This window comes from Alteromonas pelagimontana, from assembly GCF_002499975.2.
GTDB classification, from domain to species: Bacteria; Pseudomonadota; Gammaproteobacteria; order Enterobacterales; family Alteromonadaceae; genus Alteromonas; species Alteromonas pelagimontana.
This window is the reverse complement of record NZ_CP052766.1, coordinates 1,211,102-1,268,772: the sequence shown is the minus strand read 5'-3', so window position 1 is coordinate 1,268,772 and position 57,671 is coordinate 1,211,102. Positions and strand designations below refer to the sequence as shown.

General features: G+C 47.0%; 48 protein-coding genes and 2 pseudogenes (1 of these 50 cut by a window edge). 28 read left to right on the top strand and 22 right to left on the bottom strand.

Annotated elements, in window-relative coordinates; translation table 11 throughout:
* Positions 1 to 393: the start of an acyl-CoA dehydrogenase family protein gene (locus tag CA267_RS05810; protein WP_075608367.1), read on the bottom strand. 1,371 nt of this gene lie to the left of the window's left edge; the window shows 393 of its 1,764 coding nt (coding positions 1–393); it begins with the start codon at positions 391 to 393; its stop codon lies beyond the left edge, outside the window.
* Between the two features lie 229 nt (positions 394 to 622).
* Here CA267_RS05810 and CA267_RS05805 point away from each other — a divergent pair, with 229 nt between their 5' ends.
* Positions 623 to 1,372, top strand: coding sequence for an SDR family NAD(P)-dependent oxidoreductase (locus CA267_RS05805; protein ID WP_075608368.1), 750 nt, complete (start codon positions 623 to 625; stop codon positions 1,370 to 1,372).
* Positions 1,373 to 1,380: 8 nt separating this feature from the next.
* Positions 1,381 to 2,226, top strand: a complete 846-nt coding sequence (locus CA267_RS05800; RefSeq protein WP_075608369.1) for an amidohydrolase family protein — start codon at positions 1,381 to 1,383, stop codon at positions 2,224 to 2,226.
* A 70-nt stretch (positions 2,227 to 2,296) separates the two neighbouring features.
* Here the strand turns inward: CA267_RS05800 and CA267_RS05795 are convergent, their stop codons facing one another.
* The 5 genes from CA267_RS05795 to CA267_RS05775 form a co-directional block, all read right to left on the bottom strand.
* Positions 2,297 to 4,483 (bottom strand): hybrid sensor histidine kinase/response regulator, encoded by a 2,187-nt coding sequence (locus CA267_RS05795; RefSeq protein WP_097349120.1) that lies wholly within the window; start codon positions 4,481 to 4,483, stop codon positions 2,297 to 2,299.
* Positions 4,484 to 4,510: 27 nt separating this feature from the next.
* Positions 4,511 to 4,903: a hypothetical protein gene (locus tag CA267_RS05790; RefSeq protein ID WP_097349119.1), complete on the bottom strand. Its 393-nt coding sequence runs from the start codon at positions 4,901 to 4,903 to the stop codon at positions 4,511 to 4,513.
* A 333-nt stretch (positions 4,904 to 5,236) separates the two neighbouring features.
* Positions 5,237 to 5,980 (bottom strand): dienelactone hydrolase family protein, encoded by a 744-nt coding sequence (locus tag CA267_RS05785; RefSeq protein ID WP_075608370.1) that lies wholly within the window; start codon positions 5,978 to 5,980, stop codon positions 5,237 to 5,239.
* Between the two features lie 116 nt (positions 5,981 to 6,096).
* Positions 6,097 to 7,284: a mandelate racemase/muconate lactonizing enzyme family protein gene (locus CA267_RS05780; protein ID WP_075608371.1), complete on the bottom strand. Its 1,188-nt coding sequence runs from the start codon at positions 7,282 to 7,284 to the stop codon at positions 6,097 to 6,099.
* Positions 7,285 to 7,324: 40 nt separating this feature from the next.
* Complete coding sequence (locus CA267_RS05775; RefSeq protein WP_075608372.1) at positions 7,325 to 8,092, bottom strand: class II aldolase/adducin family protein; 768 nt, start codon at positions 8,090 to 8,092, stop codon at positions 7,325 to 7,327.
* 339 nt (positions 8,093 to 8,431) lie between these two features.
* Between CA267_RS05775 and CA267_RS05770 the strand changes: the two are divergent.
* Both CA267_RS05770 and CA267_RS05765 read left to right on the top strand, forming a co-directional pair.
* A pseudogene (locus tag CA267_RS05770) lies at positions 8,432 to 9,489 on the top strand (efflux RND transporter periplasmic adaptor subunit).
* A 3-nt stretch (positions 9,490 to 9,492) separates the two neighbouring features.
* A pseudogene (locus tag CA267_RS05765) lies at positions 9,493 to 12,600 on the top strand (efflux RND transporter permease subunit).
* A 119-nt stretch (positions 12,601 to 12,719) separates the two neighbouring features.
* Here CA267_RS05765 and tmpT read toward each other — a convergent pair.
* Together tmpT and CA267_RS05755 are read right to left on the bottom strand one after the other, a co-directional pair.
* A complete protein-coding gene (tmpT, locus tag CA267_RS05760) occupies positions 12,720 to 13,361 on the bottom strand; it encodes a thiopurine S-methyltransferase (protein ID WP_075608373.1) in 642 nt (213 codons plus the stop codon).
* Between the two features lie 87 nt (positions 13,362 to 13,448).
* Entirely contained in the window at positions 13,449 to 15,023 is a 1,575-nt protein-coding gene (locus CA267_RS05755) for a sodium:solute symporter family transporter (RefSeq protein WP_075608374.1), read from the bottom strand.
* Positions 15,024 to 15,209: 186 nt separating this feature from the next.
* Between CA267_RS05755 and CA267_RS05750 the strand changes: the two genes are divergently transcribed.
* Positions 15,210 to 15,476, top strand: coding sequence for a DksA/TraR family C4-type zinc finger protein (locus CA267_RS05750; protein WP_075608375.1), 267 nt, complete (start codon positions 15,210 to 15,212; stop codon positions 15,474 to 15,476).
* 14 nt (positions 15,477 to 15,490) lie between these two features.
* Here the strand turns inward: CA267_RS05750 and dgcA are convergent, their stop codons facing one another.
* On the bottom strand, positions 15,491 to 16,477 hold the full coding sequence (gene dgcA / locus CA267_RS05745) for an N-acetyl-D-Glu racemase DgcA (RefSeq protein ID WP_232367604.1): 987 nt from the start codon (positions 16,475 to 16,477) through the stop codon (positions 15,491 to 15,493).
* Positions 16,478 to 16,485: 8 nt separating this feature from the next.
* Entirely contained in the window at positions 16,486 to 17,484 is a 999-nt protein-coding gene (dgcN, locus tag CA267_RS05740) for an N-acetyltransferase DgcN (protein WP_075609975.1), read from the bottom strand.
* Between the two features lie 294 nt (positions 17,485 to 17,778).
* Here dgcN and CA267_RS05735 point away from each other — a divergent pair, with 294 nt between their 5' ends.
* Positions 17,779 to 17,994: a hypothetical protein gene (locus CA267_RS05735; protein ID WP_075608376.1), complete on the top strand. Its 216-nt coding sequence runs from the start codon at positions 17,779 to 17,781 to the stop codon at positions 17,992 to 17,994.
* Positions 17,995 to 18,267: 273 nt separating this feature from the next.
* On the opposite strand, the gene rpoD is transcribed toward CA267_RS05735, so the two are convergent.
* From rpoD to rpsU, 4 genes are all read right to left on the bottom strand, one after another.
* Positions 18,268 to 20,103 (bottom strand): RNA polymerase sigma factor RpoD, encoded by a 1,836-nt coding sequence (gene rpoD / locus CA267_RS05730; RefSeq protein ID WP_075609977.1) that lies wholly within the window; start codon positions 20,101 to 20,103, stop codon positions 18,268 to 18,270.
* A 244-nt stretch (positions 20,104 to 20,347) separates the two neighbouring features.
* Complete coding sequence (gene dnaG / locus CA267_RS05725; RefSeq protein ID WP_075608377.1) at positions 20,348 to 22,129, bottom strand: DNA primase; 1,782 nt, start codon at positions 22,127 to 22,129, stop codon at positions 20,348 to 20,350.
* An 86-nt stretch (positions 22,130 to 22,215) separates the two neighbouring features.
* Positions 22,216 to 22,662, bottom strand: a complete 447-nt coding sequence (locus tag CA267_RS05720) for a GatB/YqeY domain-containing protein (protein WP_075608378.1) — start codon at positions 22,660 to 22,662, stop codon at positions 22,216 to 22,218.
* Between the two features lie 95 nt (positions 22,663 to 22,757).
* The gene (rpsU, locus tag CA267_RS05715; protein ID WP_012517258.1) at positions 22,758 to 22,973 is read right to left on the bottom strand and encodes a 30S ribosomal protein S21; all 216 of its coding nucleotides are present in this window, start codon (positions 22,971 to 22,973) and stop codon (positions 22,758 to 22,760) included.
* Between the two features lie 223 nt (positions 22,974 to 23,196).
* Between rpsU and tsaD the strand changes: the two genes are divergently transcribed.
* The gene (gene tsaD / locus CA267_RS05710) at positions 23,197 to 24,210 is read left to right on the top strand and encodes a tRNA (adenosine(37)-N6)-threonylcarbamoyltransferase complex transferase subunit TsaD (RefSeq protein WP_075608379.1); all 1,014 of its coding nucleotides are present in this window, start codon (positions 23,197 to 23,199) and stop codon (positions 24,208 to 24,210) included.
* Positions 24,152 to 25,522, top strand: coding sequence for an alkaline phosphatase family protein (locus CA267_RS05705; RefSeq protein ID WP_232367603.1), 1,371 nt, complete (start codon positions 24,152 to 24,154; stop codon positions 25,520 to 25,522). The genes tsaD and CA267_RS05705 overlap by 59 nt, the downstream gene beginning before the upstream one ends.
* Positions 25,523 to 25,553: 31 nt before the next feature.
* Here the strand turns inward: CA267_RS05705 and plsY are convergent, their stop codons facing one another.
* Complete coding sequence (gene plsY, locus CA267_RS05700; protein ID WP_075608381.1) at positions 25,554 to 26,153, bottom strand: glycerol-3-phosphate 1-O-acyltransferase PlsY; 600 nt, start codon at positions 26,151 to 26,153, stop codon at positions 25,554 to 25,556.
* Positions 26,154 to 26,300: 147 nt separating this feature from the next.
* Here plsY and folB point away from each other — a divergent pair, with 147 nt between their 5' ends.
* The 4 genes from folB to CA267_RS05680 are packed head-to-tail and all read left to right on the top strand — an operon-like array spanning position 26,301 to position 28,365.
* A complete protein-coding gene (gene folB, locus CA267_RS05695; protein ID WP_075608382.1) occupies positions 26,301 to 26,657 on the top strand; it encodes a dihydroneopterin aldolase in 357 nt (118 codons plus the stop codon).
* Entirely contained in the window at positions 26,651 to 27,148 is a 498-nt protein-coding gene (gene folK / locus CA267_RS05690; RefSeq protein ID WP_075608383.1) for a 2-amino-4-hydroxy-6-hydroxymethyldihydropteridine diphosphokinase, read from the top strand. Before folB ends, folK begins: the two co-directional genes overlap by 7 nt.
* A 2-nt stretch (positions 27,149 to 27,150) precedes the next feature.
* Positions 27,151 to 27,951, top strand: coding sequence for an undecaprenyl-diphosphate phosphatase (locus CA267_RS05685; RefSeq protein ID WP_075608384.1), 801 nt, complete (start codon positions 27,151 to 27,153; stop codon positions 27,949 to 27,951).
* Positions 27,952 to 27,996: 45 nt separating this feature from the next.
* Positions 27,997 to 28,365: a histidine triad nucleotide-binding protein gene (locus tag CA267_RS05680; protein WP_075608385.1), complete on the top strand. Its 369-nt coding sequence runs from the start codon at positions 27,997 to 27,999 to the stop codon at positions 28,363 to 28,365.
* 67 nt (positions 28,366 to 28,432) lie between these two features.
* Here CA267_RS05680 and CA267_RS05675 read toward each other — a convergent pair whose 3' ends face one another.
* Together CA267_RS05675 and CA267_RS05670 are read right to left on the bottom strand one after the other, a co-directional pair.
* A complete protein-coding gene (locus CA267_RS05675) occupies positions 28,433 to 28,684 on the bottom strand; it encodes a DUF4282 domain-containing protein (protein ID WP_075608386.1) in 252 nt (83 codons plus the stop codon).
* Between the two features lie 252 nt (positions 28,685 to 28,936).
* A complete protein-coding gene (locus tag CA267_RS05670; protein WP_075608387.1) occupies positions 28,937 to 30,637 on the bottom strand; it encodes a dipeptidyl-peptidase 3 family protein in 1,701 nt (566 codons plus the stop codon).
* A 376-nt stretch (positions 30,638 to 31,013) separates the two neighbouring features.
* Between CA267_RS05670 and CA267_RS05665 the strand changes: the two genes are divergently transcribed.
* Positions 31,014 to 31,850: an HDOD domain-containing protein gene (locus CA267_RS05665; protein ID WP_075608388.1), complete on the top strand. Its 837-nt coding sequence runs from the start codon at positions 31,014 to 31,016 to the stop codon at positions 31,848 to 31,850.
* A 53-nt stretch (positions 31,851 to 31,903) separates the two neighbouring features.
* Here CA267_RS05665 and CA267_RS05660 read toward each other — a convergent pair whose 3' ends face one another.
* Positions 31,904 to 33,082: a benzoate/H(+) symporter BenE family transporter gene (locus tag CA267_RS05660; protein WP_075608389.1), complete on the bottom strand. Its 1,179-nt coding sequence runs from the start codon at positions 33,080 to 33,082 to the stop codon at positions 31,904 to 31,906.
* A 149-nt stretch (positions 33,083 to 33,231) separates the two neighbouring features.
* On the opposite strand from CA267_RS05660, the gene CA267_RS05655 reads away from it, so the two are divergent.
* Complete coding sequence (locus CA267_RS05655) at positions 33,232 to 33,798, top strand: helix-turn-helix domain-containing protein (protein WP_075608390.1); 567 nt, start codon at positions 33,232 to 33,234, stop codon at positions 33,796 to 33,798.
* Between the two features lie 104 nt (positions 33,799 to 33,902).
* Here CA267_RS05655 and rdgC read toward each other — a convergent pair whose 3' ends face one another.
* Together rdgC and CA267_RS05645 are read right to left on the bottom strand one after the other, a co-directional pair.
* Positions 33,903 to 34,805 (bottom strand): recombination-associated protein RdgC, encoded by a 903-nt coding sequence (gene rdgC / locus CA267_RS05650; RefSeq protein ID WP_075608391.1) that lies wholly within the window; start codon positions 34,803 to 34,805, stop codon positions 33,903 to 33,905.
* A gap of 120 nt (positions 34,806 to 34,925) precedes the next feature.
* Positions 34,926 to 36,653, bottom strand: a complete 1,728-nt coding sequence (locus CA267_RS05645; RefSeq protein ID WP_075608392.1) for a sensor histidine kinase — start codon at positions 36,651 to 36,653, stop codon at positions 34,926 to 34,928.
* Between the two features lie 203 nt (positions 36,654 to 36,856).
* Between CA267_RS05645 and phoB the strand changes: the two genes are divergently transcribed.
* The 12 genes from phoB (at position 36,857) to CA267_RS05585 (ending at position 52,594) form a co-directional block, all read left to right on the top strand.
* Positions 36,857 to 37,546, top strand: a complete 690-nt coding sequence (gene phoB, locus CA267_RS05640; RefSeq protein WP_075608393.1) for a phosphate regulon transcriptional regulator PhoB — start codon at positions 36,857 to 36,859, stop codon at positions 37,544 to 37,546.
* Between the two features lie 88 nt (positions 37,547 to 37,634).
* Complete coding sequence (gene phoR / locus CA267_RS05635) at positions 37,635 to 38,933, top strand: phosphate regulon sensor histidine kinase PhoR (protein WP_075608394.1); 1,299 nt, start codon at positions 37,635 to 37,637, stop codon at positions 38,931 to 38,933.
* Entirely contained in the window at positions 38,934 to 39,899 is a 966-nt protein-coding gene (locus tag CA267_RS05630; protein WP_075608395.1) for a PstS family phosphate ABC transporter substrate-binding protein, read from the top strand.
* A 233-nt stretch (positions 39,900 to 40,132) separates the two neighbouring features.
* Positions 40,133 to 42,886: a hypothetical protein gene (locus CA267_RS05625; RefSeq protein WP_075608396.1), complete on the top strand. Its 2,754-nt coding sequence runs from the start codon at positions 40,133 to 40,135 to the stop codon at positions 42,884 to 42,886.
* A 126-nt stretch (positions 42,887 to 43,012) separates the two neighbouring features.
* Complete coding sequence (locus CA267_RS05620; RefSeq protein WP_075608397.1) at positions 43,013 to 45,667, top strand: TonB-dependent receptor domain-containing protein; 2,655 nt, start codon at positions 43,013 to 43,015, stop codon at positions 45,665 to 45,667.
* 321 nt (positions 45,668 to 45,988) lie between these two features.
* Positions 45,989 to 46,747: a DUF3450 domain-containing protein gene (locus CA267_RS05615; protein WP_075608398.1), complete on the top strand. Its 759-nt coding sequence runs from the start codon at positions 45,989 to 45,991 to the stop codon at positions 46,745 to 46,747.
* A 13-nt stretch (positions 46,748 to 46,760) separates the two neighbouring features.
* Positions 46,761 to 48,125 (top strand): MotA/TolQ/ExbB proton channel family protein, encoded by a 1,365-nt coding sequence (locus tag CA267_RS05610; protein WP_075608399.1) that lies wholly within the window; start codon positions 46,761 to 46,763, stop codon positions 48,123 to 48,125.
* Between the two features lie 3 nt (positions 48,126 to 48,128).
* A complete protein-coding gene (locus CA267_RS05605; protein ID WP_075608400.1) occupies positions 48,129 to 48,653 on the top strand; it encodes a MotA/TolQ/ExbB proton channel family protein in 525 nt (174 codons plus the stop codon).
* Between the two features lie 26 nt (positions 48,654 to 48,679).
* Positions 48,680 to 49,087, top strand: a complete 408-nt coding sequence (locus CA267_RS05600) for an ExbD/TolR family protein (protein WP_075608401.1) — start codon at positions 48,680 to 48,682, stop codon at positions 49,085 to 49,087.
* A 3-nt stretch (positions 49,088 to 49,090) separates the two neighbouring features.
* Complete coding sequence (locus CA267_RS05595; RefSeq protein WP_075608402.1) at positions 49,091 to 49,699, top strand: energy transducer TonB; 609 nt, start codon at positions 49,091 to 49,093, stop codon at positions 49,697 to 49,699.
* A 9-nt stretch (positions 49,700 to 49,708) separates the two neighbouring features.
* Positions 49,709 to 51,031 (top strand): tetratricopeptide repeat protein, encoded by a 1,323-nt coding sequence (locus tag CA267_RS05590; RefSeq protein ID WP_075609978.1) that lies wholly within the window; start codon positions 49,709 to 49,711, stop codon positions 51,029 to 51,031.
* Between the two features lie 432 nt (positions 51,032 to 51,463).
* The gene (locus CA267_RS05585) at positions 51,464 to 52,594 is read left to right on the top strand and encodes a TonB family protein (RefSeq protein ID WP_075608403.1); all 1,131 of its coding nucleotides are present in this window, start codon (positions 51,464 to 51,466) and stop codon (positions 52,592 to 52,594) included.
* Between the two features lie 39 nt (positions 52,595 to 52,633).
* Here CA267_RS05585 and CA267_RS05580 read toward each other — a convergent pair whose 3' ends face one another.
* Both CA267_RS05580 and CA267_RS05575 read right to left on the bottom strand, forming a co-directional pair.
* Positions 52,634 to 53,176 (bottom strand): hydrolase, encoded by a 543-nt coding sequence (locus CA267_RS05580; protein WP_075608404.1) that lies wholly within the window; start codon positions 53,174 to 53,176, stop codon positions 52,634 to 52,636.
* A 91-nt stretch (positions 53,177 to 53,267) separates the two neighbouring features.
* A complete protein-coding gene (locus CA267_RS05575; RefSeq protein WP_232367602.1) occupies positions 53,268 to 53,702 on the bottom strand; it encodes a hypothetical protein in 435 nt (144 codons plus the stop codon).
* 83 nt (positions 53,703 to 53,785) lie between these two features.
* Between CA267_RS05575 and CA267_RS05570 the strand changes: the two genes are divergently transcribed.
* Both CA267_RS05570 and acnB read left to right on the top strand, forming a co-directional pair.
* Positions 53,786 to 54,877: a PQQ-dependent sugar dehydrogenase gene (locus CA267_RS05570; RefSeq protein WP_075608406.1), complete on the top strand. Its 1,092-nt coding sequence runs from the start codon at positions 53,786 to 53,788 to the stop codon at positions 54,875 to 54,877.
* Positions 54,878 to 55,052: 175 nt separating this feature from the next.
* Entirely contained in the window at positions 55,053 to 57,665 is a 2,613-nt protein-coding gene (acnB, locus tag CA267_RS05565) for a bifunctional aconitate hydratase 2/2-methylisocitrate dehydratase (protein ID WP_075608407.1), read from the top strand.
* Positions 57,666 to 57,671 lie beyond the last annotated feature (6 nt).

Genomic DNA, 57,671 nt, shown 5'->3' with positions numbered 1-57,671 from the left:
TTCAGTCAGCATTGTAGTAAGCCGCCAACTTAAATTTGCGGCGTTTAGCATTTCATGTATGGGTACCGCCATGGTATAGGGCAGGGCTTGTCCGCCGTATTCCTCTTCACCCAACATGGCATTCCAACCATTCGCCACGTATTCCCGATAAGCATCAGCAAAGCCGTCAGGTGTTGTCACTGCACCGTTTTGTAACTTGCATCCCTGTTCATCACCTTCACGGTTTAACGGCGCCACAACATCGGTGGCAAATTTCGCTCCCTGGCTCAAAACATCATTGGCAAGAGCGAAATCGAAATCATGCAGGCCAAGCTTCTGATAATGCTCATCCAGCCCTAACCAATCGCGAAGCAAAAACTGGAAATCCGGAAGTGGCGCCTGATACTGGGGCATGGCTTACTCCATTTTAAAACGGTTGTTTGAATTCGATGACATTATAGCCATACATCGGCGCTCAATACCATCTTGGATTGGTTCATTATTAATACGCCATTACATAACACCAGCGCGCATTGATGTGTGCTCTCAGCTTGAGTTTGTTTCCTTAAACCGCATCTCTGCCTTGCAATTATTTACAGCCTTGGCATTCTGCTTCTTTAAGAAAAGTTAGAAGCGAGGAGCTATGTCACAATCTTTTCCTATATGCGTAGTAACCGGCGGTAGTCATGGGATCGGTTTGGCGATATGCAGAGCGTTTTCCCGCCAGGGGTATCGCGTATTTAATCTGGATCTGCAGGATTTTGCCCAGCCCGTCGAAAACGGCTATTGGTTACCCTGTGACGTGGCTCATTGTGATGAGGTTGCTGTGCGTATCCAGCAAGTAGTTGAGGACGTCGGAAAAATTGATGCGTTAGTTTCTAACGCCGGTATTCATGTTTCAGCGACCATTGAAGAGACGTCAGAAGCAGAACTAGATCGGATATTCGGTATCAACGTTAAAGGCGCTTATGCAGCAGTGAGGGCAGCGCTGCCGGCTATGAAAGCGCAAAGAAAAGGAGCGATTGTGCTGATGTCTTCTGATCAGGCTATCGTGGGCAAGCGCCGCTCCTTTGCCTATAATCTCAGTAAATCAGCGCTCGCCTCTATTGCCAGAACTACCGCATTGGATTATGCCGAATTTGGCATTCGCGCAAACGCTGTATGTCCCGGCACCATCGAGACGCCGCTTTACCATAATGCCATTGATAACTATGTGGCAGCATCGGGTGCGAATGAAGCCGATGTCCATGCCAGCGAAGCGGCTGAGCAACCGTTGGGAAGATTAGGCCAACCGGAAGAGGTTGCCGAGCTTGTACTGTTTTTGGCCAGTGACAAAGCCAGTTTCATTACCGGCAGTTTGCAGGTAATTGATGGCGGCTACACCGCTCAATAGGTGAAATAATGGAAATTATCGACTCACACCTTCATTTGTTTGATTTGGCACAAGGCGACTATCATTGGCTAAAAGAACACAATCCTCCCTTCTGGCCAGATAAAGCCGACATTGCTCAATCGTTTTGTGAAGCGGACTTACGTTTAAGCGATAATTTAACCCTGGCTGGGTTTGTCCATATTGAAACGGGATTCGACAATCACAAGCCCTGGCGCGAAGTAGACTGGCTGGAAAGTCACTGCACGTTACCTTTTCGTAGCGTAGGGGGCGTGGATTTGTGTGCTGCTAGCTTTGAAAGCGACGTGCTGGCCTTGGCTGAGCGTAACAGCGTGGCCGGTGTAAGACACATTCTGGATGATCAAGCGCAGACAATATTAACGCGGCCGGGTATGAGCGATAATTTTAAGTTACTGGCAGAGAGGGGGCTGAGCTTCGATGCGCAGTTCGCCCTTGCGGATACGGCAGCGGTCAATGCGCTTCTTTCCCTCTGCGAGTCAGCAGACGGACTGCGGATTATTATAAATCATACCGGCTTCATCCCCGAAGGAGGGAATGAATTTGAACGCTGGCAGCACAATTTAGCCAAGATTACTGCGTACCCTCATGCCGCTATTAAGTTATCTGGCTGGGAGATGGTAAAGCGGCAGTGGCATGCTGACACTGTAACCAGAGCGTTGAATGCTGTACAGGCTGTTGTGCCGACAGAGCGAATTATGTTGGGAAGCAATTTTCCGTTGTGCTTGTGGCGAGGTTCCTATCAGGCACAGTGGGCAACCTATCTTGCTTTGACGCTGCCACAGCATCAGCAAGCCTTGTTAAGAGAAAATACACGGCATTGGTACCAGTTTAATTGACCTGCAGTTATAAGCTCTTTCACGATTCACCATAGTTGCATAGCAATTCACGGAGCCGCTTCAACAATCATTAATGCTTTGGTTGTTGCGCTAGTATTTGCTTAACTTCCTCTAACAACGGTTTAATTTCAGACATATTTACCGGCTTGACCAAATGGTAACTGAAACCGCTCGCTTTTGAACGTTCAATATGTTCTGGCTGCCCCCAGCCCGTTTGGGCAACAAACATAGTGTGGGCCAAGGCCGGGTTTTTCTTCAAGGCTACGCATAAGTCATAGCCATTCATGCCTGGCAAACCAATATCAAGCAGCGCAAGGTCAGGCGTAAATTGCTCTACCATCTGTAACGCTTCGGTGGCATCTTCCGCCACTTCGACACGATAATCCATGGCTTCCAGAATCCAGGCCATGGTAACGGCTGCGTCTTGATTATCGTCTACAATAAGAACATTAACCGGCAGTAGAGACGCTTTGTCGTCAGGTTCTGAGGCTGTATTGTGCTCAGCCGTTTCAGCAGGCGCTGAGCAACGGGGTAGATTTACAGTAAAGCACGAACCTTTTCCCAAACCATCGCTGGTGGCCCGGATTTCTCCATCATGTAGTGCCACTAACTGTTGAACCAGCGTCAAGCCGATGCCAAGGCCGCCTTGAGCATGTTCCAGCGAATCGTCTACCTGCGAAAACATATCGAATATATTAGGCAACATATCCGCTGGAATACCGGCGCCGTCATCTGCAATCGCGATATTGACCGCATCTTGTGTGGTAGTTACTTCAACCGTAATACTGCCGTTGATGCCCGTGTATTTTGCGGCATTATTAAGAATATTGGCAAACACCTGCGATAGCCGCACCAGATCACCGTGCACAAAGACAGGTTCCTCTGCACTATTAACAGTTAATTGATGTTGCCGTTCATCGATTAGCGGCTGAATGGTTTCTATGGCAGCGATTAAAGCCTCTTCAATGTTAAATACCGATGTCGAAAGGTTTATTTTTCCGCGGGTGATCCGGGAGACATCCATCAAATCATCCACCAGCCGAACCATTTGGGTTACTTGCTTTTCAATTAAATGGTGAGCATTTTTTTGGTGAAGATGGGATGCGCTCTGCGACTTTAAAATATGTAGCGCATTACGAATAGGAGCCAGCGGATTACGTAATTCATGAGCCAGTGTGGCAAGAAATTCGTCTTTTTTGCGATCAGCCTCCTGCAGAGCCAGAATCGCATTTTTCTCACCGGTAATATCGACGCCTACTCCGGGAAACTTAACTGCTTCCCCGTTGTCATCGCGAACGACACGGCCTTTAAATGACCCCCAGCGTACGCTGCCATCTGTCTGACGAATGCGATATTCTTCACTATATTGACCACCGTCTCTGACTTTTTCTTCTATATGTTGTTTAATGCGATCGATATCGTCTTCATGAATTGACAGCAGCACTTTTTCAATAGGAATACCCATTCGGGTTTCTTCGGGGCTTAGGCCAAATAGGCAACCTAAACGTTCATCGGCCGTAAAAATATTGTTTTTAACGTCCCATTCCCAAATTCCGAATCCGTGCGAGGCTTCAAGAGCCAAACGTTGCCGCTCTTCTGCTTTTCGGGCATTTTCTTCGGCTTGACGTCTTTCTGTTACATCTCTTGTGGTACCGGCTATAGCCTCTATCTCGCCGTTGTCACCAATAACGGGTACAAAGATATAATCATATATTCTTCTACCATTAGCGCCAGTAAATGGAACATCACCACGAATTGGCTTTCGGGTTTTGATTACCTGCTCAAGTTCGCGCATGTGCATATCTGCGTGCCATTGCTCGTAACCCAACTCGAGACAGGTTTTTCCAATAGCCTCTTCCCACGTCCGCCCCCATGACTCAAGCAACGCATCATTCACATAGGTAAAACGGCCTTCAAGATTGAAGACGTAAATAAAGTCAGGTGTATTAGATATTGCGGCTTCATACAGACGGCGCTGCTTGTTTAAGCTTTCAGTGCCTTGCAACAGCGCCTGCTCAGCCTGTTTACGCGCTCGCGCTTCCTTTTCTTTTTCAATGACTATCGCTGCAGTACGGGAAAGCACTTCCACAATTTTACGATCCGCTTCTATCGGCTTTTGGGGCTGGGGATAATAAACCGCAAATGTTCCCAGTACAGATTTATTCTCAGTAGAAAAAATGGGAATAGACCAGCAAGCATGTAAACCCGCCTTTATGGCTAAATCAGCAAATAACGCCCAACGTGGATCTGTGGCAATATCTTCGGTTGCTGTATATTGGCCGCGCTAGGCGGTGGTGCCGCAGGCTCCTAAGTTGTCTTCAATTTCAATACCATCAATGGCCTTACAATAGTAGTCGGGTAAACTCGGTGCTGCGCCATGCTGAAGAAATTGCTGATTATCACTTACCAATAAAATGGAAGCGTACACTTTGTGACCAGCATTTTTTTCCACTGTCAGTACAAGTATATCCAGCACGTCTTCTAAAGACGCCCCTGCAAGCGCAAGGCCCATAGCGTTGCTTTGGCTTTCCGCAATTAACTTCATACGTTTATCAGCAGGTTTTTCCTGAATAACCAAGCCAATTCCGCCGGTCTGCAGCGGGAATACATTGACTCTGTTCCACGTGCTATGAACAGGGTAGTTCGCCTCTACCGTTTCGGCTTCACGGGTTCGCATTACCCTACGGTAGGTCTCTTCAAAAGGGGGGGGTGACGATAGCAGGGAAGATTTTAAAAATATTTTCGCCCATCATGTCTTCACGACTTACGGAGGGAGCAAGACTTGCGCTCAAATTTACGTAACTTAGGTTCCAGTTGGCGTCAATAAGCACAACGGCTTCGGAAATATGCTACAAAAATTGTTGTGACGGACTGAATATCAGCGTCAGGAAAAAAGAGAAGAGAGTTTTCTTGCACCAACAACACCCAAGACTGTATTCAAAGACTCAATTTTAAAACAGGCGGTTTCACCTTGCGAGTTAAATAACCCTGTTGTTAGCTTCGGCTTCTGTTAAACAGCGAAAAGGAGGCGTTGGAAAAATGCGACTGCTTGTTGGTACATTTGCAATGCTAAGGCTCCGTCATATCTTTCACCTTCATCACGCATAAAGGCGTGCACGGCATTAACTTCCAGCCATTGATAGTTGATGCCGGTACTAAGGCACTGCTGATAGATCGCCAGCCGTCCTTCCTGAGGTACGTGCGGATCCTGCTTGCCCCAAACAAAAAATACCTCACCTTGGATCTCGTTCATGCGGGTTAAGCTTTGTTCCTGCTCTGGGGCGGGCAGGGCATGGCTGTGAATATCTGTAGCATAGAGACAAAAAGCGGCTTTAACGTCAGGGTGTAGAGCAGCACGATACGCCAGATGACCGCCCAAACATACGCCCATGGCGCCGACGTTACCTGTGCAATAGTCAGCCTGCTGACAATAGTTGACCAATGCTTTTGTATCTTGATCATGATCAGCAAGCGGCTTTTGCCATTTGTCGTTATTGCCTTTCTCTTTTCCTGCATCATCGTAGCCAAGCACGGTGCCAATAGGATTCAGCTCATGAAAAACTTCCGGCACCACTACCACAAAACCGTGAGAAGCCATTGTTGCTGCGGAACGACCGATAGGCGCCGTATGCTGAAATATTTCAGAGTAAAAGATAATAGCAGGAAACCGACCAGTGGCATTAGGACGGTAGATATAGCAGCGCATGGTGCCTGTAGGAGTGGTCAGGTCTTTCGTTTCCTGAATGATCTGCATATAGTTGGAATCTCTTTAGAGTTAAACTTGCCTGTAATCTGGCGTTTGCATTGGGTATTAACGCAAAGGCGCGAAATAGCCGCGAAAAACCCGCTGACGCAGCTTTTATAAACTAATTAAGCCTTAAGCTCGGTTACAGTCATATGCGGCGAACGGTAAATGACTTCATCGTTTAATTCTATGCCAATACCCGGTTCTTCCGATACCTCAATATATCCATTCACCGGCTGCGGATCCTGAATGCACAATTCACGGTTCCAGTCTTTAATGGCATAGGTATGATGCTCGTGAATTAAGAAATTAGGAATAGCCGTTTCCAAATGCAAACTGGCAGCTGTAGCCACAGGGCCACCACATACGTGCGCCTGAATACGCACATCATAAATATCGGCGTAGTCACATACTTTTTTGGTTTCGGTGAAGCCGCCACAAAGACCGATATCTGGCTGGAGTACATCCAGAGACTGATCTTCAAGATATGGCCGCACACCCCAGCGGTTGTATAAGCGTTCACCACCGGCGATAGGAACATTTACCCGCTTTGCTACTTTATCGTGCAGTTTGGCATTAAGATAATTCACCGGCTCTTCGTAGTACATGCAGCCAATTTCTTCTACAATTTCACCCAGCTGAATGGCGGTAGTGGCCCCTAATAAACTGTGACATTCGAAAATAATATCGCCGTCATCGCCCATAGTATCGCGGATAGCCTGCAACCGGGCCTTAAATAATTTTAGCTCTGGGCGGGTAAATATTTTGGTGCGATCATAGTGGGTAACGCCATCTTTATCGTAAACAATGGGGTCGACTTTTACTGCGTCGTACCCGTCCTTCAATGCTTTTTCTGTTGCTCTGGCGTAATCGGCTGGCTTATTAAGTTTGGTGACTTCTTTGTCCCAATCGAATTGAAGTTGGCTGGCGTAACAGCGCAATTTGCCGTTGGTTTTACCGCCCAATAGTTGATATACCGGCACACCCAGCGCTTTGCCGCGAATATCCCATAGCGCGGTATCTATCGCGCTCATGGCTGAATAAATCACCGGACCGCCGCCTAAACCCCAGAAGCTTTCCCGCAACATGCGGCCCCACAGCCCTTCGGTGTTAAATGGGTCCCACCCAATTAACATGGCTTCGGCTATTTCTTTCACCATATGAGCAGCGGCGCTGTGGCCCAAGTCGTATGCCAAACCCGCCTCACCGGTACCGTGAATTCCCTCATCCGTAAACACACGCACAAACACCGGGTTCCAGGCGGGGCGTTTGGGGCAATGGGTATCAAAAATCTCTACTTTGGTAACTTTCATTTAATCGTCCTGAAATAAATCAGCGAACAGCGTTAAGGTGCTATTCACAAAAAGTGGGGTCAAGTTTATACGCTTTGCGTAACATGGCAGGCCAGGCTTTTTGGCCACCCGTTTCACCGGAATGTACAACACTGGCTTGCTGATAAATGCCTTTTACAATGGCTTCGGGAATTTCAATAACCTCTTGCCCTGACTGCATTAGCGCCAACTGAATCTCACAGGCGCGTTCCAAATCATAAAACCGCATAAATGCATCGCCTACTGTTGGCCCGAGAGTTAAACCGCCATGATTGGGCAGCAGCATATGGTTGGTATCACCCAGGTCTTCCTGCAAACGCTGACGTTCACTGTTATCCACCGCCAGACCTTCATATTGGTGATAACTCAGCGAAGGCAGCGAAAACAATGAATACTGACTCCATGGTTTAAGGCCTCCTTTTACTGACGCTACGGCAATAGTCGCTTTGGTATGTAAGTGCAAAATACATTTAGCATCCGGGCGAACTTCGTGAATGGCACTGTGAATGGTAAACCCTGCCGGGTTTATGGCGTAGGGTGTATCGTCTAGAATATTCCCTTGCAAATCTACCTTTACCAGATTGGACGCCGTCACTTCTTCAAAAGTGAGACCAAACGCATTTACCAGATAATGCTGGCTACCCGGCACTTTCGCTGAAATATGCGTGTAAATCAGGTCGCCCCAGCGCATATCCGCCACAAGCCGGTAGCAGGCAGCCAAATCTACTCGCGTCTGCCATTCTTCAGCTGATACGCGGTTTTTGATACTAAAGTGCTTAAGTTCAAACACAAATTTTCACTCTTACTCTTTAACGTTGATAGACAAATTATCAAACCCCGTCACCGTCAACAACTCCGGAATGTTCTAAGTCATTCATTTTCCGAATCAGGTGGAACATTAGCGGCAATAAATGCGTTTCTAACTGATATTAAATCATCTTAAAAGGCGCCTGCGGAGCTTCGGTGCCACAGCCAAAAAGCGCTAAAACTCCGAATATACCTGATAAGTGAAAGGTTTGAGTCATAAGTTCAGGTAGAATAGATGAAAAATAATACAAATATGCTGCGCGTTACACCAAATTAAACCCAAACACACATGGGTTACGCCTTTTATTGATAGGAATGAACGATGTCTTTGAGTGCAAAATTTTCTCCGCTGCTGATAGGCGTGCTGCTGCTGGGTGGCTTTGTTGTGTATTTAAACATTCCTCAGGAACAGGCAAAGGAAGACAACAGTACTTTTGCCACGCCAGTGCGAGTGACAACCGTGCAGACGCAGAAATTTCCCATTACTATCGAAGCACTGGGAACTGCGAAAGCAAATGAATCGGTGACCATTACCGCACAACAGACCGATGTGGTAACGCAGGTCAATTTTGATGATGGCGATAACGTCAAAGCCGGGCAGATTCTGGTTCAGCTCAACGACAAAGAAGAGCGAGCCCGCGTTGAAGAGCTTGCCGCCAATATCAATGAAGCAGAGCGGCAGTACGAACGGGTGCGTAATCTTGCTCAATCAAGTGCCGCGTCTGAGCAACTTCTGGATGAGCAACTGGCGCGGGTGAAGACGCTCAAGGCGCAACTTGATGTGGCGAACGCGCAACTCAGCGATCTGGAAGTGCGTGCGCCGTTTTCTGGCATCTTGGCATTCGCAATATCAGTAAAGGGTCTTTAGTACGCCCGGCCGATGTTATTACCACGTTGGATGATATTGATATTATTAAAGTGGATTTTAGCGTGGCCGAAAGCCACATTGCTAGTCTGGCTCCTGGACAGCGAGTGATAGCGACATCGGTGGCTTATCCGGGCAAAACGTTTGAAGGAAAGATTGCCACTGTAGATTCCAGAGTCGATCCAATCTCCCGTTCAATTCTGATACGGGCAGTCATTGACAATCCTGACGCTAGGTTGCGACCGGGAATGTTACTACAGGTAACGCTTGAAAAGCGCGTTTTATAGGCGTTAGTCATTCCTGAAAAGGCGCTGGTGCCGGCTCAGGAGCGTCAATATGTGTTCGTGGTGAAAGATAAGCTGGTTAGCCAGCGGGAAGTAGTGATTGGCGAGCGTAAGCCCGGTCTAGTGCAGGTGGTCGAAGGACTGCAAGCGGGCGAACGGGTGGTAACTGAGGGTACACTTCGAGTGCGCAATGATTCACTTGTTCGCGTCCTTGACGATCAAAAGGAATAGTCTATGTGGCTGTCGGATATTTCAGTAAAGAGACCGGTATTTGCATCGGTACTCAACTTGCTGCTGGTCATTTTCGGTATTGTGGCTGTGACCATGTTGTCGCTGCGGGAGTACCCCGACATCGACCCTCCTATTGTATCTGTAAGTACCAACTATACCGGGGCTTCGGCGAACATTGTTGAAACCCGTATTACGCAGCTGCTTGAAGATCGTATCAGCGGTATCGAAGGCATTAAGAATATCAGCTCTACCAGCCGTAACGGGCGTTCTGACATTACTATTGAGTTTAAACTTAGCCGTGATATTGACGCAGCCGCTAACGATGTGCGTAAGCGGGTAAGCCGGGCACTGAACAACCTGCCTGATCAAGCCGAACCACCGGAAGTGTCTAAAGCGAACTCCGATGAAGATGTCGTGGTGTGGTTTAATTTGCGTAGTACTAATCTCGATACTATGGAGCTAACCGATTACGCTCAACGTTTCCTGGTGGACCGGTTATCTATTGTTGACGGTGTTGCGCGGGTGAATCTGGGTGGCGACCGGACCTATGCTATGAAGGTATTTCTGGACCGCAATGCTATGGCAGCAAGAGGCATTACCGTTACCGATGTTGAAGACGTCATTCGCTCTGAGAACGTGGAGTTACCCGCTGGCCAAGTGGAATCCACAGACCGCGACTTTGAAGTTCGCGTTACACGCAGCTTTTTATCTCCTGATGATTTTGCCCAGTTAACGGTGGCGATAGGAAGTGACGGATATCTGGTGCGCCTGGGAGAGATTGCCAACGTAGAGCTAGCCGCTGAAGATGATGAAACGGAGTTTCGCGGTGACGGTGTAAACATGATTGGCTTGGGTATTGTAAAGCAGTCTAAAGCCAACACGTTGGATGTCGTACGCGCAGCCAAGGCTCAGATAGCGCTGATTCAGGAAACCTTACCCGATAACATTTTTATTGTGCCAAGTTATGATTCATCGGTGTTTATTGAACAATCCATTGAGGAAGTGTATTACACGTTGTTGATCGCAATGATGTTGGTCATTGTGGTGATTTACCTGTTTCTGGGAAATGTGCGTGCCACGTTAATTCCAGCAGTTACCGTACCGGTTTCTATGGTCGGTGCTTTCATCGTAATGTACGCCATGGGTTTTTCAATAAACCTGCTCACGTTATTGGCGATGGTCCTTGCTATCGGATTGGTGGTGGATGATGCCATTGTCGTGCTGGAAAATATTTACCGCCGCATCGAAATGGGGGAGCCGCCAATTTTGGCAGCCTATCGCGGCACACGTGAAGTGGGATTTGCGGTTATCGCCACCACTATGGTGCTGATTTCTGTTTTTCTGCCACTGGTGTTTCTGGAAGGAAACGTCGGGCGCCTGTTTACTGAATTCGCTATTGCCATTGCTGCTGCAGTGGCCTTTTCAAGTTTTACCGCCCTGACGTTGTCGCCGATGATGGGCTCGCTTTTACTCAAAAAAAAGCGAGCGTAATTCCGGTTTCGGAAATTGGGTTGAAAGTCACTTTAAAGCCTTAGAAGCGCGTTACTACGGTAGCCTTGGCAAGACCCTTCACCAGCCATTCATTATGGCACTATTGTTAATTACGACCATTATTGCCATCTGGCAATTGTATGAACGTATTCCAGTGAGTTTGTGCCAAGAGAAGACCGCGGAAATTTTTATATCATGATGCAGGCGCAGGAAGGCGCTTCATTTGAAAATAATTCGGCCAATTTGCGTAAAGTTGAAGACATCATCATGACTTATCGCAAAGAGGGGAAAATCGATCGTGTGTTGGTGAGAACGCCTGGACGCGGGACGGATGCCGGTTTAGCGGTAGTTGGCGTAATCCCTTGGGACGAGCGGGACTTCAATTCTTTTGACTTAATGGAAGAAATAACCGAAAAACTCTGCGCTATACCTGATGTGCGCGCTTTCGGTGTTATGCGCAGCGGCATTAGTGGCGGTAGCGGCAGGCCGGTGGAGTTTGTGTTGCAAGGCGATACTTATGAAAATCTGGTGGCATGGCGGGATACGCTGATGGATAAAGCCTCGGTAAACAAACAGTTAATCCGGATGGACTCGGATTACAAAGATACTTCGCCGCAGCTGCCTATTAACATTAATCGGGATCGGGCGGCGGATTTGGGTGTCTCCATCAGTGATATTGGTCGTACTCTTGAGGTAATGCTGGGGGAGCGTAGGGTTTCTACCTACCTGGATCGCGGGGAGGAATATTACGTTATTATGGAAGGGATAGAGTCAGACTATCGCAGCCCAAGCAGTATCGACAATTTGTATGTCCGTTCGCAGCGCACCGGGCAGCTAATTCCAATGGACAACCTGCTAACGTTCGACGAGCAGGCTACCTCGGCGCTGCTTAACCGTTACAACCGAATGCGTGCTATTACTGTTTCAGCGAACCTGGCTGAAGGTTATACAGTGGGTGAAGCGCTGGCTTATCTTGAAAATATAGTACAGACGGACCTGCCGCAGGCCGTGTCTATTGATTACAAAGGCGAATCGCAGCTTTATCGTGAAGCGGGCAATTCCTTTATCTTTGTGTTTTTGCTGGCGCTAGGTGTCACGTATCTCATTCTGGCTGCACAATTTGAAAGCTGGATTCATCCTTTGGTGATCATGCTGACTGTGCCTATGGCGTTGGTGGGCGCGTTTATCGGTTTATACCTGGCAGACATGACTATGAATATTTACAGTCAAATCGGCTTGGTGATGCTCATTGGTCTGGCAGCAAAAAACGGGATTCTGATTGTGGAATTTGCTAACCAGCTACGGGACGCTGGCATTGAGTTTGAGGAAGCGCTAAGACGGGCAGCTACCCAAAGGTTGCGGCCAATTGTTATGACAGGCTTTACCACGGTTTTCAGCTCTTTGCCTCTTGTGCTGGCCACCGGACCAGGCTCGGAAAGTCGAATGGTAATTGGTATGGTGATTTTTGCCGGTGTCATCGTTTCCTCCTTTATGACGTTGTATGTGATCCCCACCGCTTACTCATTGCTGGCCAGAAACACAAGTTCTCCTGTGGCGCGCACTAAAACACTGGAAGATCTAGATACGCAAATTCCTTACAAGAAAGGCGACATTGATTAGCCTGTTAAAAGCCCGGCGGGATTGCGAATATTATCCTTTCAAACAGAAGAACTTTTAGTCGAACTGCTGGAGCAGGAACGCCCCAACGGAGCCACGAAGACGGTTTTACAGCGTATTGTTCATTCGCCCTGGCCTAACAGCCAGATATTGCTATTGGCCTTGCACTGGCCTTTTAAGCCGCCTTTCACTGGTGAATCCTGAAGTAACGTAAGGCTGTAGTAATCCGCATAATGTTCTTCGACTTCTTCTGGTGTTACGGCAAAGGGAGGGCCGTCCATCCTCTGCTGATCATAGTTAAATGCAATGAGAAGCTGGGGAGCAGTATTGGTGAGGGCACGTAAATGCGCAGAATAGCGATGGCGGACATCGCGTGGCAGTGCCACCAGCGCCGCTCTATCATAGATGCCGTCGACGTTGCCCAGCATGTCGGCGTTAAGTTCGAAAATGTCTCCGACAAAAATATCGATATTATCAGCGCGATAATGTTTAGCGTTCTTTTGCGGTTGAATATCAGGTGTCATTTTTAGCTGTGCAAAAAGCTGTTGAATGGCAAGCTCGCTAAGTTCAGCGCCAACTACCCGATACCCCTGCTCCAGCAGCCACGAAATATCCAGTGTTTTACCGCATAAGGGAACAAACATACGACTGCCCGTGGATAGTTCCAATTTGGAAAAATGCTTAATCAGGCCGGGATTTACCTCTTCTTCATGAAATCCAATTTCGTTCTTTTTCCATTTTTGTTGCCAAAAATTAGCTTCCATAGTGTTTCCTTCTACCTGCAAAAATTCTGAATCAGGGTATGCCGGGTCTTTAACAAAATTGGCTTAGTATTGCTTAGAGGGCTTGCCTTACCCAACGTTCAGGGCAAGTAGCCAATCAGGTATTTGTAAACAAATAAATACTAGCACCCCCGACCATACGACCAACATCGCCACTGTGCCGACACTAATACCTCTGACTGAGGGCAAAATATGTCTGACATCATTAGGTATAAACCGACTAATAACCAGCGCCACAACCATGGTGATAACAAAACCAATTAAGTTCCACCAAAACCAGAAAAGCGGGCTTCCTGACAGCCATAGCGTCACGTTCACAAGTACGCCTAACGTCAAGCCGGTATTTGCAGCTTTGGCACTGACGCTGCGGAACTGTATTCCCAATAAAAATACCGCCAGAACCGGGCCATAAAATACCGAGCCTATTTTATTTATTGCTTCGATAACGGTGGGGGCAATGTCTCCCGCATACAAAGACAGGAGCAAAGTGAGTAACCCCCAGCCCACACCCGCGATGCGAGCGTATTTCATGTAGGTCGCATTATCGGGTTTAGCATTTCGTAATCGGCAGAGGTCTTCTACCGTGACGGCAGCAAGACTGTTTATTGCTGAGCTTAGAGAAGACATGGCTGCTGCCATAATTGCTACTACCAATATGCCGATCAAGCCGGTAGGAAGGTATTCAATAATAAACACTGGCATCATCCAGTCGGGTTCGTTGGCTGGAATTTGCGCCTGCAATTCTGGTTGCTGTAGTACGAGCGTTCCAATTACTAACCCTGTAGTGCAGTAAAGTAAGGTAATGGGAAAACGTAAAAATGCCACCGCCAGCAGCATTTTACGTAAGTCCCCGAGGTTACGGCTGGAAAGGGAACGCTGGGCCTCGGATTGGTCACAACCATAATAAGACGCATACAGAATGATGCCGCCAAAAATCATTGGAAGTAAGCCAAAGTCACTGCCGCTCCAGCCAGCAGATTCGGTGTTTGCCGCTACCAGACGTTGAGGATCCACGTTTGCCATTACTTCTGTCCAGCCGCCGATAGCGTCCAGCCCAGCCCAAAGACATAACGCCGCGCCAGCCAGTATCAGTATCATTTGAATAGCATCGCCGTATACCACAGCTTTCATCCCGCCCATGGCAGAATAAATAAGGGTTATCACACCAATTATCATAATCGAGTGCCACTGAGTCAGCCCCATGGTGCCTTGTAAAATCAGGGAAATAGCGTAAATCATAATTGCTGTGGCAAAGGAGCGGCTTAGTTGAAACACAAAGCTTATTAACAGCCTGGTAGAACGAGAAAAACGTTTTTCCAGATAATCGTAAACACTGACCACACCGGCATTGTGCAGAGTAGGGAGCAGGCGCCACAACATGATAGCAACAGCAATAGGAAGCGCGAGTTCGTAAGACAGCCAGATTAGCCCGCCTCCTTCACGCAAGCCCACAAATGCGGGAGCCGAAATAAAGCTGATTGCGGAGAGCTGCGTGGCCATCACCGATAACGTGAGTGTGGGCCAGGAAAGGGAACGGCCGCCAAGAAAATAGTCATTACCCGATTTCTGCTGGCGAAACACCACACCCAATAGTAATAATCCGGCTAAGTAAATGCCGATAATCGTGTAGTCCAGCCACGTCATGTTGCCTCTCCTTTGCTTTATTATTCGGAGTTTATACCGTAAGTAAAGATTTTTTGATCGCCGCCTTTTTGTTGCTTCTATGAGGCTTTCCCGACTTGATCACTTATCCCCGAGCTGATCAGATGTCAATGTAGATTAGTATAAAGGTAATAATAGACTGTAATAACAAAATGCTGAGGTAAGTGGATGGCTGGCGGCTGGGCGAAAGATGGGGCTGTACAAGAACAAATTGATGCCAGTGTTGAAGAGGGCATTCAACGGGTGCGTAGCCGCATGATGAAAGGGGAGAGTGCAAAGGTATGTGAAGAATGCGGTGATATGATTCCGCAAGCCCGACGAGAAGCGCTACCTGGGGTACAGTACTGTGTGCAATGTCAGGCGGAACTCGAACTTAACGAGATAACGACATCAGCTATAAACCGGCGCGGCAGCAAAGACAGTCAGCTACGTTAAAATTCAGGCTCATCCTAAATCGATTTACCCGTACCCCACAAGAATGGCGTCGGGCGCGACATAAAGCCGTTATCAAACTTAAAGCCATTCGCCCGGTCTTGAGCAACTAATAATGGCCCGTCTAAATCTACGTAATCCGCACCTTCGCTCAATATATAAGCTGGTGCCATCGCCAATGATGAACCCACCATGCAACCTACCATAACTGCCATATCGTTTGACCTGGCGGCATGGAACAGTTTCACGGCTTCCGATAACCCACCGGTTTTGTCCAGCTTAATATTTATCGCCTGATACCGGTCTGTCAGCTGTGCCAAGGTATCCGCAGTGTGACAGGATTCATCGGCACACAGCGGAACCGGGCTGTTAATGCTTGCTAAAGCCGAGTCCTGACCGGCCGGTAGGGGTTGCTCAATTAATACCACATTCAGTGCATGTAATGGCTCAACGACTTCACGTAAAAGCTGTTCGCTCCAACCTTCATTGGCATCTACAATAAACTGGCTATTTGCGCATATTCGTTGAATGGCTGTCATTTTTTCCACAACGTTGTGAGGGCCCAGTTTAACTTTAATTAACGGTGCATTATGTAATTTGCGGGCGGACGCTTCCATTTTCTCAACGGTATCTACGCTTATGGTTTGTGCTGTAAAGCAACCTGTCTGCTTCGGCAGACTGAGTAACTGCTCGACGGGTTTTCCCGCCTGCCGGGCTTTCAGGTCCCATAACGCACAGTCCAGCGCGTTTCTCGCCGAACCTGCGGGCAACAGTGTAGACAATTCATTATGGTGTTCTACTAAGGTAGCAGTGGAATTAATTTGCCTGAGCTGCTGGGTAACGCTGTCTATAGTTTCGCCATATCTTGCGTAGGGAACGGCTTCTCCCCATCCGGAAATGTCGCCATCCGTAAGCTTAACCACAATCACTTCTGCACTGGTTTTAGCACCGCGGGAAATGCGGAATACATTAGCCAGAGGGAAGGTTTCATGAAGTATCTCCATGCGCACGCTCATAGTAGATTATCCACGATAGCTTTCACGCCATGACGAATGGGATCGGCGCAGGGCAGCTGAAATTCCTCGGCAAGCCGCTGGCATACTGCCAATGCTTCCTGTTCTGATACACTGGAGGTGTTTACGGCAATGCCAACCACCTTTGCATCCGGGTTGGTTAATCTGGCGTGGGTAAGGTTAAGGTCGATAGTATGTGCAATGGAAGGCTGAGGATAATGTGGCAGGCCGCGCATGTGAGAGCGGCCAAGAGCATGACAAACAACCAGCGCGTCAGGCTGCGATCCATGTAACAAACCCAGACTGACACCAGCAAACGCTGGATGGGACAGCGAACCCTGACCTTCAATAACATCCCAATGGTCACTGTCGTTGGCAGGGCTCAATCCTTCCGCAGCACCAGAGATAAAATCTGATATTACGCAGTCTATGGCCACGCCATTACCGGCCACAAGAATACCGCTTTGGCCTGTGGCTCGAAACGTTGCCTTAACGTCTCGCTGGTTTAGCGCTTTGGTTAGAGCGAGTGCGGTGTACATTTTGCCTACCGAGCAATCTGTTCCCACCGCTAATAATCGCTTTCCTGCACGTTTGCCGCCAGTGGCGGTTTTAAATCTGGCGGTAGGATGACGTATATCAATTAATCGCTTACCCACCTTTTCGGCTTGAGACACCAGCTCCGGAAAGTCGGTAAGCTTGTCGTGCAAACCGCTGACAATGTCCATTCCTGCATCCAGCGCAGTAATAATGGTAGGCAACCATTCCGGCGACAGATGCCCTCCGCTATTTGCAAAACCCAGCACAAAACTTTTTGCCCCCTCACGGGCCGCTGCTTCAATTGATATTACCGGGCAACCCGTTGTAACTGTACACCCGTCAAGTCGGTATTCGCCCAGACATTTTTCGGGGCTCCAATCGGCGGCGCTACGGGCCATCTTTATGCTCAAAGGGTCGGTCGCATTGCCGATAAAAAGTAAATATGGAGGCGTGATAAGCATTTTTGTACCCGTAGTAACAATAAGGAGGCGTTTAGTTCTCTGATAATTAAAAAGCAAAGCGACCGTTAGCCGAAGATCTTGCAGTCTAGCTAGCAGCCCAGCAAATAGCTCAGCTAAAGACGATACCATTAGGAGGTAATGCTTTCTATGCGCAAAGGCAAAAATTTGGATACTTAGGTTCTTTCCGTTAAACTCCGGGGCTGTTTACATTTGCTGTCAGAACATCGTTATAGACAACACCGTTTTTGTCGCAGAGCGAACTGTACAGAGCAGAAGCATAAGGGGTTAAAATTAATGCCTCTTGAGATAGTAAAGCTTTCTCCTTCGAAACGCCGTAACATCATCCTTGATGGCTCTGCTGTAACATTCTTGCTCCAGAAGTTCGGCCAGAAAATCTTCACTTATCGTTTAAAAAGCAGTCGCTATCACTTCCCGCCGAACTATCCTGCATATTCAGCTAAACAAAAAATCAGCAAAAAGGGGCTAGCGTTTTTGTCAAGACCGGGTTAATCAATAGGCGTTCTGGCTATTTATGGCAGCTTATGCGAAACGTTATCGTTGCCAGAGAAAGAACGCGAAGAGGGCAGAAGCTGGAATAGCCAGCCGTTCGGTATATCGTGTAGTGCGGTCCTTCAGGCCCAATTTATATCAGTGCGTGATGATCGCGCATCAATAAGTATTGGTATTATTGCAGAGCAGAGCAGAGCAGAGCAGAGCAGAGCAGAGCAGAGCAGATACAAAACAGCCACCTTACGGTGGCTGTTCAATTACGCTACATAGCGGTTATTCATCCAGGAAGCTGCGCAGCTGTTCTGAGCGGCTAGGGTGACGAAGCTTACGTAATGCTTTCGCTTCAATCTGACGAATACGCTCACGGGTAACATCGAACTGCTTGCCCACTTCTTCTAAGGTGTGGTCAGTGTTCATATCAATACCAAAACGCATACGCAGTACTTTCGCTTCACGAGCCGTCAGTCCAGCCAAGACTTCCTGTGTGGCGTCTTTCAAACTTCCACCCGTAGCCGAATCGAGAGGCTGGATAATAGTGCTGTCCTCGATAAAGTCACCAAGATGCGAATCTTCATCATCACCGATAGGGGTTTCCATCGAGATTGGCTCTTTAGCAATTTTTAACACCTTGCGAATCTTGTCTTCTGGCATCAGCATACGTTCTGACAATTCTTCAGGAGACGGTTCACGACCCATTTCCTGAAGCATCTGACGAGAAATACGATTGAGTTTGTTGATGGTCTCAATCATATGCACCGGAATACGAATAGTCCGCGCCTGATCTGCAATAGAGCGGGTAATCGCCTGGCGTATCCACCACGTTGCATAGGTTGAAAACTTATAGCCTCGACGATATTCGAACTTATCGACCGCCTTCATCAAACCAATATTGCCTTCCTGAATTAGATCCAGGAACTGTAAACCGCGATTGGTATACTTCTTAGCAATAGAAATAACCAGTCGTAAGTTGGCTTCCACCATTTCTTTTTTCGCCCGGCGCGCTTTTGCTTCACCGATTGACATGCGACGGTTAATATCTTTGATATCAATAATGACCAGACCAGTTTCCTGTTCAACCTGGTTCATTTTAGAAATGCAGCGCTCAATGTCTTCTTTATATTCGCCAAGTTTTTCGGCGTAATCGGCCTTAGAAGCCAGAGCTTCATGAAGCCATTTAGTCGATGTTTCATTGCCGGCAAACGATTTAATAAAATCCTTTTTCGGCATCTTGGCGTTCATTACACAGAACTTCATGACCAGGCGTTCTTGAATGCGCACCTTGTCCATCATATCGCGCATGTTTTTTACCATGCGATCAAACTGCTTCGGCACCAAACGGAATTCTTTAAAAACTTCGCTTAACGCTTCAATTTCTATTCGGGAATCTTTATGTGAACGGCCTTTCTTTTCGATAACGCCACGAGCTTTTACATACTGCTCGCGTAACTGGGCAAATTTTTCCCGCGCCAGTTCTGGATCTACGCCGGTATCTTCCTCTTCTTCCTCGTCATCATCGTCGTCGTCATCATCTTCATCGTCCAGTTCTTTCTGAGACAATTCTGACCCAATGTGAGTAGCCGTAGGTGCTAAATCCTGTTCTTCATTAGGATCAACAAAGCCGGAGATAATATCGCCTAAACGAATCTCTTCCGCTTCATATAAATCCCACTGTTCCAGCAAATACGTGATAGCTTCCGGATATTCTGCAACAGAACATTGAACCTGATTGATACCATCTTCAATGCGCTTGGCAATTTCAATTTCGCCTTCGCGGGTAAGCAGTTCGACCGTACCCATTTCACGCATGTACATACGTACCGGGTCTGTGGTGCGGCCTATTTCACTTTCGACAGTAGCCAGTGCTTGAGCGGCTGCTTCTGCAGCATCTTCATCAGCCGTAGTTTCCTGCATGAGTAGTTCGTCAGAATCAGGTGCTGATTCTGAAACTTGAATACCCATATCATTAATCATGCGGATGATGTCTTCGATTTGATCAGAATCGACTATGTCTTGCGGCAGGTGGTCATTTACTTCTGCAAAGGTTAAGTAACCTTGCTCTTTACCTTTTGCAATCAGGAGTTTAATCTGAGACTGCTTGCTTTGCGCCATATAACCTACACTTCTCACATTTAAATATTTAAGCAAAAAAGCACGTTCAAGCTGCGGAAATCCTTGCCTGCCCATGCTTGCTGTCGTGTTGTTACCGCACCCGTCAGGCAAAAAACCTGCGATTATTCCGGCTTAAAAATGGTATGCTGCGGGAAGCCCTTCTTGCAGCGAATTTACCAGTATAGCAGATTTCCCTTAAATTTGGCCAGAAAAGCGGCATGTTTTTTAGTCAAAAATCGTCTTTTCAGGATTTCTGACGTTCCTTCATCAGTAGATTTAATTCCTGCTTTTCAACTTGCGTCAGTGGCTGTACCCGCGAACGAGATATCAGGGTTTCAATTCTACTATCAAAATGCCAGTCCAACAGCTTGCCAAAACTGTCACAATAAACCAGTTTGGCATCCTCGTCGCTGACCAGGTGTTCCTGTAACAGTAACTTCGCGATAATGGATGAATGGGGATGGTCGCGGAAGTTTTCAATCACCTGCGCAGTTTTTGCACAGGAATGGGTTTGGCAATACTGATGAACATCAAGCAATAATCCAATGCCCGCCAATCCACTATGCGCCAGAATTTGCGGTGTGACATCTTCGCATTCTGAAGCTAACTGTGGGTTATCCAGTAAAATTCGTAACATCATGCGTACCGGCGACAAACGGGTCTTCTGCACATTATTTTGTACAGTAGACGTAAAGGGCCGATCAGCTTTGCGATTAGCAGACTGAATGTCAGTCTGTAGTCTAAACCGGTCATATTCGCCTACATGCTTGGCCAATTCTTCCTGCAGCATATTACGCTGGTTATCCCCTAGTACCTGATCAATCAACGGCTGGGCTGCCGCTTTTAACGCCATTTTCCCTTCCGGGGAACCCACTTCATGATGCTTTAACAACGTTTCAAAAAAGAAACGGGAAAGGGGCTGGGCCTCATCTGTTAGTGCTAAAAAGGCGTTTGCACCTATCTGACGGACCATAGTATCTGGATCTTCCCCGTCCGGCAGAAACAGGAAGGTGAGCTTCACACCGTCTTTAAGTGCCGGAAGCGCGTTTTCCAGTGCTCGCCATGCAGCGTCACGGCCCGCCCGGTCACCATCGTAACAACAGATGATGTGACCCGTAGTGCGCATTAGTAACTGCAAATGTTCAGGTGTGGTAGCTGTGCCTAGTGCTGCAGTGGCAATATTAATGTTGTATTGGCTCAAGGCGACCACATCCATATAACCTTCAACTATAACGACTTTGTCCAGTTGCCGGTTCTTTTGTTTCACTTGATAAAAACCAAACAGCTCATGGCCTTTATGAAATACACGGGTTTCCGGAGAGTTTAAATATTTCGGCCCGCCTTCATCAAGGACCCGGCCGCCGAACCCCACCACGCGCCCGCGACGATCGCGAATAGGGAACATAATCCGGTCGCGAAAAAAGTCGTACTGGCGGCCGCTATCATTTTGGCTGATCAGTTTAAGCTCCAGCAACTGGTTTACCCGCTGAGCATTGCTGCCAAACGCCTTTAACACACCGTCCCATTCTGAAGGCGCGTATCCAATTTCCCATTGCTTGACAACATCGCCTGATAAGCCACGTCGTTTCAGGTAGTCGATGGCTTTTTCGCTATTGCTATGGTGACGCAACTGGTGCTGAAAAAAGCGAGCGACTTTTTCCATCAACGCGTAGTCGTCTTCTTGTTGCGCCTTTTTTGCTTCACTTATTGCAGGTCGGGAATTTTGCTCTCGTGGCACTTCCATACCATGCAGCCGGGCAAGCTCTTCAATGGCATCTACAAACTCCAGGCGATCGTATTCCATGACAAAGGAGATGGCATTGCCGTGGGCGCCACAGCCGAAACAATGATAGAACTGTTTATCCTGACTAACGGTAAAAGAAGGCGTTTTTTCACTATGGAAGGGGCAGCAGGCCTGGTAATTCTTGCCAGCTTTTTTTAACTTTACGCGGCTGTCTACAATGTCGACTACATCAGTACGAGCAAGAATATCGTCGATAAAATCGCGGGGAATCTTTCCGGCCATGAGCACTGCGTAAGTAAATAAATGAAAGGTTACTTTAGCAAGCTAAAGAAATGGCGCAACGCTTTAATAACGTTGCGCCACGAATCTTAGGAATTCAAGCGAGCCTTAATTTTGCCGCTTAACGCACCCATGTCGGCGCGCCCCTGAACTTGTGGCTTCAGAACACCCATTACCTTACCCATGTCCTGCATACCGTTAGCACCTGTTGACGCCATTGCATCTTCTATTAGTGCATTAAGCTCATCTTCGGTTAAAGGCTGAGGCAGGAATGATTCCAGTACCACAATTTCTGCGCGTTCATTGGCAGACAAATCCTCGCGACCAGCTTGGTCAAACTGAGATGCGGCATCTTGACGTTGCTTAACCATTTTGGTGATAATCGCCAGAATGTCAGACTCTTCAAGAGTAATTTGCTCGTCAATTTCACGCTGTTTAATTGCAGCCATTGTCATGCGAATGGTGCCCAAACGGACTTTGTCTTTCGCACGCATTGCTTCTTTCTGCGCGTTTTTCAGATCGTCAATTAAAGCCATGATAAAGACCTAACGTGTGTTAGTGGAATCAGATTTAGGCAGGTAACAAAAGACAATAAAGGCGCCGGTAACCGACACCTCTTGCCAACACTATCTTAGTAGAGTTTTACGCGACGCGCGTTTTCGCGAGCCAGCTTTTTCAGATGACGCTTTTTAGCAGCAGCTTTCTTACGCTTGCGTTCCCAAGTAGGCTTTTCGAAGAACTCACGACGACGAACTTCAGACAATACACCTGCTTTCTCACAAGAACGCTTAAAACGACGAAGCGCTACGTCAAATGGCTCGTTTTCTCTAACTTTAACGATGGGCATTAAATTCTTACCTCAAAATTTTACTAGGAATACCGGGTAAAATTAAGCGCTAATACGGCACCCGGGTTAAAAATGGTGCGAAATTCTAATCATATCTCCGACAAAAGTAAAGCCGGATTTGCTAAAAAATAGCCAGCACCTGCTAATTTTGTGGATTACCATTCCCTGATACGGGCATTAACGGTAAACTCAGCGGCCTTGACGGTGATTGTGGAAATTAAATATGCGCATTTTGGGAATCGAAACATCCTGCGACGAAACCGGTATTGCGGTTTACGACGATGAGCAGGGGTTATTATCCCACGAGTTATACAGCCAGGTAAAGCTTCACGCTGACTATGGCGGTGTGGTGCCGGAGCTTGCCTCCCGCGATCATGTGCGCAAAATTGTTCCTTTAATAAAGAAGGCGCTTGTAGAGGCAAATACCACTTCTGAAGATCTTAACGGCATCGCGTTTACTCAAGGCCCCGGATTAGTCGGGGCGTTATTAGTGGGCTCGTCGGTAGGCCGTTCACTTGCCTACGCGTGGAATATTCCCGCTGTGGGCGTACACCATATGGAAGGGCATTTGCTGGCGCCAATGTTGGAGCAAAACGCCCCGGCTTTCCCATTTGTCGCTCTACTGGTATCTGGCGGGCATTCCATGCTGGTAAAAGTGGATGGCATTGGGCGTTATTCGGTGTTAGGTGAATCTATTGATGACGCGGCGGGTGAAGCTTTTGATAAAACCGCCAAACTCCTGGGTCTGGATTATCCCGGCGGTCCATTATTGGCGAAACTGGCCGAAAAAGGCGAGGGCGGTCACTATAAATTCCCTCGGCCAATGACCGACCGGCCTGGGTTGGATTTTAGTTTCAGCGGTCTTAAAACCTTTGCCGCAAATACCATTCGCGATGCTGATGACAGTGAACAAACAAAGGCAAATATAGCGTTTGCGTTTCAAGAAGCCGTAGTCGATACCCTGCTGATAAAGTGCAAGCGGGCATTGAAGCAAACTGGCATGAAGCGTTTGGTTATCGCGGGTGGGGTAAGTGCAAATAGCTATTTAAGAGAAAAAATGTCGGCGTTGATGAAAGAACTGCACGGCGAGGTCTTTTATCCGGATTTGGCGTTTTGTACCGACAACGGGGCCATGATTGCCTACGCCGGTATGCAGCGACTAAAGGCGGGGCAGACGTGTGACCTGGGCGCGCCGGCAAAACCCCGTTGGGCGCTGGATTCTCTCGCTCCGGTATAAGGTTATTACCGTCCCTACTATTTATTTAAATAAACTGGAAAAAGGATTGATGAAAGTAAACAGCGGATTTGTCATTGCATTAGGCTTACTGAGTGTTATCGGCATTTCTCACGCCAATAATCAGACTGGTATCACAAACTCTGTGGCGCAAAATGAACGTCAGCATGTAGTGCTAATGTCCTTAGATGGTTTTCGTCATGATTATATCGAAAAACATGACGCGAAAAATCTTGCGCGTATAGCCAGTGAGGGGGTAAGGGCTAAGAATATGCTGTCGGTGTATCCGGCCAGTACCTTTCCTAACCATATTTCTATTATTACGGGTTTGCTGCCTGTTCATCATGGTATTGTAAACAATGCTTTTTATGATAAAAAGCGGCCGAAGGGCGATACTTATGCACGCTACAGTATGGGTAAAGGCGGCGCCGACAGTACCTGGATACAAGGAATGCCGTTATGGAATCTGGTGGAGTTCAGCGGGTTTAAATCGGCCACTTATTTTTGGCCTGAGTCCGATGCATTAATTAATGGCGCCACCCCCAGTTATTATTATCATTATTCAAAATATTCGGATTATCAGGCGCGCATCGACCAGATTATCCAATGGCTGAGTTTACCTGAAGGGCAGCGGCCGCTTTTCGTTGCCGGCTATTTTTCTCTGGTGGATTCCATGGGTCATAAATTCGGTCCGGATGCGCAGGAAACTCACGCTGCCGTGCAAACTGTGGATACGTTAATTGGACAACTTTATGATCGCCTGCAAGCTCTGCCCGTGCCAGTCAATTTAGTCATTGTGTCTGATCATGGTATGACCAAAATTGAAGAAAAACGCCTGTTCAACGTAGATACACTGGATATAGACGACGATGCTTTTGTGGTTGAAGTAGCAAGCAGTCAAACTATGATTTATGCCAAGCCCGGTGTCAAAAACAGTGACATTGACAAACTTCGCCAGTCGCTCCAGCGTCTCAGTCAGGGAAGATATCATGTACTAACTGATGCAGAACGCGAAGAACGTTATATGCCAGCGAATTCACGTACCGGCGATATTTTGTTGGAGATTTCTCCGCCAGCCAGCTTTACCACTACAGATGGGCATCGCAGTGTCGGTAGACACGGGTATTTGCCTTCGCACCCAGATATGGGGGCACTTTTTGTTGCTGCCGGGCCGGCTTTTAAAAAAGACGTTACCTTGCCCGTGATGCAGAACCTGGCAATCTATCCCGGGCTGGCAAAAATAATGGGATTAAAGCTGCTTACCGATGTTGACGGCAATACTCGCGTCTTTGAAAAAGGGTTAAAAACCCCTTAGTTGAGTCACCCCGCGGGATAAAGATGCGTAATTACTTTAATTTGACTTTATCCCACACTTTACTTTCTTCTTTTCTTATTAAACGCGTGATATTGCCGTGGTGGCGCAGAATGACCAGTAGCGACAGCATTGCTACTGGTACTGTGTACATCGGTTTGATAAACCAGGTGAAAAGTGGCGCCAAGCTGACAGCAATAATGGCTCCTAACGATGAGTAGCCCCAGAAAAACACCACCAATCCCCACGTTAAAATAAGCAGCCCGGCGAGATCCAGTCCAATGGGTAGCAAGGTGCCAAAAGCAGTGGCAACGCCTTTTCCTCCTCTGAAACCAAAATATAAAGGGAAAATGTGACCTAGGCAGGCGGCAATACCGATAAAACCTAAGGGTATGGGCTCAATGCCCATCCAGTAGCTGATATAAACTGGTACCGTGCCTTTCAAAATATCCATAAAAAGCACAAGTATGGCGGGAAATCTTCCCCCCAATCGATAGACATTGGTCGCGCCTGGATTTTTCGACCCCGCAGTACGGGGGTCGGCAATGCCAAATAGCTGGCAAATCACCACAGCGCTGGAGAGTGAGCCAAATAAATAGGCCACACCAATCATCAGAATAATGGTTGCAATCATGTCATACTGCCGATGTTCACGTTACACTCTACACACACTACTAGAAAGCCCATCATTGCGCCACATAGTTAGCTTTCAGCGACGGTTTTTAATAATGTTTGCAAAGAGTGCGCACTGGCGAAATGAGCAATTAAAGATACAAACTGAATGGAACAGATAATTATACAAGGTCTTGAAGTTGATACGCTGATTGGCGTGTATGACTGGGAACGAAAGCGACTCACCCGGCTATTGCTTGATATTGAAATTGATGCTGACTTATCCAAGGCAATGCAAAGCGATAACGTTGCAGATACCATTGATTATGCGCAGCTGGCGGAATTTGTACAACAAACAGCGGCAGGAACTTCCTTTGAGCTGCTGGAAGCCTTGGGAAAAGCGGTGATGGATGCCGTTTTGGCTCGTTTTCCAATTCATGCCATTACCCTGACCATTATCAAACCTGACATACTGCCTCAGGCCACGCAGGTTATGGTGAAAATGAGGCAGGCGCTACCATCGTGAATGATATTCTTATCAGTGTCGGGTCAAATATTGATCGAACAAAGCATATTCGCGCCGCCAGAACTGCATTGGAGTCGATATTTGCTGAGGTGCAATGGTCCAGGGTTTATGAAAGCGAAGCGGTAGGGTTTAACGGAAGCCGATTCTACAACTTGGTGGTGAAAGCCTGCACAGAATTGTCGATAGAGCAGGTATGCCAACGGCTGAAGGCCATCGAGCGAGAGAATGGTAGAAAGCACGGCGAAAAGAAATTTTGTTCTCGCACTCTGGATTTAGATCTATTAACCTACAATCATGTAATCACCATGCAACCTGTTGTATTGCCTCGGGAAGAAATACTGTTCAATGCTTTTGTTCTGCAACCCCTTGCAGAACTGGTGCCTGAAGAAGTCCATCCTGTCGCAAGACAAACCTACCGGCAGTTGTGGTGTGATTTTGATAAATCCTCGCAACAGCTATGGCCAATCCTATTTAACTGGAGTTCCTCGTAAGAATGTCACTCTTCGAAATTATCATTCTTGCCCTTATTCAAGGTGTCACTGAGTTTTTACCTATTAGTAGTTCGGCTCATTTACTGCTACCTGCAGAATTACTGGGCTGGGTAAGTCAAGGGCTGGCCTTTGACGTTGCGGTACATGTGGGAAGCTTGTTAGCCGTAATGATTTATTTTCGTCACGACATTGCGCAAATGGCAGGCGCCTGGGTTTCTAAAGGTTTTAGTAAGCAGCAAACTACTGACAGCAAACTTGCCTGGTTTGTCATTATTGCTACCATTCCTGCAGTGGTCTTTGGCTTCTTGCTAAAAGACTGGATTGAACTAAACGCTCGAACCATGCTGGTGGTTGCCTGTACCACTATTATTTTCGGCCTGTTGTTATGGTACGCGGATAAAGCCGCTAAACATACGCAGAAACTGGAAACCATGACGTTGCGACAAGCGGTTATTATTGGTCTGGCGCAAGCGGTAGCCCTTATCCCCGGCACTTCTCGTTCCGGCATTACTATGACCGCAGCGCTAATGCTGGGACTAGACAGAGAAAGTTCTGCACGTTTTTCTTTTCTACTGTCTATTCCGGTAATCTTAGGTGCGGGTGCGTTAGCTACTCTTGAGCTGGTGGAGTCAAATACGGCAGTCGACTGGAGCGCGTTATTCTACGGCGCCGCCTTTTCTTTCGTGAGTGCTTATTTGTGTATCTATCTTTTCTTAAGCTGGATTTCCCGAATAGGTATGTTGCCATTTGTTATTTATCGGCTGTTGCTAGGCGCTGTTCTGCTATGGTTTGTGTTTGGATAAACGAAGTCACTATATTAAATACGCGATAACGTAAGGGTAAAATTTATGTCAGAAACTATATTCGATAAAATCATTTCCCGGGAAATACCGGCTGATATTATTTACGATGACGATCTCGTTTTGGCGTTTAATGACATTAATGCCCAGGCCCCCATTCACTTTCTGGTGATTCCGAAAAAGCCTATCGCGACTATAAACGATATTTCTGATGATGATCGTATGGTGGTGGGACATATGATGCTGGTGGCTGCCAAACTGGCCAAAAAAATGGGTTTCGCAGAAGAAGGGTATCGCACAGTGATGAACTGTAATGAGTTTGGTGGTCAATCTGTGTATCACATTCACTTGCATGTGTTAGCTGGCAAATTGATGGGGTGGCCGCCTTATACTGACAGACCTAAGCAACTTGAATAAAAGATAAAAGGGCTGTCAAATGACAGCCCTTTTTGTTAATGATGCCTACAAGAACTGAAATCTTTCTTTACTGTTCTACCTTATCAGCAAGCTTCTGCAAGTTACTGTTTATTTTAAATAATACAATAAGTAATTCACACCAGATTCGCGCGCCGATACATCCTGCGATGGTAAGGGCTACGCCATATATGAAATTACTGTTGTAGCCAAAGAACATCGTAGTAAGGCCACCGATAAACGCACTAGCGAGTAATAACCAATAAACCACAGTGATAATTTTAGGGGTGAGCATTGCGTCAAAAAAGAAGATATTTCTCATCGTTATTCCTTTAACAAAAGTAGTGGGATTAAAACATAAGTACCAAACAGAGGCTCTGTGGCTATGTTTCAATATGTGCCTGAGAACAGGTTTACTTATTTGAACTATAGATTTACGCAGGCAAAGGCAAGATAGAAGAAGTGCCAATTTATTTGGCTACCGCCGGACAGAAATAAAGTTAAAAGACCAAAGCAGCGGATAACGCATCATTTTCTTATGAATTATTTTCCACTGCCAGGCTTTTTTATTGGGTTATAAACCGATAACCTTTTTCCCTTGTTCAAAATAGACATCTACGGGAATATTTGCTTTTTCTAATTTGGCTAAATCAGAAGCCAAGTCAGGTTTAATTGTTCCTTTTTCCTCAACCAGTTTGCCCACGCCTTTATAATCGCCATCGCCCTGTAGCGTTAAAATAAGGCGAGACAGGGCTTTTACCGCTTCGCCCATTTTTTCCATATTCACCTTATAGAAGCCATCCTGACCTTTTTCAAATGCACCCCGTTCAGCGAAGAAGTTAAAGCGGATCATATTGGCTTTGCCGTGAGCACTTGAAGCGCCAAAGCGAACTGAGCGAAAAATGCCGGCCAGAAAAGTAACATAATAATCTTTTAGTTCTCCGGTGGTAATTTCTCCCTTCTCCAATAAGCTTTGAATCATGTAAAGCCCCAAAATATCGGCTTTACCTTCTTCAAGTGCAGAAGCGTGTTCCTTTAATGCAGCGCGAACGGTACTGTTGCCGTCGATGGTATTCTTTATTCCCAGTCCATGGGCCACTTCATGAAACATCGTATTGGCGAAAAACGCATCAAACGTGATGTGGTCACGTTGCTCCGGGCTGATCAGTTCTTGCGCGATAGGCATCATAATATGATCAAATTTGGCCCGCATCGCATTTTTTAATTGGAGACGACGAGTACCTTTTTCCAACTGAACCTGCTCGTCGTTGGGAAGGTTGATAGCAATGGTCTTGCTACCAGCATTTGAATGGCCGCCATAATAAATGACATCATAAGCGTTTAAATCGGCATCTGAACCGGGAATTTCGGCCTTATATTCATTGGGTACAGGCAAACCTTTCTGCAGCTCAGGTAAAAACTGCGCGTACTTTGCAAGTTGCTCGCTCCACTTCATGTCTTTTATCAATACATAAGCTTCAAATGCTGCGCGGTAGCCAAACAACTGATCTTCGTAGGTTTCAATCGGTCCAATAACTAGCTCAACCGGATTGGTTTTCATATCCATCCATGCCATATCAGAAGGCTGATAGTTGTTGCTTAACAAAGCATCGGCGCGCATCTTCAGGTAATTAGCAAAGCTGGCATCTTCTGCTAGCGTTGCGGCTTTACGTAGCAGTTCTGCGGCTTCGGTGAGTTCGCTTTTATAGGCTTGTGAGTAAGGGACGGTGTATAATTTGCCTTCCTGATTTCGCTTAACTAAAGAATATTGTCCGTTTTTATCGTCCATTTTGGCACTGTTAAATTCTTCTTTGGTCATATCATGGGGGTAAAACTCAGCGCCCAACGGCTTCATGTCGTAGCCGTTTAAAAATGCGGCATCACCGTTTAACCTGTCCCAAGGACCATAGTTAATAGCAGCGAAATGCTTGATGTCTTCATCTTTAAGCTGAGAGAGAAAAGCATTTTCATTGGTGTAAAAAGCCTGCTTCCAAAACAGATCATCCATAATTTTTGCTGCGTCAATAAGCAAGCTCAGCATAGATTTCTGGTTATCAGATAATCGGGAAAGATCAGTGGTTAATTTTACCGGCCGATAGATATCCAGGCGGGCACGGTCAACCAACAGGGTCTGATCAGTCTGCTGGACTTGATTTACATCGGGTACAACTTGAGAAGCTATTTCATCCTTCGCTGGGCTACACGCTGTAAGGCAAAAGGTAGCGGCAGCAACTGCCGACGTTAGTTTATGCAGTTTGAATAATGTTGTTTTCATAATATCTGTCTTTTCATTTTATGCTGACATTCAGGACTATGCTGAAATGCCAATGTTATTAATAACGCGCAAGGTAACCTGCTTTAGGTACTTTGTCGAAGTGCCTGCTAGCATACCCTAAGCTACCAGAAATGTGCCACTATCGAATCCGCAGTTCGCAGCAAGTTCTGGCAGAATATCGAAAAAGACGCTAAGTTTGAGTGCAGTTTGGTTCTTTCACTGATATATTTCATTTACGGAAGCTGTTCGCTGGCCGGACACTATAACTACAGCAAAGGACTGACTGAGCAGCTGGTATTTTCAACGTCACGGCCACCAATGACTGTTGTCAGCAATTGGCAAGCTGAAAATTTCAGAAAGGCAGGTAAAGGTAGATATGTCTACACAAAACGCGCTACTCACAATTCTCGTCGAAAAAATCAATAACGATACTATGGTGTTACCCACACTGCCGGCGATTGCTTTAAAAGTACGCAAAGCGGCAGATGATCCAGATATAAATTTGAATGCGATGGGAGACGTGATCGGACAAGATCCATCGTTAAGCGCCAGAATGATTAAAATCGCCAACAGCGCTTACTTAGGAAGATCCGTCAAGGTTAACTCGATTAGTCAGGCAGTCACGCGGATTGGATTACGGCAAATTAAAAATATTGCCACTGCGTTAGCCATGGAACAACTCTTCGTTTCCAAAAATGAATTGGTTAGCCAGTACATGAAAAGAGAGTGGGAGAATACCGTTAATGTGGTAGCCAATTCTATGGCTGCACTGCAAACCTATATGGCGCGGACGAAGAAGCGTGAATTGAGCCTGGATACGATGACCCTGGCAGCGCTTGTTCATAATATTGGTGTACTCCCCATTTTGACAGAAGCAGAACGTCACGAAGAAGTGTTTGCGAATCCTACTTTTCTTGAAGATGCTATCGATAAGCTCTCTTGCCCCATCGGCGGTAGCATAATGCGGGTGTGGGGCTTTGGTGATACATTTATTTCTGTTTCTGAAAATTGGAACGATTTGTCTGTGATCCCTTCCAACCTTTCTTACCTGGACTTCGTTCGAGTAGGCGCAGCCCTTTCTGGACAATTGGAAAGCCAAAAAGATGCGGTACTGAATTTGGCGGTGCAAAGAGGTCTGGTAGAAAACCTAAATGAACTTAATTCCGAAGAATTCAAAGATATGCGTGACAGCGCGAAGTTAATATTTGCCTAATTTTCAGCGGATTAATTTAAGAAAGAAACCGGCATTCATAGCCGGTTTTTTTCTTAATGTAGCGACTCGCTTTTTCTGATTTTAAGTTTTTCCAGGCCTGTCACTGTTAAACCTAACACTAGCCCCCACACAGGAGCGCTCAACTGCGCAAACAGTAAACCTGACGCTGAGCATAAAAATGTGAGAATTGCCCCGTGGCGATACTGAGAATTTTCCAACGCTTTAAATAGTGAGCTCTTTAAAGTGGCAATTAAAGCAAGCCCAGCAAGTAAATGTACAATCACCGCTGGCATATGAGTAAATATCAACACCACCACAGACGCAAGAGCGCCGAAAATAAGATAACCGATTCCTGCCATTATGGCGGCTTTGTACCGCTCTGAGCGTTTGGGATCAGCATCGTCCCCCATACAAATGGCAGCAGTAATGGCTGCAAAATTGAAGGTAAATCCGCCAAATGGCCCCGTCACCAGTTGGAGTAAAGCGAGACCTGTTAATACGGCGCGATTGTCTGGCTTAAAATCATAACTTTTGGATATCGCTATGCCCGGCAAGTTCTGAGACAGCATAGTGATTAAAAACAGCGGCAACGCCAGCCCGATGGTTGATGCAAGTGAAAAATGCGGCGTTACCCATTCTAACCGCGGAACAGTAACTGACCATTCAAGCTGGGCTATATCGCCCACTAACACACTGGCTACCATGGCAGCGGCTAACAACATCAGCATTAAATAGCGCGGGAAAAGCAGACCACCACCTATATACAAGATGAGAAAACTCACAATCAGCAAAGGATATTCTGCCGCGTCTGTAAACACGCCAAGGCAAATTGGAACAAGAATACCGGCAAGCATGGCGGCAGAAATTGCCGGAGGAATAGCGTCAATTTTGCGCATAAGAAACTGGCTGCGGGCTGTCACAAGCGAAAATACCGCAGCAATGCTGAACGCGCCTACCACCTCGTTAAGCGGATAATCTTTTACCACACCAATGAGAAAAGCCGCACCGGGTGTAGACCAGGCGGTGATTACAGGCACACGGTACAGGCAGGAGTAAAAGATACAAGTTGCTCCCATACCTAGTCCCAATATCAGTAACCAGCTGATAACCATTGCGGGAGTGGCACCAGCCGTGCGGGCAGCTTCAATTACCAATACCACGGCACTGCTATAGCCTACCACCACTGCGGTCAATCCTGCAGCGACGTGACTTAAACGGATTGCGCTTACCATTGTGATTCCTTTTCAAAAAAGGGAATAGAAAGGGTACTATTTGTAGAGCCTAACGATATACAGCGCAGGGAAAATCCTGTTGATAACGATTTTCCCTCACAAGCAAAGTGTAACATTGTGCGTTATAACGCACAATAAAGGAGTGATATTTGAAGAGCCAAGACAGCCTTTCCCGCCAAATCGCCACTCAACTTAAAAAGCAACGACAAGCGAAAGGCTGGTCGCTAGACAAGCTCGCCCGGGCCAGCGGCGTCTCAAAAGCAATGTTGGGGCAAATAGAACGCCAGGAATCCAGCCCTACTATTGCTACATTGTGGAAGATCGCCACCGGCATTGAGAGTTCGTTTTCATCGTTTATTGCCGGAGAAGCTGAGGGGGAAAACACCACAAGCGGTTCCCATGGTTCTGATATCAGCGCCTTTGCCAATGATCCTCATATGCACGTAAAAACGCTTTTTCCTTTTACCCCGTCGACTGGCTTTGAAGTATTTGAAATAACCCTGTTAAACCATCATGAACAGCTTTCTTCTGCACACCGGGCTGGCGTGCTGGAACATATTCATGTACTGGAGGGCAAACTAGAAATAAAGCAGGGTGAGGAGTGGATTTTGCTGGCTCAGGAACAATCATTTGTGCTGAATGCCGCTATGGAACATGGCTATAAAGCGCGAAGCAAAAATGTTCGCTTTATGGATATTATTTATTACCCGAAATAGCATGATTTGTTCTCTGCTTTTTATCATCGCGAGAAATTTCGCCAGGGCACGGAAAGACATCCGTCAGACTACAAAGCAGTGCCTTTGGCCTGACGGTTACACCATTATTCTACCAGTTTTAGTTCTTTTCGAATGTAATCAAGGAACTGGCAAAGCTCAGCAGACATTAAGGCAAATTCGGCATCCATACGGGCCTCAACCTGATCTTTTGGAATGTCTTCGTTTTCTTCTTTCATGCGGTCGGTGAACTTAAGGCGTTTGAAAGAACCATCTTCTGCAATGATTGCAGTTAACACATCCCGATATTCAAAGCCAACTTTCTGTACCAGTTTGCCGGAATCTAAATGTAGGGTAATTTCGTCGCTATCCAAAGGCTGATTTTTACAGCGGATAACGCTTTCCATATCATCTACCGATTTAAGTTCTGCTTCTTCTAACAGAGAAATAGCCTCTGGCGTGCCTTCCGTCAGCCAATGAGTTAATTCACTTTGCAGGCTTCTGCGGGCCAACGGTACAACAGGAAGTGACTGAATAGCCTTACGCACCAACGCTAAATAGGCTTCGGCTTTACCATCTGCGGATGCGTCTACAACAACAAGATTGTCGGGAATGGAAATGAAGCCATGAGTATAAGAGTTCTTGGTAAAAGCCTGCGGTAACAACTGATGCATAATTTCCTGCTTCAGATCCTGCTGGGCCTTTTTCCCTACCGGTGAGCCAGTTTCTGCTTCAATATGCGCCACTTTTTCGGCCAGCTCCGCATTTACTACTACTGCAGGTAATATACGTTCCTGCTTTTTCACCGTAATCCAGTACCGTTCCTGCACTTTATGGAACATGACACTTTCTTTGCCTGATTGCGAGAACGGCGAGGCGAAACCCATAGTCGCTGTTTCCTGTTTCCCACAAGGACGGAAGGCATTTTCGCTCAATGCATTTTGTAAATCATCATCATCAAGTGAGATGGGCTGGGTAATTTGATACGCTTTTATATTTTTAAACCACATAGCCAAAAACTGTTTATCAATTCGGGCGGCAAGCGTACCAACGCAGCAGCAAAGGTGCAATGCGAAGATGGTAGCAAAATGTGGTATGCAGCGAATTGCTTACATTAAGGTGGATTAGTATTAGCTGCGTTTAGGGAAACGAACGGTGTAGTGCAGCCCTTTTCCTGGTTCACTGGTGGCCTCAATACGTCCACCTAAAGCTTGCGTTACCAGATTATACATGATGTGGGTGCCCAACCCGCTGCCGCCCTGTCCGCGCTTAGTCGTAAAGAACGCGTCAAACAACCGATTCAAATCGTTGTCATTCAGGCCTTTGCCGTTATCGTCGTACTTAAACACAATTTCTTCATCTTCCTCAGTCACCGTTATGGCCATCTCGCCGTTGTCGATGTTGTCGAAGCCATGAACCAATGAGTTCATTATCATATTGGTTGTAATTTGCGCGATAACGCCCGGAGCGCAGCGAATTTCCAGGTCTTCCGGACAATGAATAACGACATCATGCTGAGTTTGCTTAAAGCTGGGTTGCAGCGACTGCAGAATTTCGTGCAGGTAATTGTTCAGGTTAAACACGCGCTCCGCTTCACTGGTTTGATCTACCGCGACTTGTTTAAAGCTGGCGATAAGATCGGAAGCACGATTAAGATTGCTGATTAAAAGCTGCGTCGTCTGTTCAGCTTCATCTAAAAAGTTTGTCATTGATTTTGCAGTAAGCGTTTTGTTCTCAAACGCGGTCTGTAAATGTTGAATACGGTCCTGCATGAAGCTTGCTGCGGTTACGCTTACCCCAATCGGTGTATTTACATCATGAGTAATTCCGGCCACCAATCCGCCTAACGACGCCATTCGTTCGGATTCTACCAGTTGATTTTTAGCCAGATTAAGCGTGTCCATGGATTTAGCCAGTTCAGCATTGCGTTTGCGTAGTTCATCTTCTATGTACTGACGGTTTTCATTTTCCTGACGAAGTTCGCGCTGATTGGCAATCAGTTCGTCTTTCTGTTGTTCAAGGTCCAGCATAATTTGCGATAAGGACGCGGTCTTCTTGGCGACTTCCTGCTCAAGAATAAGGTTTTGATCATCCAGCTTTTTATTAGCCTGGCGCAGTTTTTCCTGCGTTCCCTGCAGCGTTTCCTGCGAAAGAATAAGATCATCGATGACCTGATTGTACGAGTACTGCAATTGCCGTAACTCGTTATCATCCTCTATCGTAACAGCAATTTTTGAATCCTGTGGATGCTCAGGATCAAACGCACTCATCTGGTCGGTAATTTCCCCCAGCGGTTCAGACAGCATATGACGAAAGGCGGTCATAAACAGAAATACTAAAAAGGCGGTTTTCACTATAGCATTGCCGATGAGGAAAAATACCCCTACTTCAATGCGGCCGAAGATAATGTCAAAACTTGAATAAAGCGTAACATCGCCGACGTTGGACGCGCGTCCTGAAAACTCAAAAATCAGCGGAAAGCTGTAGCCAAAAACGCCCCCACTGTGGTCGCGCATAATGCCAACATCTACCGGTTCTCGGGATTGCGCAATGGTAAGCCCAAGATCAGCAATATAATCGCCATTTTCATCTCTGATCTGCACGCCTTCCACAATAGGAAGTTCCATCAGTCCTTCGGCTATGGAAATAGCCTGCGGTGTGTTAAGTTCCCATATAGCGCGGGTAAGACTAATGGAAAACGTGTTTTTAAGCGTTTGTAATTCGCTCTCAATATGGTTCTTAGTGCTAAGATATTCTGTGAATATCTGCCCAATTGTGACTATAAGTGTTAATACAAAATAGACCGAGAGAACACGAGTTAACAGCTTTCTCGACAATCCTGTCTTTACGGTCGCCATTCGTACTGCACCTTTTTGGTTATGTGAGCGGTCAATAATACGCCAAGAGTATGCATTATTACGTTAATAAACAAGCAAATCTCATATCTATATAGGGAGATTGCTTTTGTCAAATACTTGACACAAAATTGTCATCGTTTTAATAAAACTGTCATAGACCCAATGAATAATAGCGGCGTTTTAGTATGAGCAGGAAAAAATCTATGTCTCGAACGGTATTGTTAGTGGAAGACGAAGCGCCGATCCGCGAAATGCTTAAGTTTGTGCTTGAGCAATCGGGCTTTAATACAGTTGAAGCGGAAGACGTTGATGTAGCCCAGCAGAAAATTCGGGAGCCTTATCCTGACTTGATTCTGTTGGACTGGATGTTGCCGGGCGGTAGTGGTGTGCAGTTGGCGAAAAGCCTTAAGCAACATGAGTTTACCCGCGACATTCCTGTCATTATGCTTACCGCGCGCGGCGAAGAAGAAGATAAAATTCGCGGTCTTGACGCTGGTGCTGATGATTATGTCACTAAACCTTTTTCACCGAAGGAACTGGTGGCGCGGATTAAAGCAGTCATGCGCAGAGTGACGCCAACCTCAAGTGAAGAACCTATTGAGTTTAATGGCCTTAAACTTGAGCCGATATCGCACCGGGTTACTGCCAATGAAGAAGCTCTGGACATGGGGCCTACTGAGTTTAAGTTGCTGCACTTTTTTATGACTCATCCGGAGCGGGTTTACAGCCGCGAACTGCTTTTAGATAACGTGTGGGGAACCAACGTTTACGTCGAAGACAGAACCGTTGATGTACATATTCGACGGTTGCGTAAAGCTGTTTCCCGGCATGGCCACGATGCCATGATTCAAACGGTGCGTGGTGCCGGTTATCGGTTTTCCACTAAGTTGTAGCCGAAGCTTTCCGAGGCGGCTTCGCGGCCGCTTCGTATGCTTAGCATATTCTCGCTAAACTGAATAATCAGCAGGCCTGGCTTTTTGTATGTATTATCCTTTTTCATGGTTAAGAAGCATTATCCGGCTGGCTACATATCTGCTTATCTTTGCTCTGATCGGCCTGTATCTGGACGACATGCTGTTTGCTGTAGCGTTAGGCACAGTAGGTTTGTTAATTCTCAATTACTGGCATCTTTATAAGCTTAATCACTGGTTGTGGCACAGCCGTAAAATGTCGCCTCCCACCGTCAGCGGCGTATGGGAATATATCTACGAAGGAATTTATTATCTCCAGCGGCGCAACCGCAATAAGCGTAAGGAATTGGGGGAGCTGGTAAAACGATTTCGCGAAGGCTCTGAAGCCTTACCTGATGCTGCTGTAGTGGTAGATTCCAAAGCCTGTATCATTTGGTGCAATCGATTGGCGCGGCTGGAGCTGGGCCTGAAGTGGCCTACTGATGCCGGCAGAAGGTTAGACAATCTGATTCGTCACCCGCAGTTTATCGAATACTTTCATGCCGGCGATTTTAATTATCCCATTGAAGTACCCGCACCAACTAATCCCAATAAAACCTTTGAATACAGAGTAATGCCGTACGGCGATGAACACTTGTTGCTGATAGCACGGGATGTAACGCGAGTGTCTCAGCTTGAGGAAATGCGTAAAGACTTTGTCGCCAACGTATCCCACGAATTGCGTACCCCGCTTACTGTTATCAGCGGCTACATTGAGATTCTAGCGGATAATGACGAAGACAATCCATTTGTAGCTAAAGCATTTAAGGAGATGTCATCACAAACTCACCGTATGCAAAGTTTAATTGAGGATTTACTGGTGTTGTCCCGCATAGAAGCCAGTTCTGAAAGAATTTATGAACATGTGGTAGATATGCCAGCCACCTTTGCGCTGATGGAGCGTGAAGCGCAGGCGTTAAATAAAGAGAAACAGCACCGGATTACCTTTCATGTGGATAAATCGTTGAAGGTATTTGGGGTCGAAACCGAACTGCGCAGCGCGTGCTCAAATCTGGTTTTTAACGCCGTACATTATACGCCGGCTGGGGGCACAATTGATGTTTACTGGCAGCGCGTTGAGCACGGGGTTCAGTTTGCTGTGAAAGATAACGGCGACGGGATTGAGCAAAATCATCTGGCGCGACTTACCGAGCGCTTTTACCGGGTGGACAAAGCCCGCTCACGGAAAACGGGCGGCTCCGGCTTGGGTCTTTCGATTGTAAAGCACGTTTTAAGTCATCATAATTCGCAACTGGATATCACCAGTTCTGTGGGTAAAGGAAGTACATTTTCCTTTACTCTCCAAGAGGAGCTGATTGCGGAGCAATAAATGAAGACGTACCTACGTACAGGCATTGTAGTTTTACTTGGCTTTCTTAGCTGTTCAACAGGTTTTGCTCTGGCGGCAACACCTGACGTGCCTTCTTACGAACGCAAACCCGGCGTTGCGGGTAAAATAACGTCGGTTGGGTCAGATACATTAGCCAATCTGATGTCGTTCTGGTCGCAAGAATTCAAATCCATGTATCCACAGGTGAAGTTTCAAATTCAGGCCTCAGGCTCTTCTACCGCACCCCCTGCTCTTACTGAAGGGACGGCCACTATCGGCCCTATGAGCCGTGACCTTAAACCCAGCGAAATTCGTGCCTTTGTACGCAAGCACGGCTATCCGCCAACGGTACTGAGAGTGGCGATGGACGCTATAGCCATTTTTGTGGAGCGACGTAATCCTGTTCGGGGTCTTACGCTTGAGCAGGTTGACGCACTGTTTTCGGTCACACGCTTTTGCGGAGGGGAACAACCTATTACCCAGTGGAAGCAATTGGGGCTCAACAGCGACGAATACCGCCATCCCATTCGCTTGTTCGGTCGTAACTCGGTTTCCGGTACCTACGGACTGTTTAAGGTTATGGCATTATGCGACGGCGATTTTCGCGATACGGTGAACGAGCTACCGGGATCGGCGTCTGTAGTATTGTCTGTTGCCACCAGTCAGGACGGATTGGGATATGCCGCATACGGTTATAAAACCGCTGGCGTGCGGGCGTTACCTATTGGCAAGACATTCGACTCTCTGATCCCACTGACAACGCAGACGGTAAGAGACGAAACATATCCTTTTGCACGCTATCTTTATCTTGTAATTAATAAATCCCCAACGGAAGCGTTACCCACGCTGGAACGGGAATTTTTGCATTATGTTTTATCCAAAGAAGGCCAGCAGCAGGTACAGCGAGATGGCTATTTTTCTGTACCAGGCGACGTGTTGTTACGGCAGCGCCGGATGATTGAGTAAGGTTCCCTTTCCTTCGCTGTTCACCTCCAACTACTAACTCCTCTAGGTTGCCGAGTAAAAACCTTTTTAAAATCAAAAATCAGTGTCCTGCTCTCGTAAAGCAGAAAAAGGTTCAACAAATTGTTATTAAAGTTTCGTGACAGCGAAGCAGTGTAACAAATATGTCATTTACCTTAGGTAAAGTGCTTGCGTTTTCAGATATTAATTACTCTATATAGCACTTGGAGAACCGAATGGAACTTATGCACTTATTTAGGGCTTCTGCGATTGCAACTGCGCTCGTTTTAGCGGGCTGCGGCGGCGATGTAAACATCAGTGAAGGTGACATCGACAACAGCGTAGAGAATAACTACGGCAACGGGGGCACACCCACAAATCCTGAAACACCAGAAGAAACATTGCCTGGTACAGCCGATTCTTCATTAACGAATGCAGTCTCAGCGGCTTTCGGTTCTGACATTGAAGTTCGCATATTGTCTGGTCGTCTAACTGCTGACGACGCTGACGACAGCGGTACGATTACGTTAACTAACGACAGAGTTTGGGCACTTGACGGTGCAGTTTTCTTTGGTAACGATAATGCTGATAGCGTAAATATAGTAGTTGAAGAAGGTACAATCATATTTGGTAGCTCAGGTAATGACTATATGGTCGTGAGCCGTGGATCTACCATTGAAGCTCAAGGTACAGCGGAAAATCCTATTATTTTTACTTCTTATCCTGATGTGGTAGGTGAAGAAGTCATGCCAGGGCAATGGGGTGGCCTGATCCTGTTGGGGAATGCGCCATCTAATCAATGCCCTGCCGAAGGCGACTGTGCATTGCAAATTGAAGGTGCAGAGGAAGGCGCAGTATTTGGTGGAACCGACGACGCTGATAGCTCAGGAAGCTTGCGTTACGTAGTCATGAAATATTCGGGTTTCGAAATCTCTCCAGATAATGAACTACAAGGCCTTACCATGGGTGGTGTCGGTTCAGGAACAACGGTAGATTACCTGCAGGTTCACGCTTCTTCTGATGATGGCGTAGAGTTTTTCGGCGGCAGCCCGAATCTCAAGCATATGGTCCTTACATCGAATCAGGATGATAGTGTCGACTGGGACAATGGCTTCACGGGTAAAATGCAATACGTGTTTGTCCAGCATGCTCCAGATGATTCTGATGCCAACCGTGGTATCGAAGCAGACAACGACGGCTCTGCTCCAGACAACTCTCCTCAGTCCAATCCAATGATCGCCAATATGACCATTATTGGTAACAACTTCGATGGCGATGATGATTCAGAGGGTGTTTATCTTCGCGAAGGCACAGGCGCACAAATTTATAACATGGTAGTGTCCGGTCCGTCAGGTATGGGCGAATGTCTTGAAGTGGAAAACGTGACCGAGTCCCAGGCCAATCTACAAGATGGAACTATTACCATTCAGAACTCAGTTATGGCGTGTGCCAATGGTGAAAATTTCGTCAGTGATGAAGGCGCAGTAGACCTCGAAGACTGGTTCCTTAACACAATGGAAAACAACCAGATTTCAGAATCCGTTATGCTAAATAGCGATGGTACGCCTACCGCAGGTAGCCCCTTATTAGGTGCTGGCACTGATGCTTCTCAAGTGGACGGTTTCTTTGAAGCTAATGACTTTATCGGCGCTCTTGACGGTACTAACGACTGGCGTCAGGGATGGGCATTTGGTTACGGCGGTGGCGAAGTTCGTCCGGCACCAGCGACAGTAGAAGGTTGTCCTGCAGGTACAACTGAGATCGATTCAGCAGACGGTGTTACTACAACTTGCGAATTGTCTGGCCGTTATACCACTGATCTTACCCTTACTGAAAATAACCTGTACGCAATTTCCGGTGCTGTGTTTATCGGTGGTGATAATGCTGACAGCGCGACCTTGACGATTCCGGCGGGTGTAACTCTTTATGGAGCGTCTGGTAACGATTATATGGTTATCAGTCGCGGTTCAGAAATTGACGCTAACGGTTCTGCTTCTAAGCCTATCACGTTCAGTTCTGAAGCAGACATTGCTTCTGATGCAGGCGTACCAGGGCAGTGGGGCGGTTTAATATTGTTAGGAAATGCACCATCAAATCAATGTCCTGCAACAGGCGACTGTGCATTACAAATTGAAGGTGCAGAAGAAGGCGCTGTATTCGGCGGTACAGATGAAGCCGACAGTTCAGGCAGATTACGGTATGTCCGAATTCTTTATTCTGGCTTTGAAATTTCACCTGATAACGAACTTCAAGGGTTGACAATGGGTGGTGTGGGTTCAGGTACCGACATCAGCTACGTTCAAATTCACGCTTCCTCTGATGACGGTGTGGAATTTTTCGGTGGCAATGTGGATGTGAAGTATCTGGTTCTCACAGATAATCAGGACGACAGCATTGACTGGGATAATGGCTATCGTGGCCGCATGCAATATGTTCTGGTTCGTCATGCAGAAGACAACTCAGATGCTAACCGCGGCATTGAAGCAGACAATGACGGATCTAATCCTGCTAATTCACCTCAATCTAACCCCGTGCTTTCGAACGTGACTATTATCGGCAATACCTTTGATGGTGATGATGATTCTGAAGGCGTTTATTTACGTGAAGGTACTGGCGCGCAACTTTCTAACTTTATTGTCACCGGACCAAGCGGAATGGGTGAATGTTTTGAGGTAGAAAATGTAGCAGAGTCACAGGCTAACCTGAGCGATGGCACTATTACTTTTACCAACTCAGTTATTGCTTGTGAAAATGGTGAAAACTTTAACTCAGAAGCCGGTGCGGTTGACCTGGCCGACTGGTTCTCCAACACAATGACTGGGAACGCTGTAGTTGCCACTCGTGCCGAAGTTGTTGATGGAATCTTTACGATTTCTACATTGGCACCTAAAGACTGGTCAGGTGACACCTTCTTCGATAATGCAGGCTTCGTAGGTGCGGTTTCCGCAGACAATAACTGGACGTCTGGCTGGACTGTCGGTCTGGAGTAATCGTCGCTTAGAGGCAAATAGAACAGGCACGTTTCATCGGTGATGGCGTGCCTGTTTTTGAGTTAGAACAACGAAGTCCATGCGAGATGGGCAACTGTAGTAAGACTGTTTTCGATGAGGTTAACAATGAATAAGCCTGCTAACCGGTTTTCTATCAAACCCACCAGCCTGGCTGTGCTTGCTGGTCTAGCGATGCAAGCATTACCGATAATGGCGCAGGAGCAAGGCGACGACGCTGAAGCCATTGAAGAAGTGGTGGCAACCGGAACCCGCCTTAAAGGCACTGCAACCGCAGTTATGGAAGAAAGAAAAAATCAGGCATTTGTGGCTGATATTATGGGAGCGGAACAGATTTCCCGCACCGGCGACTCTGATGCCGCGGCGGCTCTGCGCCGGGTCACAGGTTTAACGCTGGTAGACGGGAAGTTTATCTACGTTCGTGGTTTGGGTGAGCGATATTCTTCAACTCAGCTGAACGGCGCAGCTGTTCCTAGTCCCGATCCCACACGAAACGTTATCCCACTGGATTTGTTTCCCTCAGCAATTATTGAAAGCCTTTCAGTGCAAAAAGCCTATTCGCCTTCTATGCCAGCGTCCTTCGGTGGCGGTAACGTCGATATACGTCTTAAGACAATTCCCAGTGATTTCATCTTCAGTGTCACTGGAAATTTAGGAAGTAGCACCGACAACTTTGATGATGCTTACGCTTATGACGGCGGCGGCCAAGACTGGCGAGGCGAAGATGATGGTACTCGGGCAGCGCCAGCAGCTATCACCAGCCGGTGGGAGAGTAAAAATTTCCTTGATAACTTGCCTCAAGGTGAGGCGGTTGCCTTATTGAAAGACATGAACCGGAACTACGATCCTAAACTGGAAAGTGTAGATCCGGACTATGGTTTCAACCTGTCAGTAGGAAATAGCTTCGACTACGATGAAGATTGGCGCTTTGGCTTTCTTGCTTCATCCGGTTATACCAGTGAAACTGATGTTACTGAAGAATACATTGGGGAGCAGCCACTACGTAATGGTGACACCATTCGCATGGTTCGCTATTTTGATGAAGTCGATACCACCGAAAAATCAGTGAAATGGTCGACAATGCTCAACGTAGGTGTCGATTATAATCGCCAGCACCGCATCGATTACAGTGTGATTGTTTTGAACGACACTCGCGATCAGATTCAGGAAAAAGTAGGGAATACAGCCAACATTACTTTGAATGATAATCAGCGGGTGCGTGAATACGAAATTCAGTACGAAGAGCGGAGTCTCTACACCAACCAAATACGTGGCACACACACATTTCCGGAGTTAGGATTTCTTGGTTTTGACTGGAAATATTCATTAGGAAGGTCGGCTCGCCAGGCTCCTGGCAATATGGAAGCACGCTTCTTGCTAGACGACGAAAACCTGGATGGCATTTATGATAAGGAAACAGAAAGTGCATTGAGTAACTCGACCACTGCGGGGCGATACACTTTTCAAACCCTGCACGACCGGGTAGAGAACTATATGTACAATTTCAATCTGCCCTATACGTTGGATAACTGGGAGATGGAGTTCAAAGTAGGTGGCAACTTCCTTACCAAAACCCGTACCGCAGAAAACCGCCGTCTGGACATCAATACCCGTGCATTTGCAGATACTTCCCTTTTAAGCGGATACGAATTTGCAGATATTCTGAGTGACAATGTGCTTGATACTGCGACTCTATCTAATATTCCGATACTGCGGGATACAACAGTGGCTGGTGATGATTATGCCGCAGCGCAGAAAATAGACGCTTATTATTTTGAAGCGGATCTCTTCTATAACAACACCTGGCGAATTTCCGGCGGTGTGCGATACGAAGATTTTCGACAAGCGGTAGTACCCTTCGATCCGCGGTCAAATCAATTTGACTTACCTGCAAACGCGGATCGGTCACAACTGGCTTTTGTTGAAGATAATTTTTATCCTGCCATAGCGCTTACTTACTTTATGCAGGAAGATATGCAGTTGCGGTTTAACTACGGCGAAACTGTGGTGCGCCCCGATTTACGCGAGGTTTCATCTTCCACTTACATCGATCCACTTACTGAATTTCCTATAGGCGGTACACCGGGAATCAGGACCACTGCGATTAAAAATTATGACATCCGTTGGGAGTGGTACCGTGAAGCTGGTAACAACGTTTCTGTCGGTTTGTTCTACAAAGATATGGCTGATCCCATTGAGTCAGTACAGTCTCCGGCTCAAGACGGACCTCCACTCGTTCGGATTGCCAATGCAGAAAGTGGCGAACTGTACGGCATGGAAGTTGAATTTCTGCAAGGGCTTGGTTTTATTGATGAGGGTATCTGGGACAATCTTTTTGTCTCAGGCAACGTAACTGTAAGCGGCTCACAAATTCAGCTAGATCGCCAGCATATTGTAGAGCAAACCGGTGTATCGGCTTCCGTTACCAACCTGCAACGTCGTCTGACCGGGCATTCAGAATATGTGGTGAATTTACAGCTAGGGTATGACTCAGACAATGGGGAGCACTCAGGTTCGCTTGTCTATAATGTTTTTGGCGACCGTATCCTGATACCCGGTATTGATGGTTTCGATGACAGCTATGAGCAGCCATTTCATTCATTAGATATGGTGTATAAATACTATCCCGACTTCAATACCACTATCACCTTACGTGTTCAGAATATATTAGGTGAAGATCGCGAATTGGAGTTTGAAGACACCTTATTACGTTCAGAAACCCGTGGCACCGATTTCCGCCTGTCATATCAGTATGATTTTTAACGGGCTCGTTTTTCGGCTGCGTAAAGCTCACACTCGTAGAACGCTCTCTTCCGCTGCAATAATGCAGCGGAAGCTACAGAATTCGTTGTTTGCCTCTTAGCAAATTTCACTTTGCGATTTATTAAGATTTTACGTTTATTTACCATCTCAACTTGCTTTCTGAGAACTCTTTTTGGCAGGCCCTAAACCCGATTCACCCTAACGAAAATAGAGTGTGTATGACAGTTATGTAATAAAACTGTCACAGAAAACTCCTATCCTACGCCCAGAATTTCATGGTCGGGCGATGCCCGATTTTTTTAAACAAAAAGGTTTGAATGTATGAAGCTTTTCAACTCGTTGCTACTGGCGAGTGCTCTGATGGCCGCGCCCGTCATGGCACAGGACGATGACGTCTTAAAACCTGTTGTCGATGAAGCCGCAAAGATTAACGAATCTGCTGCTTCATCGCAGGAAAAAATTAACAATATTACCGATCAAATCGACAATAAGCTTCAGCAATTTAAAACGTTGAACAAGGAAATTGAAGGTCTTCAGGTGTACAACACACAGCTGCGTAAGCAAATCAGCAATCAGCAGCAGGAAATGAATGATCTTAACAGTGCGATTGATGAAGTTTCTGTCGTAGAGCGCCAGATTACGCCTCTCATGATTCGCATGATTGAAGGCCTGGAACAATTCGTAGCACTGGATGTGCCGTTTCTTGAAGAAGAAAGGGCCAATCGCATTGCCGATTTAAAGGCGATGATGGACCGTGCTGATGTCGCTACCTCTGAAAAGTTTCGCCGGGTGATGGAAGCCTATCAGGTGGAAATGGATTACGGACGCACAATGGAAGCGTACAGCGGTATTCACGATATCGAAGGGCAGGAACGTGATGTTGAATTTCTGCGTCTGGGACGTACTGCGTTAATTTACCAAACACGCGATGCCAGCAGCCAGGGAGTATGGAATAAGCAAACTCGCCAGTGGGAAGCGTTAGATAGCAGCTATCGTACACAGATTACCAAAGGCTTGCGCATGGCGAAGAAACAGCTTGCGCCGGATTTGTTAATGCTGCCTGTAGCAATTACCGATTAAGAGGTAGATGACCATGTTTAAACATATGAAATTTATTGCTGTTGGTCTGGCTGCCGCAACCTTCAGTTTTGGCGCGATGGCTCAAAACGATCGAGCGCTGGATTTAGATGCCTTACTTAAGCAACTGGAAGAAGGCCAATTTTCTCAGTCGCAGCAAAACAAGCAACGCGAGCAAGAGTTTATGCAAAAGCGTGCTGAACAAGACAGCATTCTTGAAGACACCCGTAAGCAGCGGGATGCCAGGTTACAAACGTCTGAGCAGCTTGAAACCCAGTTCGAAGAAAATGAGTTTAAGTTGGCAGATTTAAATGGTGCGCTTGATGACCGGTTAGGGTCGTTAAAAGAGCTATTTGGTGTGTTGCAACAAGTCGCTGGCGATACCAAAAACAAGTTTTACAATTCTATGATCTCTGCTCAGATCCCTGGTCGCGCTGCCTTTTTGGATCAGATGGCTCAAGAGATGGGCTCCAGTTCTAAACTTGCCTCAATTGAAGAGATTGAGCGAGTCTGGTTTGAAATGCAACGGGAAATGACCGAGTCCGGTAAGGTCACAAAATTCAATACTAATGTTGTGGAAGCGGGCGGTCAAAAAACCAATAAAGAAGTGGTACGCGTGGGGCCATTTGCACTGGTTGCTGATGGCAAGTACCTTGATTTCAACGGCGTTACCGGCACCGTTGCCGAACTTATTCGCCAACCCGCTGATCGTTACGGCGATTCTGCCGCTGAACTGCAAGCTTCCAGTGGTGAAATGGTTGAGTTTGGTTTAGACCCAACCGGCGGTTCGATTCTAGGTCTGTTAGTACAAGCGCCAAATCTTCGGGAACGGATAGAGCAGGGCGGTATAGTCGGCTATATCATTTTAATTGTAGGCGCGTTCGGTTTGTTGCTGGCACTTGAGCGTTTAGTTACGCTGACACTAGTGAAAAACAAAGTGAACAAGCAGCTCAAATCTAAAGAAATCAAGGAGAACAATCCCCTTGGACGCATTCTAAAAGTACGCGAAAGGCATCCTAACGCCGACACCGAGGCGCTGGAACTGCATTTAACGGAAGCTATTTTGGGTGAAGTGCCTAAGCTAAGCCGCAACCTTACAATAATTAAGATTATATCAGTGGTCGCGCCGCTAATGGGTCTTTTGGGTACAGTGACAGGGATGATCAATACGTTCCAGGCCATTACGTTGTTTGGTACGGGCGATCCTAAGCTTATGGCTGGCGGTATTTCTACAGCACTTGTTACCACTGTGCTGGGGCTGGTCGTCGCAATCCCTATGACATTGCTCTACGCCATGCTGAATACCCGCAGCAAAAATATTGTTTATGTTCTGCAGGAACAGGCGTCTGGTGTAATTGCAGAGCGTGCTGAGCGAGGCTAAGCCATGACCGAGTTTCTAGAAGCAATTCGCGATTTTACAGAGACAGGTGGTCAGGTTCTCCTGGTCATCGGCCTGCTGATATTCGTTATGTGGCTTTTGATCCTCGAGCGTGCGTTGTATTTGTTAATTTGGCATAAGAATTTTAAAAGCGCGGCAATTGCCGAGTGGAAAGCCAGAGAAGATCGCTCCTCCTGGTATGCCGAACAAATTCGACAGAAAGTGATTTCACGGTTAAGCATTCAGTTAAGTGGCAGCATTCCCATTATTCAGGCGTTGGTGGCATTGTGTCCGCTATTGGGGCTAATGGGAACAGTCACCGGGATGATAGAAGTATTTGACGTGATGGCGATATCCGGTTCCGGAAATGCTCGGTCTATGGCGTCAGGTGTTTCTAAAGCAACTATTCCGACAATGGCCGGAATGGTTGGCGCACTCTCTGGTGTATTTGCTGCCACTTGGCTTAACCGAATGGCGAAATCTGAACGCACGCATCTTGAGGATGCCATCACTATTAAACGTAATGCCTGAGCCGGCATTAAGTTAAGGTATTTATTATGAAGCAGCATTTCCAAAACCTGATTGATGAAGAAGAAGCAACTATTGATATGACGCCCATGTTGGACGTAGTTTTCATCATGTTGATCTTCTTTATTGTTACAGCCTCTTTTGTGAAAGAAGCGGGTATTGATGTTAATCGCCCGGAAGCGGCGACGGCAGTGAAGCAAGATCGCGCTAACATTCTTGTTGCCATTTCGGATACTGGAGAAATTTGGATCAATAAGCGGCGCATTGACGTGCGCGCGGTTCAGGCCAATATTGAGCGGCTGCATGCGGAAAATCCGCAGGGTTCTGTGGTTATTCAGGCTGATAAAAAGGCAACCACGGAAACGCTGATTCAGGTAATGGACGCATCACGTGCCGCAGGCGTTTACGACGTTTCAATTGCTGCGCAAGAGCGATAAGCCATGCCACGTTATCTCATTGCTGTTGTCATATCCCTGGGTATTACCCTGGGGCTGTTCTTCTTGATGCAGTCTCTCATTCAAATGGGCGGCAGCGCACTGACAGAGCCGCCTAAAGGTACTGTACTGGACTTCGTGAGAATAAAGCAGGAAGAAACTGTAGAGTCGAAAGACCGTAAGCCTAAGAAGCCGCCCAAGCCGGAGCAGCCGCCTCCGCCAATGGAGCAACCGCAAATGGATTCTCCAACCCCCAATGCCGAAGGAAGCGGAATGAACTTCAGTGCTGACGTAGGCGAGAGTATCGCTCTTGACGGCGGCCTTGCGCTGGAATCTGGAGACGGCGAATATTTACCGATAGTAAAGGTGGCGCCTGTCTATCCACGGCGCGCGCTTCAGCGGGGAATAGAAGGCTTTGTTATCGTGGAGTTTACTGTTACCAAACAGGGGGCAGTCCGCGATCCCATTGTGGTTGAAGCAAACCCAGAGGGAATATTTGAACAAGCAGCGATGGACGCTGCGCTCAAATTCAAATACAAGCCGCGAGTGGTAAACGGTGAGCCCACAGAAGTTTCTGGGGTGCAAAACCGCATCACTTTCCAGATTGACGGGTAATAAATGACTATGAAAAAGCTATGCACGTATACGCTGTTGGCAGCAGCGACCCTGGCCGGTTCGGTGCTCGTAAGTGCGCTGCCGTTACTAACATCAGCGCCGGTTATGGCCCAGGAGCAGGCGGTAAAAGCAAGTGACAAACCTACTCGCCGTGTGCCGACGCTACGGTCAAAAGTTTACGAGCAGCTATCGCGGGCGCAAACTGCCGCCGATGAAGGAAATATCGCTGGAGCCATTGCTATTCTTGATGAAGTAGAAGAAAAAGACACTTCCATGAACAGCTATGAAAAAGCCATGATGTATAACTTCTACGGCTTTATTTACTACAACGATGAGCAATACGATGAAGCGTTAGCGTCTTTTGAAAAGGTGGTGGCGCAACAGCCTATTCCCGAAAAGTTCGAGATGACGACCTTGTTCAGTCTGGCGCAGTTGCATTTAATGCAAGGTAATTTTGATAAAAGCATACAGTTTATTGAGCGTTGGGAAACCCTAAACGATGGGCCTGTGCCGCCAAAAAATAAAGTTCTGAAGGCGCAGGCGTATTATCAGAACAAACAATACGCGGAAGCGGCGAAGTTTATCAGTGAAGCGGTAGCCGATCAGGAAGCTGAAGGCATGTTGCCAGATGAAAGCTGGCTTATTCTGCAGCGGGCAGTCTTCTATGAACTTAAGCAGCCTGAAAAAGTTCGCGATGTGCTGATTAAAATGGTGAAGCTGTTTAACGAGCCCAGCTACTGGATTCAATTGGCTGGCATGTATGGCGAGTTAGGTGAAGAAAGAAAACAACTGGCGATTTTGGAAAGCGCGTACCAGCAGGGATATGTAGAAAGTGCCGCTGATATTTTCAATTTAGCGCAACTGTACTACTACCATCGAGCACCGGTCAAAGGTGCATTGCTTATGGAACAGGCGATGCAAGACGGGCTGCTGGAAAAGAACCTGCGGAATTTAAAATTTCTTGGACAAAGCTGGTCGTTAGCGAAGGAGCAGGATAAAGCTATCCCGGTCATGATGGCGGCAGCTGAGCTTTCCGAAGATGGGGAGTTAGACGCACAGGTTGCTCAAATTCTACTTAACGACGAACGTTGGGACGATGCAATAGCCGCAGCTGACCGCGCCAGTCAAAAAGGCGATTTGCGTAATCCGGGCCTGGTTTATTTGATAAAAGGCATGGCGCTTTACAATAAGAAGCAGTATGCCCAGGCGTTAAATATGCTGGCAGAAGCCGAAAAGCACCCCAAGAGCCGCGGCATGGCACAACAGTGGAAAGAGTTCGTACAGTCTGAAAAAAATACGCAAGAACGGATTAGCGCAGAGTTGTCGTCCTAAAAGGCTGATAAACATGAGTAACAACCGGCGATTTGCCGAGCTTTTGTTTATTACCCTTCCAGCAGATAAAGACCTTCCCTCAAAATTTTAGCCCGCCTTGATGAGTGAGGACGCATCAAGGCGGGCTAATATAAGTTGAACTTTGGCTTTTGATTAGCTAAGTTAACTAACTCCAGCTCGGGATAAGAAGTGTCGTATAGACTTTAAACATCCTTTCAAATTAGGATTTTAGATATAGCTGTCGATTGTTCTTAAGCTAATATTGGCTCGATGATGAGATTTTTGCGCATAGCAAGGCGGGATTTCGTACGTCATAGCCAGCTATGATTAGAAAGCGCAACGCTGCCAGGCGCAAAAAGATCGTTATTGAGCGGCGCGGCGTATCGCGAGTTGGGGTTAAGTATACATTTTCAGCAGCAAATGGAGTATTGCATGCGACCTTCTCTTATTTCTTTCTGTGTAGTTATGGCTGCCAGCTCATTTACTCTCTTGGCTGACGCTAAAGAAGATACCTTTTCAGACGTTTATCACGCCTACGAAAGTTCGCTTGGCCAAGATGATACCGATGCCAGAGAGACACTGGCAAAAAAGGCTCTGGCGTTAGGCCAGGTCAAATTCGGCAAGGACAGTGAAAATACCGCTAACCTTACCTATAACTATGCCAACGCATTAACTGCTAATAAGAAATATGAACAAGCAACTGAAGTGTTTGAGCAGGTCGCCGAGCAGTACGAAGATCTGTACGGGTATGAGTCCCCTGAATTATTTACGTTTTATGTAGATACCATATTGGCCTTGCAGGAAGCGCCTTCTCAACCACAGGCTGACTATAGCAAATTGCGCCAAAAATTTTTAAAGCGGGTTATTATGGATACGGATGATGTTCTTGAGGAGCATCAAGATCCGGATTTGGCGGCGCGTCTTTATTATCAAGGCAGCCGAGCGCTTAGCCGTGAGGGTAATTTACCTGTCTATGCCTCAACCGCGTCCCAGTTCATGGAGCAAGCTGTTAAACATGTCGAGGACATCGCAGGAACATTTGCCGTTCGTACTCTGGAGGTAAAATTTATTCAAGGCGCGGTGCTTGCTGTAAGTCGCAACCGCTATGCTGCCATTGAAAGATATGAAGAAGTAGCCCAAGCTTTCGATAACAATGTGAGCTTTTCTCATCCCTATGCTTTAGCTTCACATGCAAAACTGGTGAATTTGTATGAGCAGGAAGGAGAGTCAGAGAAAGCAACCCAACACTGCGTTGCAATTGGCAAAATGACGCCATGGGAAGAGAATCAGGAGCCTACGCCGCTGTACCGCAAAAACCCGGTGTATCCCCAACATGCTCTGAGGCACAGTATTAGCGGTTACGTCAGACTCAAATTCAATATCGACGAGCAAGGTTTTGTGCGTAACCCTGAGGTATTGGAGGCGGAGGGGGCAAGCCAGTTTAAAAACGCGAGTCTTCAAGCCTTGGAACAATGGCGTTATGCGCCAAAATTCGAGAATGGCAAACCAGTGCCAGCGGAAGATAACGTTGTACAGCTAGATTTTAAAGTATCGTACCACTAGGGCTTATTGTTTAGCAGTCTGAAGCTTGGTGAAGCTCGCTTAAAATCTTTTTACCAGTGACAAAATCGATTTGAAGACGTCGTCGCGACAGTCTTTTATCAGTTCGTACAGACACATCTCGAATGAGGTGATGGCAATACCACTTCGCGCCATCTTATCAATAGCCATTTGTTTATTGATTGGGTTGCGCGAACCCACGGCATCAACTACCACTTCCGGATGATACCCTCGCTCTGCTAATCCCAACACGGTTTGATAAACACATATATGAGTTTCAATACCACAGACTAACCAGTTCTGCCGATTTGCTGCTGTCATTGCGTCAACAAAATTCTGCGATTCACAGGCGTTAAAGGTACATTTAGAAAGGGTTTTTGCCTGAGTGATACTGCTAATCTGCGCCACTGTGTTACCCAATTTTTCAGGATTTTGTTCCAGTACGATAACAGGTAAGTCGAGCAGTACTGCGGCTTCGCCTAATGCTGCGATATGCGCAATCATGGCTTCACTGTTGTTCACCAGCGTCGCGAGTTTGCCTTGTACGTCAATAATGAGAAGACCAGTGTGAGACTTGTCCAGCATTTATAGCTCCGCGTGAGTATTGATATGTTCAGCGTAGCTTATAATGGCAAGTTACAGTAATAAACAGCATTGGCGGTAAAGTAAGATAGGATTATTTATGTTGATAACGCCACATAAAAGCAGCTCCGCCGATTGCGCCTGCGATACATTGTAGCGCAATGCCTATCGGACCTCGGGCACCCGCAATAAGCGTAACATGCATGATGGGTTGCATAGCCAGCAATGTTACCAGCAACGCGGTGGCTCCTGCTACTGCACCTAATGCTATAGGCGCTTTCAGCCACAGGTTTAAGATAACCGCAATTAGCATTGAAATGAAAATAGCGCCTAATATTGCACTGCCATAAGTGGGCAACAGTCCCCAGATATCATAGGCAGTCGTTGCCAGTCGATCAGCTAAGGGAATTTCGACACCGATGGCAACGAGCCCGGATAGCACCGACTGAGTGTGAAAAACGCTGGCAAAAAAGTACGTCACCAACCAACCAACAACCAGAGCTTTTAAAAAAGGGAGTATTTTTCTCAACTGAATTTCTCTGCATATTCTACCGTTCCATCATTTCATGCTAGGGTAGGTATCTCAAGTACATTTATGGTAAAGCGTTCTTTATGAAGAGATTTCCCCGTAGCTGGTTCCGGCGGATGTTCCTGTTGTTGCTCTTGCCGCTAGCAGTAGCAGCGCAGGAAGACTATCAGGTTTCTAAGGTCGTAGAAAATCTGCACGATCCCTGGACGATGGTGGAACTGCCCGATGGCCGCTGGGTCGTAACGGAAATGTCAGGATCGCTGGTATTTGTGGGAAAGGATGGGCAGCTTAATCGTCAGCAACTTGATTTGCCTCAGCTGTATGTGGCTGGGCAGGGCGGACTGCTGGACATTGCGCTCACGCAGGACTATTCCATGTCCCATCGCGTTTTATTTTCTTTTGCACAAGGGAATGCAGACAACAATCGATTGGCAGTGGCAACCGCAAGGTTGGAAGAGGATCAGTTGAAAGATATAAAACTGATTCTGGCCGTCGAACCTATGAAAGGCACACCCGTTCATTTCGGCGGCCGTTTAGCCGTATTAAACGATGGCACCTGGCTGGTAACAGTGGGAGATGGCTTTGATTATCGGGAGCAGGCGCAACTACGACACAGTCAGTTGGGCAAGATTTTACGCTTTCGCGAAGATGGCAGGGCGCCGGTGGATAACCCGTTTCCTGACGCGCCTTATGTTTATTCATACGGACATCGTAATCCCCAAGGTCTTGTGGTTGACGAAGAAAACGGCCGTATCATCGAACATGAACATGGCCCTGACGGAGGCGATGAAATAAATATTATCGAAGCGGGCGAGAACTACGGCTGGCCTGTCATAACACAAGGATTGGATTATTCGGGTGCCAAAATATCTCCCTTTACACAGTATGCTGATATGCGACAGCCTGTGGTAGACTGGACACCATCAATAGCGCCTTCAGGAATGACGCTATATACCAATGTGTTATTTTCGGCGCTTCGCGATCAGTTGCTGGTTTCTACGCTTAAAAACGAGGCAGTGTATGCAGTGAATTTATCCGCAACGCCCCCCGTTACCACACGGATATTTGCTACTATTAAACAGCGTCTGCGGGACGTAGCAGTAGGCCAGGATGGTGCGGTTTATATATTAACCAATGGTCATAAAGCTGCTTTGCTGAAGGTGCAACCTAAATAGGGATTGCAGAAAGTAGCATTAGGACAATATGCAGATAGACTGGCTGAATACCGGCTATCACTGAATGAAAGTGCAAGGGAATGTAATTTCAGCAAACAAACCGTTATAATTCCGGCAATTAATTACTTCCTGCCACAAGACCGTTATCGGCGGGAATAACCATGAGGAAGAAGTCGTGTTAGAAGATTATCGCAAACACGTAGATGAACGTGCTGCAGAAGGGATCCCTCCTAAACCACTAAACGCAGAACAGGTCGCAGGTTTGGTGGAATTACTCAAAAATCCTCCGGCTGGTGAAGAAGAATACCTGCTGGAACTAATTTCTGAACGCGTTCCTCCTGGTGTTGACGAAGCCGCTTATGTTAAAGCCGGCTTTCTGAGCGCAGTGGCAAAAGGCGAAGACGCGTGCCCGCTGATCAGCAGAGAAAAAGCGATTGAGTTGCTGGGCAACATGCACGGCGGCTATAACATCGTCACTCTTGTAGAACTGTTGGACGACGAAAAGCTAGCGCCAATAGCCGCCAAAGAATTAAAGCATACCTTGCTGATGTTTGATGCGTTCCACGATGTAGAAGAAAAGCATAAAGCGGGTAATCAGGTTGCTACCGACGTCATTAAATCCTGGGCGGAAGGTGAGTGGTTCACGTCACGGAATAAGATGGAAGACAAAATCACCTATTCCGTGTTCAAAGTGACCGGTGAAACCAATACTGACGATTTGTCTCCGGCACCTGATGCGTGGTCACGTCCGGATATTCCTTTGCATGCGTTAGCCGCTTATAAAATGGCTCGCGAAGGTTTAGAACCCGATGAGCCTGGCGTAAAAGGACCGATGACGCAGATTGAAGAAGTCAAAAGCAGAGGCTATCCAGTGGCTTTCGTGGGCGATGTGGTAGGAACCGGCTCTTCACGTAAATCAGCGACCAATTCCGTTCTTTGGTTCTTTGGCGAAGACTTGCCTGGTGTGCCTAATAAGCGTGGTGGCGGTGTGTGTATCGGCAGTAAAGTCGCACCAATTTTCTTTAACACCATGGAAGATGCTGGCGCGTTGGTATTTGAAGCTGACGTCGAAAAAATGGAAATGGGTGATATCATCGATATCTATCCCTTTGAAGGCAAAATTACCAATCACGAAACTGGCGAAGTGCTGTCAGAGTATAGCTACAAGTCCAAAGTGATCCTGGATGAAGTTCGCGCTGGTGGTCGGATTAATCTGATTATCGGCCGGGCATTGACCGACAAAGCGCGTGAAGCGTTGGCCATGGGTCCGACAGATCTTTTCCGTAAGCCTGAGCAACCAAAAGATACCGGCAAAGGCTATACGCTCGCGCAGAAGATGGTTGGAAAAGCCTGTGGCGTGGAAGGCATGCGTCCAGGGACTTACTGCGAACCGAAAATGACCACTGTAGGTTCTCAGGACACCACAGGTCCTATGACTCGTGATGAACTGAAAGATTTGGCCTGTTTAGGTTTTACCGCTGACCTTACTATGCAGTCTTTCTGTCATACCGCGGCTTACCCTAAGCCGGTGGATATTGAAACGCAGCATACCCTGCCTGATTTTATTATGAATCGTGGTGGCGTAAGCTTACGTCCGGGTGATGGCATCATTCACTCCTGGTTAAACCGTATGCTTCTGCCCGATACCGTAGGAACTGGCGGCGATTCACATACTCGTTTTCCGTTAGGGATTTCTTTCCCGGCAGGCTCTGGATTAGTAGCGTTTGCGGCAGCCACTGGCGTAATGCCTCTTGATATGCCTGAATCTATTCTGGTGCGCTTTAAAGGCAAAATGCAGCCGGGAATTACGTTACGGGATCTGGTACATGCCATTCCGCTTTACGGCATTAAACAAGGTCTGTTAACCGTAGAGAAAAAAGGCAAGATTAATGCGTTTTCTGGCCGTATTCTGGAAATTGAAGGTCTTGAGCACTTGACCGCTGAGCAGGCATTTGAGTTGTCTGATGCCTCTGCCGAACGTTCCGCTGCCGGCTGTACTATTAAGTTGTCTAAAGAATCTGTGGCAGAATATCTCAATTCTAATATCACCATGCTTCGCTGGATGATTAACGAAGGCTATGGCGATCCGCGTACACTGGAACGCCGCGCACAGAAGATGGAAGAGTGGCTGGCTAATCCGGAGCTGATGGAAGCGGATGCAGATGCCGAATACGCTGAAGTGATTGAAATCGATCTTAGCGAAATTAAAGAACCGATCGTTTGTTGTCCTAACGACCCAGATGATGCAAAAACCTTGTCTGATGTTGCTGGCGACAAAGTAGATGAAGTTTTCATTGGCTCTTGTATGACTAACATCGGCCATTTCCGTGCAGCAGGCAAGTTGCTGGATCAGTTTGGTAAGACCTTACCAACCCGGTTGTGGATTTCTCCTCCCACCAAGATGGATAAAGCGCAGTTGATGGAAGAAGGGTATTACAACATCTATGGCCGTGTAGGTGTACGTACTGAAATGCCGGGATGTTCACTGTGCATGGGGAACCAGGCGCGAGTAGACGCGGGCGCAACAGTGCTGTCTACCTCTACGCGTAACTTCCCGAATCGCCTGGGAGACGGTGCGAACGTCTATTTAACCTCTGCTGAGCTGGCGGCTGTAGGCGCTATCATTGGCCGTATTCCTACTGCGGCTGAATACATGGAATATGCCAGTAAAATAGACTCTATGTCGGCAGATGTTTACCGCTATTTAAACTTCGATAAAATCGAAAGTTTTAAGAAAGCGGAAGATGATGCTAAAGCTAAGATCATTCCAACGTTGAATGTTGCCTGACTTGGC

Excerpts from the sequence above, each read along its gene's own strand:
- CA267_RS05805 (WP_075608368.1), top strand. The coding sequence starts at position 623 with ATGTCACAATCTTTTCCTATATGCGTAGTAACCGGCGGTAGTCATGGG.
- CA267_RS05800 (WP_075608369.1), top strand. The coding sequence starts at position 1,381 with ATGGAAATTATCGACTCACACCTTCATTTGTTTGATTTGGCACAAGGC.
- CA267_RS05790 (WP_097349119.1), bottom strand. The coding sequence starts at position 4,903 with ATGCGAACCCGTGAAGCCGAAACGGTAGAGGCGAACTACCCTGTTCAT.
- CA267_RS05785 (WP_075608370.1), bottom strand. The coding sequence starts at position 5,980 with ATGCAGATCATTCAGGAAACGAAAGACCTGACCACTCCTACAGGCACC.
- CA267_RS05780 (WP_075608371.1), bottom strand. The coding sequence starts at position 7,284 with ATGAAAGTTACCAAAGTAGAGATTTTTGATACCCATTGCCCCAAACGC.
- tmpT (WP_075608373.1), bottom strand. The coding sequence starts at position 13,361 with ATGGAAGCTAATTTTTGGCAACAAAAATGGAAAAAGAACGAAATTGGA.
- CA267_RS05755 (WP_075608374.1), bottom strand. The coding sequence starts at position 15,023 with ATGACGTGGCTGGACTACACGATTATCGGCATTTACTTAGCCGGATTA.
- CA267_RS05750 (WP_075608375.1), top strand. The coding sequence starts at position 15,210 with ATGGCTGGCGGCTGGGCGAAAGATGGGGCTGTACAAGAACAAATTGAT.
- dgcA (WP_232367604.1), bottom strand. The coding sequence starts at position 16,477 with ATGGAGATACTTCATGAAACCTTCCCTCTGGCTAATGTATTCCGCATT.
- dgcN (WP_075609975.1), bottom strand. The coding sequence starts at position 17,484 with ATGCTTATCACGCCTCCATATTTACTTTTTATCGGCAATGCGACCGAC.
- CA267_RS05735 (WP_075608376.1), top strand. The coding sequence starts at position 17,779 with ATGCCTCTTGAGATAGTAAAGCTTTCTCCTTCGAAACGCCGTAACATC.
- rpoD (WP_075609977.1), bottom strand. The coding sequence starts at position 20,103 with ATGGCGCAAAGCAAGCAGTCTCAGATTAAACTCCTGATTGCAAAAGGT.
- dnaG (WP_075608377.1), bottom strand. The coding sequence starts at position 22,129 with ATGGCCGGAAAGATTCCCCGCGATTTTATCGACGATATTCTTGCTCGT.
- CA267_RS05720 (WP_075608378.1), bottom strand. The coding sequence starts at position 22,662 with ATGGCTTTAATTGACGATCTGAAAAACGCGCAGAAAGAAGCAATGCGT.
- rpsU (WP_012517258.1), bottom strand. The coding sequence starts at position 22,973 with ATGCCCATCGTTAAAGTTAGAGAAAACGAGCCATTTGACGTAGCGCTT.
- tsaD (WP_075608379.1), top strand. The coding sequence starts at position 23,197 with ATGCGCATTTTGGGAATCGAAACATCCTGCGACGAAACCGGTATTGCG.
- plsY (WP_075608381.1), bottom strand. The coding sequence starts at position 26,153 with ATGATTGCAACCATTATTCTGATGATTGGTGTGGCCTATTTATTTGGC.
- folB (WP_075608382.1), top strand. The coding sequence starts at position 26,301 with ATGGAACAGATAATTATACAAGGTCTTGAAGTTGATACGCTGATTGGC.
- CA267_RS05685 (WP_075608384.1), top strand. The coding sequence starts at position 27,151 with ATGTCACTCTTCGAAATTATCATTCTTGCCCTTATTCAAGGTGTCACT.
- CA267_RS05680 (WP_075608385.1), top strand. The coding sequence starts at position 27,997 with ATGTCAGAAACTATATTCGATAAAATCATTTCCCGGGAAATACCGGCT.
- CA267_RS05675 (WP_075608386.1), bottom strand. The coding sequence starts at position 28,684 with ATGAGAAATATCTTCTTTTTTGACGCAATGCTCACCCCTAAAATTATC.
- CA267_RS05670 (WP_075608387.1), bottom strand. The coding sequence starts at position 30,637 with ATGAAAACAACATTATTCAAACTGCATAAACTAACGTCGGCAGTTGCT.
- CA267_RS05665 (WP_075608388.1), top strand. The coding sequence starts at position 31,014 with ATGTCTACACAAAACGCGCTACTCACAATTCTCGTCGAAAAAATCAAT.
- CA267_RS05660 (WP_075608389.1), bottom strand. The coding sequence starts at position 33,082 with ATGGTAAGCGCAATCCGTTTAAGTCACGTCGCTGCAGGATTGACCGCA.
- rdgC (WP_075608391.1), bottom strand. The coding sequence starts at position 34,805 with ATGTGGTTTAAAAATATAAAAGCGTATCAAATTACCCAGCCCATCTCA.
- CA267_RS05645 (WP_075608392.1), bottom strand. The coding sequence starts at position 36,653 with ATGGCGACCGTAAAGACAGGATTGTCGAGAAAGCTGTTAACTCGTGTT.
- phoB (WP_075608393.1), top strand. The coding sequence starts at position 36,857 with ATGTCTCGAACGGTATTGTTAGTGGAAGACGAAGCGCCGATCCGCGAA.
- phoR (WP_075608394.1), top strand. The coding sequence starts at position 37,635 with ATGTATTATCCTTTTTCATGGTTAAGAAGCATTATCCGGCTGGCTACA.
- CA267_RS05630 (WP_075608395.1), top strand. The coding sequence starts at position 38,934 with ATGAAGACGTACCTACGTACAGGCATTGTAGTTTTACTTGGCTTTCTT.
- CA267_RS05625 (WP_075608396.1), top strand. The coding sequence starts at position 40,133 with ATGGAACTTATGCACTTATTTAGGGCTTCTGCGATTGCAACTGCGCTC.
- CA267_RS05620 (WP_075608397.1), top strand. The coding sequence starts at position 43,013 with ATGAATAAGCCTGCTAACCGGTTTTCTATCAAACCCACCAGCCTGGCT.
- CA267_RS05615 (WP_075608398.1), top strand. The coding sequence starts at position 45,989 with ATGAAGCTTTTCAACTCGTTGCTACTGGCGAGTGCTCTGATGGCCGCG.
- CA267_RS05610 (WP_075608399.1), top strand. The coding sequence starts at position 46,761 with ATGTTTAAACATATGAAATTTATTGCTGTTGGTCTGGCTGCCGCAACC.
- CA267_RS05605 (WP_075608400.1), top strand. The coding sequence starts at position 48,129 with ATGACCGAGTTTCTAGAAGCAATTCGCGATTTTACAGAGACAGGTGGT.
- CA267_RS05600 (WP_075608401.1), top strand. The coding sequence starts at position 48,680 with ATGAAGCAGCATTTCCAAAACCTGATTGATGAAGAAGAAGCAACTATT.
- CA267_RS05595 (WP_075608402.1), top strand. The coding sequence starts at position 49,091 with ATGCCACGTTATCTCATTGCTGTTGTCATATCCCTGGGTATTACCCTG.
- CA267_RS05590 (WP_075609978.1), top strand. The coding sequence starts at position 49,709 with ATGAAAAAGCTATGCACGTATACGCTGTTGGCAGCAGCGACCCTGGCC.
- CA267_RS05585 (WP_075608403.1), top strand. The coding sequence starts at position 51,464 with ATGCGACCTTCTCTTATTTCTTTCTGTGTAGTTATGGCTGCCAGCTCA.
- CA267_RS05580 (WP_075608404.1), bottom strand. The coding sequence starts at position 53,176 with ATGCTGGACAAGTCTCACACTGGTCTTCTCATTATTGACGTACAAGGC.
- CA267_RS05570 (WP_075608406.1), top strand. The coding sequence starts at position 53,786 with ATGAAGAGATTTCCCCGTAGCTGGTTCCGGCGGATGTTCCTGTTGTTG.